We start from the raw sequence: 55,881 nt of genomic DNA on the forward strand, positions 1-55,881 counted from the left end.
GACCATTTTCCCCTGGGGGCCCGCCCCTTAGGACCCGCCCCCTGGGGGCCTGCTCCTTTTGCCGACCCGTACCCCCCCGTCCCCCCCCCCCCCCTTCCGGGCCGCCGCCCCGCCGCGGGGAGTCATCACCGCTCGCCCGGGCCTCGGCCCATGGCGGCAGCGCTGCCGCTCACCCGCGCCTCATTCCGTGGCGATGGCTTTCAGTACGTTCATCCGGCCCGCGCGGAACGCCGGGACCAGTGCGGCGACCAGCCCCACGACCGCCGACCCGAGGAAGACGGCGCCGATCGTCGGCCAGGGGATCTCCAGCACCCCGAGGCCCTGGAGCGCCAGCAGCCGCTGGGCCGTCGCGCCCCAGCCCATGCCGAGCCCGAGCCCGAGCAGCGCGCCGAACAGGGCGATGACCACCGATTCGAGGCGGATCATGCGCCGCATCTGGCGGCGGGAGAGGCCGATGGCCCGCATCAGCCCGATCTCCCGGGTGCGCTCGACGACCGACAGGGCCAGGGTGTTCACCACGCCCAGCACCGCGACGATGATCGCCAGCGCCAGCAGCCCGTAGACCAGGTTCAGCATCTGCCCGATCTGGTCCTCAAGGGTCTGCTTGTAGTCGGCCTGGTCGCGGACCTTGTACTGCGGGTAGTCGTGCAGTCCGGCCTTGAGCGCGCTGTACGCCTCCTTCTCCCGGCCGTCCTTCGCCGTGCCGTACATCATCTGGCTCAGCGGCATCTTGTCGGCCGGCAGATACCGCTGCGCGGTGGCGATGCCCAGGTACTTCGCGCCGCCGTCGATCGCGTTGTCCTTCGATGTGATGGCCCGCACCGTGAGCTGAGCGGTCCGCCCGCCCGCGAAGGCCACGCCCAGCTTGTCGCCGACCTTGATCCCGTGCGCCTTGGCGTAGTCCTCGCCCACGGAGAGGGAATCGGGCCGGTACGCGGCCGCCAGGTCGCCCTGGACCGTCTCGGCCCGCAGGTCCCGCGCGTACGCCGGGTCCGCGGCGGCCAGTTCGTCCTTGACGGTCTTCCCGTCGGGCGAGGTGATCTCCGCGTTGATGCTCTTGAGGCGGGAGACGTGCGCCAGGCCCGACGTCGCCCTGACCGCCTTCTCCGCCGCCGGGGTGATCTGCTGCCCGGTGTCGGACTGGACGATGAAGTCCGCGCCGACCGTCTTGTCCAGCGTGTCGGTGGCCGAGGCGACCATCGAGGAGCCGACGACCGACAGGCAGGCCACCAGCGCGAGCCCGATCATCAGGGCGGCGCCCGTGGCGCCCGTACGCCGCGGGTTGCGCAGCGCGTTGCGCTCGGCCATCCGCCCCACCGGGCCGAAGACCCGCAGCACGACGGCGCTCAGCGCCCGCACCACGAACCCGGCCAGCAGCGGGCCGACCACCACGAAGCCCACGAGCGTGCAGAGCACGCCCACACCCAGCAGCAGCGAGCCCTGAACGGCCTCGTCGGCCCGTGCGGCGCCGATGAGCCCGGCCGCGCCGACGGCGGTGAGGAACAGGCCGACGGCGGCCCTTACGCGTCCCGCGCGGCCGTCCGCCGGGGTTCCGGCGTCCCGCAGCGCGGCCATCGGGGAGACGTTGCCCGCCCGGCGCGCCGGGAGGTAGGCGGCGACGACGGTGACGATGACGCCGAGCGCCAGGCCGATGGCGGGGGTGGTGGCCTTGACGGTCAGTTCGGAGGTGTCGAGCTTCATCCCCATGCCGCCCATGACCTGCATGAGCCCCACCGCGAGGCCGACGCCCGCCGCGATGCCCAGTACGGAGCCGACGACGCCGAGCATCAGGGCCTCGATGAGCACGGACCGGTTGACCTGCTTGCGGCTGGAGCCGAGCGCCCGCATCAGGCCGATCTCGCGGGTGCGCTGGGCGACCAGCATCGAGAAGGTGTTGACGATGAGGAAGATGCCCACGAGGACGGAGATGCCGGCGAAGCCGAGCATCGCGTACTTCATGACGTCGAGGAACGAACCGACCTGCGCGGCCGCGTCCTTGACGTTCTCGTCCTTCGTCTGGACCTTGTAGCCGTCGCCGAGGCTGTCGACGACGGCCTTCTTGAGCTGCTCGTCGCTCACGCCGTCGGCGGCGCTCAGCTGGACCGCGGAGTAGGCGGCGGCCGTCCCGAGCAGCTCGCTGCGCGCGGTGGCGGGGTCGAAGTCGACGATGGCGGCGCCGGGGTTGGTGGTCTTGAACTCGGCGATGCCGGTGATGGTCGTCTCGATGGTGCCGGTCGCGGAGATGGTCTTGATCCGGTCGCCGAGCTTCAGTCCGTGCTCGTCGGCGGTGTCGGCGTCGATGAGCGACTCGGTGGGGCCGCGCGGCTCGTGCCCCTTGACGATCTCCATATTCTTCTTCTCGTCGTCGCCCCAGTCGCCCGCGATGGTGGGGGCTCCGGAGGCCGGGCTGGCGCTGTCGCCCTTGGCATCGGTCAGGGTGACCTTGTCGGTGGAGACCGAGCCGACCGCCGACCGTACGCCGTCGACCTTCTGGAGCTGTCCGACCAGGCTCGCGGGGACCGTCTCGGGGCGGCCGGTGCGCTGCGCGTCCTTGTCGTCCTTCTCGCCCTTCGGCTGGACGGTGACGTCCGAGGCGGTGGAGTTGAAGAGCTTGTCGAAGGTGGAGTTCATGGTGTCGGTGAAGACGAGCGTCCCGCATACGAACGCCACCGACAGCAGGACGGCGACGGCGGAGAGCGCCATGCGTCCCTTGTGGGCGAAGAAGTTGCGCGTCGAGGTCTTGAGTACGGTCACGACACCCGCCCTCGCCCGTCGAACGCCTTCATCCGGTCCAGCACCATCTCGGCGGTCGGATCGGCCATCTCGTCCACGATCAGGCCGTCCGCCAGATACAGCGCGCGGTCCGCGTACGAGGCGGCCACCGGGTCGTGCGTGACGATCACGATGGTCTGGCCCAGCTCGTCGACGGAGCGCCGCAGGAAGCCCAGCACCTCGGCGCCGGCCCGCGAGTCCAGGTTGCCGGTCGGCTCGTCACCGAAGATGATCTCGGGCCGGGCGGCTAACGCGCGGGCCACGGCGACTCGCTGCTGCTGGCCGCCGGAGAGCTGGTTCGGCCGGTGCTTCAGCCGCTCGGCCAGCCCCACCGTCCGTACGACGCGGTCCAGCCACGCGCGGTCCGGCTTGCGGCCCGCGATGTCCATCGGCAGCGTGATGTTCTCCAGCGCGTTGAGCGTCGGCAGCAGGTTGAACGCCTGGAAGATGAAGCCGATCCGGTCCCGGCGCAGCCGCGTCAGCTTCTTGTCCTTGAGCCCGGTGATCTCGGTCTCGTCGAGCCAGATCTGCCCCGACGTGACGGTGTCGAGCCCGGCGAGGCAGTGCATCAGCGTCGACTTGCCGGAGCCGGAGGGGCCCAGGATCGCGGTGAACTGCCCCCGGGCGATGTCCACGTCCACGCTGTCGAGCGCGACGACCCGCGTCTCGCCCGTGCCGTACGCCTTGGTGACCTGCCGCGCGCTCGCCGCAACGGCCGTACGTCCTCCGCCGCCCCCGGTCTTGGGAATCGATACAGCCGTTGTCACAGTAAGTCTCCTTATATCAATGCGTCCGGTTCCGTCGCCGACGCCGCCGACGCCGTCGCGGTCATCGGGGTCAGCGATGCCATCGGTGTCGGCGGTGCCGCCGTGGTGGTGAGGCGGGGAGTCGGGCGTACGTACATCAGCGTGCTCGAATCACGGGGGGCGCACGATGGTGCCCGTATCCCTCTCGCCAGTGGCGCCGGCTCATCTCTCGCCGGTGGTACTGGCGTTACCCCTCGCCGGTGGTGCCGGCGCTGCCTCACCCCTCACGCGGCCGACAGCCACGGGAGCCGCCCTTGGCGGGCCGCTCGTCAATCAGGCTATGGAGCCCGGCGGCCCGTCTCGTCATCCGCCGGTACGAACGCGGTATCAGCGCAATTGAGTAACTGCCCCTAGGGGTAGGGCCCTTACCGGCGGCCCCGGCCTCCACGGCGGCCGGCGGCCGGTCCCGGCGGAACGTGCGCCTCCCGTGCTCTGACTGCCTCCGATACCCGGTACCGCGCCCCGCCCCCACGTGGAAGTGTGGGTCGTACACGGACCAACGGTTCGACAGAGGGGGCACGGTGAGCGGCACCGAGCGGCGCGCGGAATCGACGGCGATACCCGGGGCGGCCACCGCACCGCCGCCCGGCAGACGCGGCCCCGTGGTCGCCGCCCTGATGCTCGCCATGGCGCTCGCCGCCATCGACGGCACCATCGTCTCCACCGCCATCCCGCAGATCGTCGGCGATCTCGGCGGCTTCTCCGTCTTCTCCTGGCTGTTCTCCGGCTACCTGCTCGCCGTCACCGTCACCCTGCCCGTCTACGGCAAGCTGTCCGACACCTTCGGCCGCAAACCCGTCCTCGTCGTCGGCATGATCATCTTCCTGGGCGGCTCACTGCTGTGCGCCACCGCCTGGAACATGGCCGCCCTCATCGCCTTCCGCGTGCTCCAGGGCCTCGGCGGCGGCGCCCTCCAAGGCACCGTCCAGACCGTCGCCGCCGACCTCTACCCCCTCAAGGAACGCCCCAAGATCCAGGCCAAACTCTCCACCGTCTGGGCCGCCTCCGCCGTCGCGGGCCCCGCCCTCGGCGGCGTACTCGCCGGCTACGCGGACTGGCGCTGGATCTTCCTCGTCAACCTGCCCATCGGCGCGATCGCCCTCTGGCTCGTCGTCCGCCACCTGCACGAACCCCAGCGCACCCGCGCCACCGCCCGCCCCCGCGTCGACTGGCCCGGCGCACTGGCCATCTTCGCCTGCGGCGGCCTGCTGCTCACCGCGCTCGTCCAGGGCGGCGTCGCCTGGCCCTGGCTCTCCGCACCCTCCGCCGCGTTCTTCGCCGGCAGCGCCCTGTGCGCGGCCGCCACCGTCGCCATCGAACGCCGCGCCGCGGAACCGATCATCCCCGGCTGGGTCTGGCGCCGCCGCTCCATCTCCGCCGTCAACCTCTCCCTCGGCGCCCTCGGCCTCCTGATGATCGCGCCGACCGTCTTCCTGCCCACCTACGCGCAGTCGGTCCTGGGCCTCGGCCCCATCGCCGCCGGGTTCGTACTGTCCGTCATGACCCTGAGCTGGCCCATCTCCTCCGCGCTGAGCAGCCGCGTCTACACCCGCACCGGCTTCCGCGACTGCGCCCTCATCGGCATGGGCTGCGCCGCTCTCGTCCTCCTCGCGTTCCCGCTGCTCCCCTACCGCGGCGCGGCCTGGCAGCCGGCGCTCCTCATGCTGGCCCTCGGCGCGGCCCTCGGCCTCTTCCAGCTCCCCCTGATCATCGCCGTCCAGTCCTCGGTCGGCTGGTCGGAGCGCGGCACCGCCACCGCCTCGATCCTCTTCTGCCGCCAGGTCGGCCAGAGCATCGGCGCGGCCCTCTTCGGCGCCGTCGCCAACTCCACGCTCGCCGGCCGGCTCGCCGACGCCCCCGCCGCCATACGGCCCGGCCTGCCGGACGACCTCGACTCCGTCTCCCGCGCCCTGAGCCAGCCCGCGGCCCTCACCGCCCAGGCCACCGACTATCTGCGCCACGCGGTCTCCACCGCCGTCGACCACGTCTACCTCGGCGCGGGCTGCGTGGCGCTCGTCGCGCTGCCGACCCTGCTCTTCCTCGCCCCGCGCCGCTTCCCGGTACGGGCGGAGGAGGAGAGCTGAGGGGGGAGCGGACGGATTCTCACGTCATGGGCCGATGGGCCGATGGGCCGATGGGCCGATGGATCGCGCCGGTGGCCCGCGCCGCTGGATACGTACCGCCTCTTTCGGGGCGTACGCACGTAGCAGGCGGGGCGGCGTGTACGGGCGCCGGGAGGCGTGCGCACGCACGGGCGGGGCGTACGCGCGTACGTACGCCCCGCCCGTAAGCCCGTAAGCCCGTAAAAGCCTCCCGGCGCCCGGTGTCAGGACTCCGAGCTGGCCGCGGGACCCGGGACCGAACCGGAGTCGTGCGGGCCGCCCGCCTCGGCCGGTTCGGCGTCCGTGACCGTCTTCCCGGTCAGCGCGGCGAGGCTGCTGCGCACATGGACCATGTGGGCCCGCAGCTCATCGCGCTCCTCCTCGTGCTCGCGCAGCACCCGCTCCGTCTCCCACTCCACGCGCTCCACGCGCGCCCGGGCCTGCGACACCAGCGACTCGGCCTGCGCCTGGGCGTCCTCCTGGCCGTGCCGGGCCGCCTCCTCGACCTCCGCGTACGCGCGCTGCGCCTCGGCCAGCACCCGCCGCCCGTACTCCTCCAGGTCCATCACGCGCGCGTCCGTGTCCGCCTCGTGCCCGGCGAGCTCCCGGCCCGCCGCCTCCCACCGCTCGGAGTGGTCCTTCTCCTGCTCGGCGAGCGTCTCGGACGTGCGCTGCCGCATGTCCTTGAGCGCCGCCAGGGACTCGCCGCGCCGGGCCTTGACCTCTCGGCTCACCTCGGTGCGCAGGTCGTCGGCGATGCGCTGGGCGGCGGCGGTGGCCTCCTCGGCCCAGTCCTCGGCCTCGGCCCGTACGGACGCGGAGTGCGCGTCCGCGGCGCCCTGGACCGCGCGGGCGTGGTCGGCGGCGGAGCCGTGCAGTTCGGCGGCCGCGGCCTCGGCGCTCCCGCGCAGCGCGGCGGCCTCGCCGTCGGCGATGGCGAGGAGGTCCGCGGCCCGGCCGCCGAGGCTGTCGTAGGTCTGCGGGGCGAGGTTGGCGACGACCTCGCGCAGGCGTTCCGCCTCGGCCTCCATCTCCTTGGCCAGTACGGTCAGCCGGGCAGCCCGCTCCCAGGAGGTGTCGCGCTCGTGGGAGATGTCACCGAGCGCGCGGTCGACCTGTTCGGTCCGGTATCCGCGGCCCCGCACTACAGCGAAACCGTGGGGAGACATCGATGCACTCATCCTTCAAGCCCCTTTTGTCCGGCATGCAACGCGGTCCGGCGCACATCCTTGTGGATCGTCCGAAGCGCCCATAACGCGACACTCCGCCCGCTCCACCAGTCAAGGATGCGTCAATTGGTGCCAGAAGTCGGAATCGGCCTGTCAGCGCGCAACGCGTCGAAGAGCCGCCGCGCCCCCGCCTCGTCCCAGACCAGCACGTCACCCGCGCCGGGCCGTTCCTGACCGGGGCCGGCCACCGGCACCGTCACGCTCCGCCCTCCGCCGTCCGCGATCCGCTTCATCGACCAGCCCATCCTGCCCAGATCCCACACGCCCGTATCCTTGTCGACCGTGAGCGCCGACAGCCCCGCGTCCACCACCGGCACCAGCCGGAACGGGTTGAGGAGGACGGACGCGCCGAGCATCCGGTCCGCGACCGCGCCCAAAAACCGCTGCTGCCGCTTGACCCGCCCCAGGTCACCCTCGGGATCGCTGTACCGGGCGCGGACGTAGGCGAGCGCCTGCGTGCCGTTCATGTTCCGGCACCCGCGGGCGAAGTCGGCGCCGGACTTCTTGTCGCGCAACGGCTCGGGAAGACAGATCCGCACACCGTCCAGCGCGTTGACGAGGTCGACGAAACCCTGGAAGTTCACCTCGGCGTAGTGGTCCATCCGCAGCCCCGTCGCCTGCTCCACGGTCCGCGTCAGCAGCTTCGGCCCGCCCAGCGCGTACGCCGCGTTGATCTTGTTCTTGCCGTGCCCGGGGATCGGCACATACGAGTCCCTGGGCAGGCTCACCAGATACGGGCCGCTGTCTCCGTAGTGCAGCACCATGATCGTGTCGGTGTTCAGACCCTCGTCATTGCCCACATGCAGGTCCTTGCGCTGCCGCGCGGTGAGGTGCGAGCGGCTGTCGGAACCGACCAGCAGCCAGTCCGTGCCCTTGCCGGGCGCCGGGCGGCCCTCGTATCCGGCGAGCGCGCCCACCGTGTGCACCTGGGTGCCCGCCCAGAGATACAGCCCCGCCCCGAAGGCAACGAACAGCACCACCAGCGCCAGCAGCACCAGAAGAATCCGCTTCGGCCAGCTCATCCGGCGCCGCGCACGGCCCCCGGGGCCAGCACCTCCCCCACGTCCCGCACGCCCCCCGCGCCCTCCGCCCGCGCCGCCGCGCCGCTTGCGCCCGGACCGGTACAGCGTGGTACTGGCCGGCTGCGGCGGCTCGGAAGTGCCCATAGGGAAAGGATCGAGGTGCCCGACCGATACCGCAGGTCGAACGCCTCGATCAGGTGACGGACGGTCAGCGCGGACCGGGTCCGCCGGAAGGGCCCTCGGCCTCCGTCAGAACAGCCCGTCCCACATCTGCTCCAGCAGCACCGCCCACCAGTTCTCCGGCGACGACAGCGCCGCCGGGTCCAGCGACGACAGCTGCCCCTGGAAGTCCACTGTCCAGCGGCCCGCCTGCTCGGGCGTCAGCCCGAACCGCAACCGCCACATCCGGCCGAGCAGCCCCATGCAACGCACGAATTCCGGCAGCCCGCTGTTCACGAACTGCGGCACCACCGCCTGCCCGCCCGGACCCGCCTCGATGGGCACCGCGACGATATGCGCCGTGCCGTACTGCACGCACAGCTGACGCCCGAAGTCACTGCCCATCACCAGGTACGAACCCGAGTCCGGCGCCGACCGCATCCCCCGCTCCGCCGCCAGCTCCGCCAGCGTCGGCACCGGCCGGCCCGGCTGCGCCTGCGCCCAGAAGAACGGACCGAAGTCGAGCGGCAGCCCCGCCCGTACGAGCGTCTGCGCGACGACGTCCGGAACGCCCTGCCGCGACACCGCCCGCTGGTCGAACCGGAAGACGCCCTGCGGACCGAACGCCTGCGCCAGCTCCTGCGCGATCCCCTCCGGCGGGATCGGCGGCGCGGGCTGCACCTGGCCGGGGAGCGGCAGCGGCACCCGGTTCGGCGCGGGCCGCGCCGGGCCGTCGGCGACCTGGTGCAGCTCGCCCTGGTGCTCCACGAGATGCCGCACACCCTGCTGCCGGGTCGCGTGATCGCGCCCGTACGCGGCGGTGTGGCTGATCCGCACCTGCGGCCAGGTCTCATGGACCATACGGGCGCAGTAGCCGCCCGGCAGATCGCAGGACTCCAGCTCGGTGTGGAGCTCCAGCACCTGCTGCGGCGGCACGTTCATCGCGCGCAGCTCGTGCAGGATCTGCCACTCGGGGTGCGGCGTGCCGGGCGCGCTGCGCCGGATGAGCTGCTGCTCCGAACCGTCCTGAGCCCGATAGCGGAGCACCGCCATATAGCCCGGCCCCACGGTCGGCTGCCCGGTGGGCGGCTGCGGCGGATAGCCGTACGCGCCGGGGGGCGGCGCCACGCCGGCCACGGGCGGCCCCTGCGGCGGCGGCCCGTGCGGAACCGCCCCCGGGGGGCCGGGCGGGGCCGCGACACCCGGGGCACCGGCCCCACCGGCACCAGGCCCGGCGAGCATGGTGGCGGCGGCGTGCACACCGGCGCCCGGGGTTCCGGGCGGGCCGGGCTGCCCCGGGGCGCCGGGGGCGCTGGGGCGGCCCGGAGTTCCGGGCGGACCGGGGTAGTTGGGGACGCCGGTACCGGGCTGGCCGGGTTGAGCCGGGGTGCCGGGGGTACTGGGGTAGCTCGGAGTTCCGGGCGGGCCGGGGTAGTTGGGGCCACCGGCACCGGGCTGGCCGGGTTGGGCCGGGGTGCCGGGGGTGCTGGGGTAGCTCGGAGTTCCGGGCGGGCCGGGGTAGTTGGGGCCACCGGCACCGGGTGAGCCGGGTTGCCCCGGAGCGCCGGGGTAGCCGGGTGCGCCGGGTGGCATGGGGCCCGCCGGAGCGGGCGGGCCGGGGGGACCGGGCGGCGTGGGGGCCGCCGGGGGCTGCCCCGGGTGACCGGGGTGGCCGGGGTGTCCCGCCTGCCCTGCCTGGCCCGGCTGGCCCGGCTGGCCCGGGTACGGCGGAGCGCCGGGTGTTCCGGGGCCGGCCAGCATCGTGGCGGCGTGCGCCACTCCGGCCGGGGTGCCGGGGGCGGCCGGCGGCTGAGGACCGCCGGGCGGTACGGGCGGTGAAGCGCCGGGCCGACCAGGCACATTGGGAGCCGGCGGGGTGCCGGGCGTACCCGACTGGCCCGCCCCGCCAGGGGCGTTGGCCTCGCCCGCCGGGGCGCCGGGCCCGTTCGGAGCGGCCGGGGGCTGAGGGCCGGGGGCGCCCGGCACACCCGCGCCATGGCTTTCGGAGTCGAACTGGGAGACCAGCTGCGTCGGTACGTACCCGCCCGCCGGAGCGCCCGGCGCGCCGGGGCCCGACGCGGGAGCCGGCATCGGAGGCTGCGGCCCCGCGCCCGGCGCACCGCCGGAGGCACCGGCATCGGCACCGGGCGGCGGAGCGATCGGCGTCGGCGGCAGCGCACTGCCCCTGGTCAGCAACTCGGTCTTGGCCTCGGGCCCTACGCCCGACGGCGGGGTGTCGTCGCCGTCCGAACCGCTGAGCGGCGGCGCGAACACCGTGGCGGGCAGGCCGACGGACCGGTCGTCGCCGCCGGCACCCCCGGCGTTGGTGTCGGCACCGGCCCACGGCGTGGCCCCGGCGGGCGGCGCGGCCGGGGGTACGGGACCGGCAGGCGCGTCCGTCGGCACCGATGAAGCGGGCGCGGACCACGGACCGGGGCCACCCGCCGCCGGAGGGGCAGGCGCAGGCACAGGCGCACCGGCAGGCGGAGCCCACGCCCCACCAGCCCCACCAGCCGCACCAGCCGCACCAGCCGCACCAGCCGCTGAAGACGAAGAAGACGAAGAAGACGAAGCCGAAGAAGCCGAAGAAGCACCAGACGAAGACGGAACAGGCTCATCCGCACCCGACGGCCCCGGCGCCCCCGAAGGCCGCCGGTCCGGAATCCCGATCGCGTCCGCCGCTTCCTGCAACCACTCCGGCGGGCTCAGCAGGAATGACGTGGCCTCAAGGTCGATGCGCTGCGGCGGCGCGTCCGCCGCGGGGCCCGGGGCCTCGACGGTCCCGTACTCCTCCTCGTACCGCCGGATCACCTCGCCCACCGGCAGCCCCGGCCACAGCGTCGTCTCGCCGCTGTCCCGCGCGATCACCAGCCGGGCGCTGCCGCCGTCCACCGCGGGCCCGTCCTCGCGGTCCTCGGCCCAGGCGACGAAGCCCAGGTCGAACTCCCGCACCCGCACCTCGCGGTGCCCGTACGCCGGCACCTCGCCGTTGATCCAGCTCTCCGCGCGCTCCTGCGCCTGCGCGAACGTCACCATCGCGCTCACCCTTCCGCCGGGACGGCGGACGCGAAGCCGCCGTCCACCATCAGGTTCGCCACGGTCTCCAGCTCCGGCGGACCGCCCGCCAGGCGCAGCAGGAAGGCGTCGAAATCCTCCCCGCAGGGCAGCAGCAGCCGCTCGACGCGCTCCTGGACCGACCAGCCGTCCTGGTCCCGCGCGTCGTCGTACGCGCAGAACCACACCGAGCCGATCGCATCGCCTTTCACCTTCACGGCCAGCACGCCGCCCTGCACGAAGCCCACGCCCAGGTAGTCCTTGGTGAAGTGGTCGCGCAGACACTTGTTGATGTAGACGAGGTCATTGACCGCCGCCTCGCCGCGCACCGTGAAGAACGGCTGGTCCACCAGGAGCCCCAGCTCCGGATCGAGCGCCGCGCCGACCGGCGCGCAGCCGCCCGCCGCCTTCAGGAACGAGCGGTAGGCGCCCGGCAGCCGGTAGCCCAGGTCCTCCTCGACGCCCAGCACCTCGTCCTCCGCCACCGCGAGGTCCCGCTGCGGCAGCGCGAAGTGCACCGGCCGGGTCTCCTGGAGCGGACGCGTACCGCGCTTGGACTGGTCGACGGCGGCCGTCGCGAGCCCGCCGTGGTGCCGCAGCAGCGCCTTGACCTCGACCGGCACCAGCTCCAGCCTGCGCGTGCGCACCGCGTGATGCCAGGTCCAGCCGTGCGGCGTCGCCACGGGCGGCAGGCTGGCCCACAGCTCGTGGCCGTCCGCGTGCAGCGCGGCGTTCGCCGACACGTAGTCGGTCAGCCGCAGCTCGTCGACGCCGAACCCCTCCGGCGGCTCCGCGATCTCCGCGGCGGCCCGCGCGTACGGCGAGAAGTCCGGGAAGCCGTCCCCGTCCACCCGCACGCCCTTGGGGTAGCGCGCGGCCCGGACCGGGTCCGGGAAGTGCACGACCTGTCCGGCATAGGCCGTGTTCGGTGGCGCGGCTTGCTGCCCGAGCCGACCTGTCGTCATGGCGGATGCCCCCTGCTGCGTATGGGTGTTGCGAACAGCCTAAGCGCTGTCCGGACGGGGGCTCCGCCTCCGCCGTACGCCCTCCGAGCCCGCCCCTGAGCGGCGGCGACCCGCTTCCGGCACCGCCCGGCCGCGACGCCCCGGCCCACCGGACCCCGCGCACCGCACCCGGCCCGCTCGCCCCGCCCGCGGCCGGCAGACCGCTGGACCGCCGGGCCGCTGACCGCAACTGACGGGCTCAACAGCCTCAACGAACTCAGACGCACCGAGCCCGTCGAACACGCCGAACGCATCGCCGACGGCCCTGGAAGCGGAAACTCGGAAGCCGCCCGCATCGCCCGCCGAAAAGGTGTGCGCAGGCGCGAACGACCACGACAGAGCCGCCACCACCGTCCCATCCACCCCACAGATCACGACGACCCGTTACCTCACGGTGACCGCCCGCCACACAACTCGCGCACAACGCACACCTGACTTCCGCACCCGGCATCCCATTTGGCAATCTGATCCCCGCAACAGGGGGATTGCACGGGAGGGAAGAGCACCACATGCACACGACGCAAGATCGCGGCCCCGACGCCGCACCTACGCCGGGCGACCCCCGGCTCAGCTGGAGCGCCACCGACGACTCGGTACAAGCGCCCCCGCTGCTGCACCGCCGCGACGGCATCCTGCCCGCCATCGCCGCCGCCCTCTCCGTCCGCGGGGAGACCCTCACCTGCACCGCCGGCAGAGGAGAGCAGCCACCCACGCTCCACCCCCTGGTGCAGGACTACCTCGACACCCTCACCAGCACCCAGCGCGAACGCTTCACCGGGCGCTGCCCCGAAACCGTGCTGCTCTCCCGCTACCTCACCGGTGTGGAAGCGGGCCGCAGCAAACGCGCCTCCCGCAAAGCCCTCTCCCAGGGCGAGGCCCGACGCGCCCTCAAGCACTCCCGCCTCACCGCGCGGCACATCCGCGAGGACGGCGACCCCCGGCACGGCAGCTACGCGGCGCCCTGCCGCTCCTGCGACGCGCTCCTCGCCCACTTCGGCGTACGGACCGTCGACCTCGCCGCCCCGACCACCGACAACGCCAGGGGCTGAACACCGATATGCCGGACATGCGCGCCTTCGAACGCACCGCCGCCACCCGCTTCCCCGCCGCCGTCGACGCCGCCCTCCGCGAAGCGGGCTGGCAGCCCGGCCGCTGGGACATCAAACAGGCCGAACAGTGGGCCGACGCGCTCCGCGCCCACGTCTCCCCCGCCGGACACCGGCACACCGTCTTCCCGGCGGCCGTCGAAGTCTGGGCCGAGTTCGGCGGGCTGCACATCGCCGCCGCCGGACAGGGCCGGCAGATCGCCCCGACCCCCTTCCACATCGACCCCCTGCACGGTCTGCACCTCGCCCGCACCCTCGCCGACCTCGGCCGCGCCCTGGGCGTCGAAGTCAGCCCCCTCGGCGAGGAACCGCACACCCAGGCGCTCCTCGCCGTCGACGCCGAAGGCCGCGTCTACAGCCTCGACCACACCGGCGACTGGTACCTCGGCACCGACATCGACCACGCCATCGGCACCCTCCTCAGCGGAGCCCAGCCCGCCCGCCTCAGCCGCGCCTGACGGGCGGGGCAGGGCAGGCCGGGGCAGGGCAGGCGACGAGCGGGGCGGGGGCAGGGCAGGGCAGGGCAGGGCAGGCGATGAGCGGGGCAGGGCGGGGGCGGACGGCAAGCGCGGACGACGGTCAGCGGGCGACGCGGGCACGCACGTACGCACCACCCGCAAGCGCCCGCCCGGCGTCCGTACGCACCCAAGCCCAGGCCGCCGCCCGTACGGAGCCCCCCGCGCGCGGGGGCGCCGTAGCCCTTCACGCGCGCGGGACGCCCGTATGCCCCCACGCGCGCGGGAAGCACGTACGCCCCCAGGCGCAAGAAATACGGGCGCTCAGCCGGCCCACCTCCCCGAAGTGAACGTCACCACCAGCACCGCCATCAACGGCCCCGCCACGCACACATACGCCTCCTTCACCCAGCGCCACCGCAGGCTCCACACCGCCAGCCCGATCCACAGCGGCCACCACAGCAACGTCGCGCGCGGCACCGACACGTACCAGTACGAGGTCCCCAACGCCCAGAGGCTGAGCGCCATATAGACCGTCTCCGGCCAGCGCCGCCGCCACGCCAGCACGCCCAGCAGCGCCACCCCCACCAGCATCGCGAGCAGCTCCGCCTGGAACATCACCGCGAACCCCGTGTCCTGCACATGGCCGAACGCCGACACCCAGGTGTTGTGCCACGCCTCCCACGGCACATGGAACTCACGATTCCAGCCGCGCTCCTCGGCGTGCTTCCACGCCATCAAGTCGCCGGTACGCGAGTAGAGGTAGCCGAAATAGCCGGCGACGGGCAGGACGGGAAGGGCCAGCCACGGCAGCGACCGCAGCCGCTCCCGCAGCCCCCCGCCGCCCAGAAGGAACTCCGCCACCAGCGCCGCCAGCAGGAACAGACCGCTTATCCGGGTGGCCATGGCCCCCATCGCCAGCAACGACGCCAGCGGCCATCTGCCCCGCTTCGCCGCCAGCCAGGCAGGCAGCGCGAAGGCCAGGAAGATCGCCTCCGTATAGCCCGCCGCCAGGAACACCGCACACGGCGAGAGCAGCAGGAAGAGCACGGCCCGCCGCCCGACGTCCACCCCCTCCCCGGCCACCCCGGTCTCCACGCCGCCGCTCAGATACAGCCGAGCGATACGGGCCAGCGCCACCACCGCGACGGCCCCCGCCACGAACGAGATCAGCAGCCCGGAGAGCGTCCACCCCACACCCACCGAGTGCAGCAGCCGCACCAGCCACGGAAAGCCCGGGAAGAACGCCTCCCGGTTGTCCGGCTGCGCGCTGCCCACCGCTCCCTGCCCGGAGAAATAGCCGAACTCCGCTATGCGCTTGAAATGCCCCCAGTCCCACTGGTCCCAGCGGGATATCCACGACGCCGGCTGCTTCGCCCCCGGGTCAGGGGGAAAGATCCACGCCGCGCTGTACGCGAGAACCCAGACGCCGATCCGGCTCAACAGGTATACGCGCAGCACCGACCAGTCCGCCGGGGTCAGCCGGCGCCACGGGCGGCGCCAGACCCCGGCCCCGGGCTCGTGCGGGCTGGTGGGCCGCAGCGCCTCCAACGACGGTGCAGTGACCATGGGCGAACGACTCCTGACGCAGCGCCCCGAGGACGCGGGAACCACCCGGCGGAAGACCACCGCCGGAGTACGGACAAAGAACATAAGAACAAAAAAGCGAACCAAAGAAACAGGCAAGGGCAAGAACAGGGCAATGGCCGGACCGGCGCTACGGCTCCTCGCCGATCCGCAGAGAGGAAGAGGACGAGAAGGAAGACCCGGAGGAGGCGGTCGACCCGGAGGAGGCAGTCGAGGAAGCGCCGAGAGGCGTCCACGCTCCGGGCGGATGGGACGGATCGGAAGACCGCGTCGAGCTGGGCATGGAAGAGGGCGTGGAAGACGACGACGGCCCCCCGGCCCCGTCCGGCGGCCCCGTCTCGACCCCGCCCGTACGGCCCGTGAACGACGGCGCAGGCCCGCCCGACGGCACCCCGGCCGGCGCCGTACCACCGCCCCCGTCCCCGCCGGCCCGGGACAGCACAGCCGCCAGCGTCCCGCTCCCCCCGCCCACCACCAGACACGCCACCACGGCGAACGCCGCCACCCGACGCTGCCGCAGCCGCCTGCCGCGCGCCGCCACCACCGCCATCGGCACCGGCGCCGCGCCGTCCTGCCCGGCGGCGGCCAGCCCCTTGAGCCCGGCAGCCAGCCGGTCGTAACCGGCAGCGTCGTATCGGCCATCACCATGCCGACCAGAGCCATACCGGCCAGAACCGTCAGACACCGGAAGCCTCCTCGGAGTACGGGTCGCACAACAGCCCGGCGAGCGCCGCCCGGCCCCGCGACAGATGGGTCTTGACCGTCCCGCCGGACAGCCCCGTCTCGGCGGCGATCTGCTCGACGGACAGATCGCACACGTAGTGCAGCGTCACGGTCCGGCGCTGCTGCGGCGACAGCCCACGCAGGGCCTCCACCAGCTCCACCGGACCCGTGTCCGGACCCGCCACCTCCGGCGGCCCGCCATGCCGCCGCCAGGCGTCCTCCGACCGCCGCAGCCCACGCCACCGGCTCACCGCGAGCCGCCACGCGACCTTCCGGATCCACGCCTCCGGAGCCCCGTCCCGCGACAGCTGCCGCCGCCGGCTCCAGCCCCGGACGAACGCCTCCTGAACCACGTCCTGAGCCTCGTGCAGATCGCCGAGCATGACGTAGAGCTGGCCCGTGAGCCGTCTGACCGCGTGCTCGTAGAACTCCTCGAACTCCTCGACGGTCAAACCGGGCTCCAAATCCGTTCGGTCTCACACCGCATACGCACGGGACCCCACGGCCGGTTGACAGCGAATGACAGAAATTTAGGGAAACCAGGACGCGAGCAGAGCGGAGGGACCCACGCCGGCCACTCACAGCACCCGCGACGCCCGCGACGCCCGCGACGCCCGCGAGAAGACGCCTACCCGCCCGTACACCCCACGCTCACGGCGCGCTGTCCGGAATCACCGCGGACACCCGGAAACCACCCGTCTCCGTCTCCCCCGACACGAACACCCCGCCCAACGCCGACACCCGCTCCCGCATGCCGACCAGCCCATTGCCCCCACTCGGCAGCCGCACATCCGCACCCCCGTCCGACGGCCCGTTCTCCACCTGCAACGCGACCTCCGCCTCCCGATGCGCGAGCCGCACCCGGGTCTTCGCCCCCGGCGCGTGCTTGTGCACATTGGTCAGCGCCTCCTGAACGACGCGGTACGCGGTCTGCTCCACCAACGCCGCATACGGACGCTCCACACCCTCCGCCAGCAGCTCCACGACCATCCCCGCCGCCCGCGACTGCCCGACCAGATCCTCCAGATCGGCGAGGCACGGCCCCTCCCCGCCCTCACCCGTAACCAACGTCACACCCGCCACAGCCCCGGCCTGCGCCCCCGACCCCGCCGGACCACCCGAAGCCACCGCCACCGCCGCCGCCAACCGCGCCGGCTCAGCAGCCGACGGCTTCTCCGCCACCTGCCCATCAGGCGTCCTCCGCAGCACCCCGAGCATCTCCCGCAACTCGGTCAGCGCCTGCCGCCCCATATCCCCCACCAGAGCCGCGTTCTTCGACGCCTTCTCCGGATCCTTCACCGCGACCGCCTGCAACGCCGCCGCATGCACCACCATCAACGACACCCGATGCGCCACCACATCGTGCATCTCCCGCGCGATCCGCGTCCGCTCCTCACTGCGCGCCCACTCCGCACGCTCCTCCGCCCGATCCGCGAGCAGCGACAACTCCCGCTCCAGCCCATCCGCCCGCTCCCGCAGACTCTCCACCAACCGCCGCCGCGCCCCGACATACATCCCCAACAGCACCGGCGGCCCGGCCAGCCCCAGCGCCACCAGCACCGAGACCGACACGATGAGCCACACACCCGGCGTATAACCGTCCTGCGCCATGTCCCGGTCAAACCGCACGAAGATCACGATCAGCGTCCCCACCACGGACATCCCCGCCAGCACCGCGATGATCCGACGCGGCACATCCGACGCGGCGAGCGTGTACAACGCCACCACGCCCAACAGGAACCCCATCTGCGCGGGCGTCACGGCGATCGACACCAACACCGCCGCCACCGGCCACCGCCTGCGCAGCAGCATCACCGACCCGGCCAGCGCCCCCACCAGAACACCGAACGCCACCGGCAGCACGGCCTCGCGCGCGAAGCCGACCCCCTCCACCACGCACTCCAGCACCGACGCCAGAGCCAGGCAGACATCCAGCACCAGACTCCGGCGCCGTGCCCACCACCACGGCCCCGTCGGCGCGCCTCGCACGCCCGTTCCTGCGGCTTCCCCCGTTGCGGTCATGCCTTCCAGCGTAAGGGGCGATGCCACCGGTTATCCGTTGCGCGCGGCAGCATGCGGCCGTCTCGAACGCGTACGAAAAGCGATGTATTCATCCGAACTATTGAATCGACCACGCTTTCGCCCTCCTTTGCCCGCACGAACGGCGAGGCTGCGGCCATGACTGACGTACGACGCCGGGAAGGCGACGGGGTGGGCGGCCTGCGCGACGGCTCGGCCTCCTTCGACGAACTGCGGGAAGCTGCCCTCACCCTCCGCAAGGAGGGCCTCAGCCGCAGGCAGATACGCGACCGCCTCAAGGTCAACAACAACGACCTCCTCAACCGCCTCCTGGAAGGCGAACCCCCACCGGAGTGGACCAAGCGCCCGAACGCCAAGGACGACCTACGGGCGAGCGCCCGCGAACTGCGGACGCGGGGCCTGACCTACGACCAGATCCAGCTCGAACTGGGCTGCTCGAAGAGCTCCATCTCCCTCTGGGTCCGGGACCTGCCGAAACCACCCCCGCGCACGAAGGAGGAGGCATCGGCCATCGCCCGCCGTGGATGGGAGGCGACGCTGGCGCGCCGGGAGGCGGAGCGACAGGAGACCAAGCGGGGCGCTACGCGCGAGATCGGCGAGCTGAGCGACCGCGAGCTGTTCCTGATCGGAGTGGGGCTCTATTGGGCAGAGGGCGGCAAGGACAAGGCGTACGACCGTCGAGAGAGCCTGAAGTTCATCAACAGCGACCCCGACGTCATCACGCTCTTCGTGCGATGGCTTGAACTTCTGGGCGTCGACCGTGAGCGCATGCGCTTCAACGTGAGCATCCACGAGACAGTCGACGTGGCGACCGCCGAGCAGTTCTGGGCCCATCATGTCGGCATCGACGTCGCAAGCCTCAACAAGACCTCCCTCAAGCGACACACCCCGAAAACCACGCGGAAGAACACCGATGAGCGCTACCACGGTTGTCTGGCGATCTACGTGACACAAAGCGCTGACCTATACCGTCGCATCGAGGGCTGGTGGTACGGCATAGTGTTGGCAGCAAGGTCGACAGCCTGACGGGATGTCCGGTTTAGGGCCTCATGATCCCCCGTGGTGTAATCAGGCAGCACTATGGTTTTTGGTACCATCTGTCCAGGTTCGAATCCTGGCGGGGGAGCAAGCTGAGTTCGGGTCCTGACCCCCAGGTCAGGACCCTTCCTCGTTTCAGGCCACTTACGCACCGGTATCCTTCGGATGTCCACCACCCGAAGCCGAAGGGCACACCCGTGAGCGCCAACCGCCCGGCAGCCGTCGTCGTCCTCGCAGCGGGTGAGGGCACCCGCATGAAGTCGGCTACCCCCAAGGTCCTGCACGCGATCTGCGGCCGCTCTCTCGTCGGACATGTCGTCGCCGCCTCCCGCGAGCTGGATCCCGAACACCTCGTCGTGGTGGTCGGTCATGCCCGCGAGGAGGTCTCCGCGCATCTCGCCGAGATCGACCCCGCCGTCCACACCGCCGTGCAGCACGAACAGAAGGGCACCGGCCATGCCGTACGCATGGGACTGGAGGCGCTGAGCGACGGCGGTGTCGCGCTCGACGGCACGGTCGTCGTCGTCTGCGGCGACACCCCGCTGCTGACCGGTGCGACGCTGCGGCAGCTCGCCGAGACGCACGCCGCCGACCGCAACGCCGTCACCGTGCTCTCCGCCGAGGTCCCGGACTCGACCGGGTACGGGCGGATCGTGCGCGACGGCGCGAGCGGCGCCGTGACCGCGATCGTCGAGCACAAGGACGCCACGGACGCGCAGCGCGCGATCAAGGAGATCAACTCCGGCGTCTTCGCCTTCGACGCGCAGTTGCTGACGGACGCGCTCGGCAAGGTCCGTACCGACAACAGCCAGGGTGAGGAGTACCTCACGGATGTGCTCGGCATCCTGCGGGAGGCCGGTCACCGGGTGGGCGCGGCCGTGGGCGGTGATCACCGGGAGATTCTGGGGATCAACAACCGGGTGCAGCTCGCCGAGGCGCGCCGGCTACTCAATGAGCGGCTGCTGAACGACGCGATGCTGAGCGGTGTCACGGTCGTGGATCCGGCCAGCACGTGGGTCGATGTGTCGGTCACGTTCGAGCCGGATGCCCTGGTGCACCCCGGTACCCAGCTGCTGGGTTCGACGCGGTTGGCCGCCGGTTGCGAGGTGGGGCCGAATTCGCGGCTCAAGGACACGTCGGTGGGCGCGGGCGCGGTGGTGACGAACACGGTCTCGGACGGTGCGTTGATCGGTACGGGTGCGAGTGTGGGTCCGTACGCGTATCTGCGGCCGGGTACGCAGTTGGGTGTGAAGGCGAAGGCCGGCACGTATGTGGAGATGAAGAATGCCGTGATCGGCGAGGGCACGAAGGTGCCGCATCTCTCGTATGTGGGTGACGCGACGATCGGTGAGTTCACCAATATCGGCGCGGCGAGTGTCTTTGTGAATTACGACGGGCAGGCGAAGCACCACACGACGGTCGGTGCTCATTGCCGTACTGGTTCGGACAACATGTTTGTGGCTCCTGTCACGATCGGGGACGGCGCTTACACGGCGGCGGGCTCGGTCATCACCAAGGATGTGCCCCCGGGTTCGCTTGCGGTCGCGCGCGGCCAGCAAAGGAATATCGAGGGTTGGGTGGCTCGTAAGCGCCCGGGAAGCGCCGCCGCTCAGGCTGCTTCTGTCGCTCGTCCGGATTCTGATGGCGAGTAGTGACCGCAAAGGGGTGCGCCGTGCGGGGCGTACCGTGATAGGCGCGCACAAAATGCCCACCACCCAATTGAGCTGGCAAGGAGACCGTGCTGTGACCGGGATCAAGACGACCGGCGAGAAGAAGCTGATGCTCTTCTCCGGCCGCGCCCACCCCGAGCTTGCCGAGGAGGTCGCTCATCAGCTGGGGGCGCACCTGGTCCCGTCCAAGGCGTTCGACTTCGCCAATGGAGAGATCTACGTCCGTTTCCAGGAGTCGGCGCGTGGCGCCGATTGCTTTGTGATGCAGAGCCATACGGCTCCCATCAATAAGTGGATCATGGAACAGTTGATCATGGTCGACGCTCTGAAGCGGGCTTCCGCCGAGAGCATCACCGTGATTCTGCCGTTCTACGGATATGCCCGGCAGGACAAGAAGCACCGCGGCCGCGAGCCGATCTCGGCCCGGCTGATCGCCGATCTGCTGAAGACCGCGGGCGCGGACCGCATCGTGACGGTCGACCTGCACACGGACCAGATCGTGGGCTTCTTCGACGGGCCGGTGGACCATCTGTTCGCGCTGCCGGTCCTCGCGGACTATGTGGGCGCGAAGGTCGACCGTTCGAAGCTGACGATCGTCTCTCCGGACGCCGGGCGCGTGCGCGTGGCGGACCGCTGGTGCGACCGGCTGGGCGCGCCGCTGGCGATCGTGCACAAGCGGCGTGACAAGGACGTGGCGAACCAGGTCACCGTGCACGAGGTGGTCGGCGATGTGGAGGGCCGGGTCTGCGTCCTGGTCGACGACATGATCGACACGGGTGGCACCATCTGCGCCGCGGCGGACGCGCTGTTCGCGAACGGTGCGGAGGACGTCATAGTGACGGCTACGCACGGTGTGCTGTCGGGTCCGGCGGCCGACCGGCTGAAGAACTCGAAGGTGAGCGAGTTCGTCTTCACGAACACCCTGCCCACCCCGAGTGAGCTGGAGCTCGACAAGATCACGGTGCTGTCGATGGCGCCGACGATCGCGCGGGCCGTGCGTGAGGTGTTCGAGGACGGTTCGGTGACGAGCCTCTTCGAGGAGCAGGGATGACGGTGCCGGGTCGGCGCCTCGCCTGAACGGTTCTCCTGGTCGGCTCTCCCGGTCGGCTCGGCTGACCGTAACGGCTCGGCTGACCGTGTTGCTTGATCGATTTCTGGGCGGCCTCCCCCGCCGGGTAGACTCACGGAGTTGCTCGGCGAGGGAGGCCGCATCCATGAGGTGCGACCGTCCGTTATCGACGCGCTCTTCGTAGCAGGTCTGTCGTGGGCCGGGTGACGCCCGCTGGATCCATCTACTACGAGGAGTCACCATGGCTGAGGTCAAGCTCACCGCCGAGGTCCGTACCGAGTTCGGCAAGGGCGCCGCCCGCCGCATCCGCCGCGAGGACAAGGTTCCCGGCGTCATCTACGGTCACGGCGGTGACCCGAAGCACGTCGCGATCGACAGCCACGCCCTGATGATGGCGCTGAAGACCCCGAACGCGCTGCTCAACCTGGACGTCGACGGCAAGAGCGAGCTGGTCATCCCGAAGGCCGTGCAGCGTGAGGCCATCCGTGGCTTCCTGGTCCACGTGGACTACCTGTCGGTGAAGAAGGGCGAGAAGGTCACCGTCGAGATCCCGATCCACACCGAGGGCGACCTGGCTCCGGGCAGCAACCTGCTGGAGCACATCCTCAACACGCTCCCGGTCGAGGCCGAGGCCACCCACATTCCCGAGTCGGTCACCGTCTCCATCGAGGGTCTGGACGCCGGTCACTCCGTGCTGGCCAAGGACATCACGCTGCCCGCCGGCAGCACGCTGGCCGTCGAGGACGACGCCGTCGTGCTCCAGGTCGTCTCCGCCCAGGCCGAGGCCGCCGAGGAGTCCGCCGAGGGCGAGGGCGCCGAGGCCTGAGCGGTTGCCTCCGGGGAGCTGTCCGGCCCGCGGGCCGGGCGCGCTCCGCGCCGGTAATCTCTTCTCCAGCCGCCGTTCCACGCCTCGGGCGTCGGGACGGCGGCTGAGTGGCTTCAAGGAGACATGCAGATGACGGATGCAGTGGGGCCCTGGCTGATCGTGGGGCTGGGCAATCCCGGCCAGGAGTACGCGGCCAACCGCCACAACGTGGGCTTCATGGTCGCCGATCTGCTCGCGGACCGGATGCGCTCGAAGTTCAAGGCGCACAAGGCGCGGGCGCAGGTCGTCGAGGGGCGGTTCGGGGCGCCGGGCCTGTCGAGCCGCCGGGTGGTCGTGGCGAAGCCGATGTCGTTCATGAATCTGTCGGGCGGCCCGGTGACCGCGCTGCGCGATTTCTACAAGGTGCCGGTGGGGCAGATCGTCGCGGTCCATGACGAGCTTGACGTCGATTACGGGACGCTGCGGTTGAAGCTGGGCGGTGGCGACAACGGGCACAACGGTCTGAAGTCGATGACGAAGTCGCTGGGCCCGGATTATCACCGGGTGCGGTTCGGGATCGGCCGTCCGCCGGGCCGTATGCAGGTGGCGGATTTCGTGCTGAAGGATTTCTCCTCGGTCGAGCGCAAGGAGCTGGACTTCTTGGTGGACCGGGCGGCGGACGCGGTCGAGGCGCTGGTCGTGGACGGTTTGGAGCGGGCCCGGAGTACGTACGGCTCCTGATCCCTCGCACGTTGGCGGGCCCTTCACCGGTCGTTCGGTGAAGGGCCCGCTGTCGTGCTGCGTACGGGGTCGGTCAGCCGGTGTTGCGGAGGCCGGCGGCGACGCCGTTGACGGTGAGCAGGAGGGCTCGGCCGAGTACGGGGTCGGGCTCCTCGCCGCGGCCGGCGGCTTCGCGCTGGCGGTGGAGGAGGGTGACCTGGAGGTAGGAGATCGGGTCGAGGTAGGCGTCGCGGACGTGGAAGGTCTGGCGCAGTTCGGGGTTGGCGTCGAGGAGTCCGCGTTCGCCGGTGATGCGCAGGACTTCGCGGACGGTGAGGGCGTGTTCGGCCTCGATGGTGGCGAAGACGTGCTTGAGGTCGTCGGGTACGAGGGTGTCGACGTAGTGCCGGGCGATCCGCAGGTCGGTCTTGGCGAGGGTCATTTCGACGTTGGACAGGAAGTTCTGGAAGAAGTGCCAGTGTTCGTGCATTTCGTCGATGACGGTGTCGAGGCCGGCTTCGCGGGCGGCCTTGAGGCCGGAGCCGACGCCGTACCAGCCGGGGACGATCTGGCGGGACTGGGTCCAGCCGAAGACCCAGGGGATGGCGCGGAGTCCGTCGAGGCCGGCGCCGCTGTCGGGGCGGCGGGAGGGCCGGGAGCCGAGGTGGAGTTCGGCGAGTTGGTCGACGGGGGTGGAGGCGAAGAAGTAGGCGGGCAGGTCGGGGTCTTCGACGAGTGCGCGGTAGGCGTCGTGGGCGGCGTCGGAGACGGTGTCCATGGCCGCGTCCCAGCGGGCGAGTGCTTCGTCGGACTGCCGGGGCGCGGTGTGCAGGGCGGATGCCTGGAGGGTGGCGGCGACGGTCAGTTCGAGGTTTTCGCGGGCGAGGGAGGGGACGAGGTATTTGTCGGAGATGACCTCGCCCTGTTCGGTGACCTTGATCTCGCCTTCGAGGGTGCCCCAGGGCTGGGCGAGGATCGCGTCGTGGGTGGGGCCGCCGCCGCGGCCGACGGTGCCGCCGCGGCCGTGGAAGAGGCGGAGCCGGACGCCGTGACGGTGGGCGACGTCGCGCAGTCGGCGCTGTGCGCGGTGGATCTCCCATTGGGAGGTGGTGATGCCGCCGAACTTGGAGGAGTCGGAGTAGCCGAGCATGACTTCCTGGACGTCGCCGCGGAGTGCTACGAGGCGTCGGTAGGAGGGGTCGGCGAGCATCTCGTCGAGGATGCGGTCGGCTTCTTTGAGTTCGTCGGTGGTTTCCAGGAGCGGCACGATGCCGATCTTGGCCCAGCCGGCGTGCAGGTCGAGGAGGCCGGCTTCGCGGGCGAGTACGGCGGCGGCGAAGACGTCGTCGGAGCCTTGGCACATGGAGATGATGTAGGACTCGATGACGTCGGGTCCGAAGGTTTCCATGGCTTGGTGGATGGTCTGGAAGACGCCGAGGGTCTTGGCGCCGGCGGCGTCGAGGGGGGCGGGGCTGGGGGCGAGGGGGCGGCGTGAGCGGAGTTCCTTGGCGAGGAGCTTGCGCCGGTAGTCGCGGGGCATGTCGGTGTAGCGCCAGGATTCTTCGCCGAGGCGGTCGAAGAGCTGGCCGAGCGCGTGGTGGTGGGCGTCGGCGTGTTCGCGTACGTCCATGGTGGCGAGCTGGAGGCCGAAGGCGGCGAGCGTGCGGATGGTGCGCTCCAGCCGGCCGTCGGCGATGAGTTCGCCGCGGTGGTCGCGCAGGGAGTCCTGGAGGAGCTGGAGGTCGGCGAGGAGCTCGGGGGTGCCGAGGTAGTCGCGTCCGCTGTGGTGGGATGCTCCGGCGGCGAGGCGCTCGCGGGTGTTGACGAGCTTCTGCCGGATGCAGGTGGCCTTGAGGCGGTAGGGCTCTTCGGAGTTGAGGCGCTTGTAGCGGGGGCTGATCTCGGGGAGGCGTTCGAGGTCTTGCTGGAGTGAGGTGAGGAGCTCTTCGCTGGCGCCGCTGTTGCGGATGGAGTTGGAGAGGGCGGCGCGCAGGGTGTCGATGACGTCGAGGGCGTCGGTGATGCCGTGTTCGTGCTGGAGGATCAGGACGTCCCAGGTGACCTGGGGGGTGACGTTGGGGTTGCCGTCGCGGTCGCCGCCGATCCAGGTGCCGAAGGTGAGGGGGCGGGTGGTGGCGGGGAGGGGGGCGCCGACGCGGGCGAGTTCGGCGGCGAGGTCTTCGAGGACGTCGCCGACGGCGTTGGTGTGGAGTTCGTCGAGGTAGTAGATGGCGTTGCGGGCCTCGTCGGCGGGCTCGGGGCGGACGACGCGGAGTTCGTCGGTCTGCCAGAGCAGGTCGATGTTCTCGGCGAGGCGCAGGTCGGTGCGGCGCTTGTCGTCGGTGGCGAGGGTGTCGAGGAGTTCCGCGATGCGGCGGAGCTTGTTGAGTACGGAGCGGCGGGCCGCTTCGGTGGGGTGTGCGGTGAAGACGGGGCGTACGCCGAGGTGCTCGACGGTCTGCTGGAGGTGCTCGGGGTCGGCGTCCTTCAGCTGGTCGGCGGTGCGGGTGAGGATGGAGCCCTCGGCGGCGCGGCGGGTGCGGAGCTCGCGGCCGCGGTGGACCTGTTCGGTGACGTTGGCGAGGTGGAAGTAGGTCGAGAAGGCCCGTACGAGCTTGGCGGCCGTGTGCAGGTCGGTGGCGCCGAGGAGGCCGGCGGCGGCTTCGCCGTCGGTGCGGGTGAGGGCTCGTACGCGTTCGACGAGGTCGAGGAGTTCGGGGCCTTCCTGGCGGACGAGGGTCTCGCCGAGGAGGTCGCCGAGGCGTCGGATGTCGGCGCGCAGGGCGGCGTTGGTCGCTTCGCCGTTGGGGGTGCCGGTGTCGTCAGTCGTGTCGGTGACGGCGCCGTCGGCGGCTGTACGGGTGTTGTCGGCACTGCTCACGGGGGCGGCTCCTTGCAGTGTTCTGAGCACGTCTGGAGAGGTTGCGGACCGCGCTGTCCGACCTCGACCAGGATAGGTGTCGACGACGCGCGGTCATCCACAGCCCTATTGCCCGATACGCGTGGCCTGCCATACTTACGTAGCCGTAGGTTACGGAACCGTAGCCGTGTGTCGAGCCCCCATGAGGGATGCCATGACTGCAAGCCCCGACGTGATCGAAGACGCGCCGAAGGCCCAGGACCCCACGTTGACCTCTGCCACTCTCGGTGGCGACGACAAGCGGTCGGTGGAGCAGATCGCGCTGTTGCTGTTCATCACTGTTCCGTTTCTGGCCCTGGTCGCGGCGGTGCCCCTGGTGTGGGGCTGGGGTGTCTCCTGGCTGGATCTGGGGCTGATGGTGGCGATGTATTACATCGGTTGCCATGGCATCACGATCGGTTTCCACCGCTATTTCACGCATGGCGCCTTCAAGGCGAAGCGGCCGTTGCGGATCGCGCTGGCGGTGATGGGGTCGTTGGCGGTCGAGGGGCCGCTGGTGCGCTGGGTGGCGGATCACCGCAGGCATCACCGGTTCTCGGACGCGGAGGGGGACCCGCATTCCCCGTGGCGGTTCGGTACGTCGCTGCCGGCGCTGATGAAGGGGCTGTGGTGGGCCCATATCGGCTGGATGTTCGACGAGGAGCAGACGCCGCAGCAGAAGTACGCGCCGGATCTGATCAAGGACGGTGCGACCCGTCGGATCTCGCGCCAGTTCGTGCTGTGGACGGTGGTGTCGCTGATGATTCCGCCGCTGGTCGGCGGGGTGGTGACGTGGTCCTGGCAGGGCGCCGCGACGGCGTTCTTCTGGGGGTCGCTGGTGCGGGTGGCGCTGTTGCACCATGTGACGTGGTCGATCAACTCGATCTGTCACGCGGTCGGGAAGCGGCCGTTCAAGTCGCGGGACCGGTCCGGCAATGTGTGGTGGCTGGCGGTGCTGTCCTGCGGTGAGTCGTGGCACAACCTGCACCACGCCGATCCGACGAGCGCGCGGCACGGGGTGCTGCGGGGGCAGCTCGATTCCAGTGCCCGGCTGATCCGCTGGTTCGAGCGGGCGGGGTGGGCTTATGACGTGCGCTGGCCGGACGCGGACCGTATCGCGGCGCGGCGCGAGCCGGACGCGGCCGCTCCGGCGGGCTCCCGGCCGGCCGGCTCCGAGGCCGCCGGTGACGGTACGGGCGGAAAATCAGGGAAGGGCAAGGCCGCGCAGGCGGCATGATTGAGGCGTGGCGATCGACAGCAGCACGAGCAATGGCAAGGACCGGGCCCCCGCGCCGGGGGGCCGCCGCGCCCGCCGCGTCCGTATGACCGGCAAGGAGCGGCGCGAGCAGCTGCTGGACATCGGCCGTACGCTCTTCGCCGAGCGGGGGTTCGAGGGCACGTCGGTGGAGGAGATCGCGGCCAAGGCCGGGGTCTCCAAGCCGGTGGTGTACGAGCACTTCGGCGGCAAGGAGGGGCTGTACGCGGTGGTGGTGGACCGGGAGATGCGGCAGCTCCTGGACATGGTGACGGGGGCGCTGACCGCGGGCCATCCGCGTGAGCTGCTGGAGCAGGCGGCGTTCGCGCTGCTGGATTACATCGAGACGTATACGGACGGTTTCCGGATTCTGGTCCGGGACTCGCCGGTGGCGCAGTCGACGGGCACGTTCGCCTCGCTGATCAGCGATATCGCGACGCAGGTCGAGGACATTCTGGGGCTGGAGTTCAAGGCCCGCGGTTTCGACGCGAAGCTCGCGCCGCTGTACGCGCAGGCGCTGGTGGGCATGGTGGCGCTGACGGGTCAGTGGTGGCTGGACGTGCGCAAGCCGGAGAAGGCCGAGGTGGCGGCGCACCTGGTGAATCTGGCGTGGCACGGCCTGGACGGCCTGGAGCCCAAGCCGCGCCTGATAGGCCACAGAAGGTCCTGAGAGGGCGGGGCCGCGCCCGTGCGCCCGCGGCGTTCCGCGGGCGCGGGAGCGACCTCGGCGGGGGTGGAGCGCCCGTGCGGCTCGCCCCTCCCCCGCCGGTGGAGGATGTCAGCCGTTCCGCGGCTCCAGGAATTCCAGCCGGTTGCCCACCGGGTCCTCGGCGTAGAACCGCTTGTGTCCCGGCAGGGCGTCGTCCCATGCGGTCGTGACGCCGTGGTCCGCAAGGCGGCGGGCGTAGGCGTCGAGGCCGTGGACGCGGAGGCCGGGGTGGGCCTTCTTCGCGGGCGTGAAGTCCGCTTCGACGCCCAGGTGCAGTTGGACGCCGCCCGCCGCGAACCAGCACCCGCCGCGTGCCGCGAGCGCCGGTGGTTTGGGGATCTCCGCCATGCCCAGGGCGTCCACGTAATAGGCGCGGAGCAGGTCCTCGCAGCCCGGCGGGGCAGCGAGCTGGACATGGTCGAGCGCGGTGATCACCTCGGGCTCCCGGTCCTGGTGCGGGCGATGACGAAGATGCGGCGGAAGGGGAAGACGGTGCCGTGCGGGCCCGTCGGGTACGCCTTGCGGAGCAGGTCGCGGTATTCGGCGAGGAATTCCTCCGTGGCCTCCTCATCGCCCTCCAGCGCGGTCAGTACGGGCCGCAGGGCGGTGCCTTTGACCCAGTCGAGTACGGGGTCGGCGCCGGCCAGGAGCTGGACGTAGGTGGTCTCCCAGACGTCCACGTCGCAGCCGAGGCCGGTCAGCCGCTCCAGGTAGTCGGTGGGGTCGAGGATGTGGACGAAGCGGCGGCCGTGGCCGTCGAGGCGTTCGCGCCACTGAGGGGCGTCGCAGAGTTCGCCGAGTATGCCGTGGCTGGGCGAGGTGAAGTTGCCGGGGACCTGGAAGGCGAGGGTGCCGCCGGGGTGGAGGGCGTCCACCCAGGTCTCGAAGGAGTCGGGGTGGTTGGGCACCCATTGGAGGGCGGCGTTGGAGACGATGAGGTCGTAGGGCTCGTCGGGGACCCAGTCGGCGGCGTCGGCGGGGGCGAAGTCGAGCCGTCCGCCGGCGGCGGTGGGGCCTTCGCGCGAGGCGGCTTCCGCCAGCATCTCGGCGGAGCTGTCGAGGCCGGTGATGTGGGCGTCGGGCCAGCGGTCGGCGATCAGGGCCGTGACGTTGCCGGGGCCGCAGCCGAGGTCGGCGATGCGGGCGGGGCGGCCGGTGGCGGGCAGATCGGGTATGCGGGCGAGGAGATCGTGGAAGGGGCGGGTCCGGTGGCTGGCGTGGCGGAGGTACTGCTGCGGATCCCAGGTTGGTGCGCGGTGCATGTTCGAGCCCCCTTGCAGGTACGGACTTTCCGAAGCGGGACGGCGCTCCCCGCGAACGATGCCCAGCATTCCCGCAAATATATCTTGACGTCAAGAGACTTCATGTCGACAGACCCTCTACACTGATCGCCATGGAGGACGAGGTCGATCGACTGGTCGCAGCATGGCGCCGCGAGCGCCCGGACCTCGACGTGGAACCGCTTGAGGTGCTGAGCCGCGTCTCCAGACTCGCACGCCACCTCGACCGGGCGCGCCGGATCGCCTTCTCCGAGCATCAGCTGGAGCCCTGGGAGTTCGACGTCCTGACCTCGCTGCGGCGCGCCGGGGCTCCGTACCAGCTCTCGCCCGGCCAGCTGCTGACCCAGACGCTGGTCACCTCGGGCACCATGACCAACCGCATCGACCGGCTCGCCAAGAAGGGCCTCGTCGAGCGGCTGCCCGACCCCAGCGACCGGCGCGGCGTGCTGGTCCGGCTCACCCCCGAGGGGCGCGACCGCGCCGATCAGGCGCTCGCCGGGCTGCTCGCGCAGGAGCGCGCGATCCTGGCCGAGCTGTCCCGGCCCCAGCGCCGTGAACTGGCCGACCTGCTACGCCAGCTGACCGCCCCGTTCGACAATATCCCCGGCTAAGTCGACCGGCCCCACCCCGGCCCGGCGGGCCAGCGCCACGGCGGCGAGCGTGGAGTGCACGCCGAGTTTGCCCAGCACGTTCTGCATGTGCGTGCGGACCGTGTGCGGGGAGAGGTAGAGCCGCTCGGCCACCGCCTTGCGGCCCAGCCCCGCGACCATGCAGCGCAGCACCTCGCGCTCGCGCGGGGTCAGCGACTCGACCAGCCGCTCGCTCTCGGTGCGGTGCTTGCGGGCCGCCGTCAGCTCCCGCAACACGCCTGTCAGCAGCGCGGGCGGCAGATGCGTCTCGTCCCGCAGCACGCCCCTGATGACGGAGAGCAGCCGGGAGAGGGAGCAGTCCTTGGCGACCCAGCCGGAGGCCCCGGCCTGGAGCGCCGCCGCCGCCCGGCGCGCGTCGTCGCGCTCGGCCAGCACCACCGTCCGTACGCTCGGCTGCCCGGACCGGACGCCCGCCACCAGCGATATGCCGTCCACCGCGCTGTCCGCGGCCTCCCGGCCCTGGAGGTGCGCGGGGCCCGGTACGCGCGCGACGTCGCTGGTCGCGGCGCCGAGGTCGGCGTCCACCAGCAGCACATCGAAGCGGCGGCCCTCCGCCGCGGCGCGCTCCAGTGAGCGCAGCGCCGCCGGCCCGCTGCCCGCAGCCGCGACCTCCACGTCCTGCTCGGCCGCGAGTGCTGCGGCGAGCGACTCGGCGAAGATGCGGTGGTCGTCGACCACCAGTACCCGAATACGTGCCACAGCCACCCCCATGTCAGATGTCAGTGGATCGCGGAGGGCCAGTGCGGGTACGGCGCCCGGCTCAGGGGTCGCCACCGACGCACGGCCGCCGCCGTGCTGTGACGTCTACCCGCCCCCGGGCGTCGTACCTGCCTGTCTCGCCCCCTGATCGGCGTCGGCCCCCACCGACGCTGTGCATCAGAGTACGTCCGGGGTACGACAACGGAAGGCGAATCACAAAACTGCCCGCTCCCCGTGTTCAGGGTGTGTTCAATGTCCGGTCCTGGGGCGGCGTGCGACGCAGAACGACGCGAATTGATCCGTTCCCGACTCCAAGAGGAGGCCGGGACGGGCGAGTTGGCGGTCTCCCCCGCGCCGCGGGGGCGCTGTCACACGATCCGCCGCGCGCCGCCGCTCGGCACCGCCGGGAACACGCGCGGCGCTCGCCGCCCGGCCGCCGCGAACGAGGCGCGCACCGCCTCGGCCACCGCGTCCGCGTCCCCCTCCGCCACCAGCACGACCGCCGAGCCGCCGAAGCCGCCGCCGGTCATCCGGGCGCCGAGCGCGCCCGCCGCGTTGGCGGCCTCGACGACCTGGTCCAACTCGACGCAGGAGACGCCCAGATCGTCGCGGAGCGAGGCGTGCCCGGCGCTCAGCACAGGGCCCACCGCGCGGGCGTACCCCGCGTCCAGGAGGGCGATGACCTGCTCGACGCGGTGGTTCTCGGTCACGACATGGCGTACGTACCGGCGAATCGTCTCGTCGTCCAACTGTTCGAGAGCAGCGGATAGTTGCGCGTACGGCACGTCGCGCAGCGCGCGCACGCCGAGCGCCCGCGCGCCCGCCTCGCAGCCGGCGCGCCGTTCGGCGTACGCGCCGTCTCCCAGTTCGTGTTTCACACGGGTGTCCACTACGAGCAGGGTCAGCCCGTGGGCCGCCAAATCGAACGGGACGTGGCGCTGGGAGAGGTCGCGGGTGTCCAGGTACAGGGCGTGGCCCTCGGCGCAGCAGGCGGCGGCCATCTGGTCCATGATCCCGCAGGGGACGCCGACGAAGTCGTTCTCGGCGTGCTGCGCGATCCGGGCGATCCGCCGCGGGGCCAGCTCCAGCCCGTACAGGTCGTTCAGCGCGAGCGCGGTGGCGACTTCGAGGGCGGCGGAGGAGGAGAGGCCCGCGCCGGTCGGCACGGTGGATTCGTAGTGCAGGTCCGCGCCGGGGACGGTGTGGCCCGCTTCCTTGAGGGCCCAGACGACGCCGGCGGGGTAGGCGGCCCAGCCGCCGCCGTCCCCGCCCCGGGTCCGGGCCGGCGCGAGGTCGTCGGTGCGCAGCTCGACGACCTTTCCGCCGCCGTCGGCGGAGTGCAGGCGCAGTACGCCGTCCGTGCGGGCGGCGGCGGCCGCGTGGGTGGTGTGCGGGAGCGCGAGCGGCATCACGTAGCCGTCGTTGAAGTCGGTGTACTCGCCGATCAGGTTGACCCGGCCGGGGGCCGCCCAGACGCCGGTGGGTGGGGTTCCGTACACCTCGGCGAAGGCCGTGGCCGCGCGCTCGGCACTCATCTAGTGTCGTTCCTCCTGCTGTGGGGCGGTGCGCTGGGCGAAGGCCCAGGCGTCCGCGACGATGTCGGCGAGGGCGGCGCGGGCAGGGCGCCAGCCGAGGCGCTGCCGGGCGCGTTCGGCGGAGGCGACCAGGACGGCGGGGTCGCCCGCGCGCCGCCCGGCGGTGTGCTGCGGGATGGGGTGGCCGGTGACCGCGCGGACGGTCTCGATGACCTCGTGGACCGAGAAGCCGTTGCCGTTGCCGAGGTTGCACACCAGGTGGTCGCCGCTCCGGGCGGCGGCCAGGGCCAGGAGGTGGGCTTCGGCGAGGTCGGCGACGTGGATGTAGTCGCGGACGCAGGTGCCGTCGGGGGTGGGGTAGTCGTCGCCGTAGACGGAGATCGACTCGCGCTTGCCCTGGGCGACTTGGAGCACGAGGGGGATGAGGTGGGACTCGGGGTCGTGGCGCTCGCCCTGGTCGCCGTACGCGCCGGCGACGTTGAAGTAGCGCAGGGAGACGGCGGCCAGTCCGTGGGCGGCGCATTCGCCGCTGATCATGTGGTCGACGGCGAGTTTCGTGGCGCCGTAGGGGTTGGTCGGCGCGGTGGGGACGTCCTCGGTGATGGGGACGGTGGCGGGTTCGCCGTAGGTGGCGGCGGTGGAGGAGAAGACGAGGGTGCGTACGCCCGCGTCGCGCATGGCGGCGAGCAGTTCGGTGGTGCCGCCGACGTTGTTGCGCCAGTACTTGTCGGGGTCCGCGACGGACTCGCCGACCTGGGAGAAGGCCGCGAAGTGCAGGACCGCGTCGTAGGAGGAGTCCAGCCAGGTGGCGGCGGACTGGATGCGACCCTCGATGAACTCGGCGCCTTCGGGGACGCCTTCGCGGTGTCCGGTGGAGAGGTCGTCGAGTACGGTCACCCGGTGCCCGGCCTCCAGCAGATGCGCCGCGACGACGCTCCCCACATAGCCCGCACCGCCGGTGACCAGATATTTGCTGCTCACTTGCCCGCTACCTCCCGCAGTCGCTCGGCCGCGCGTTCCGGCGGCACATCGTTGATGAACACATTCATGCCGGATTCGGAACCCGCGAGGAACTTCAGCTTGCCGGAAGTGCGGCGGATGGTGAAAAGCTCAAGGTGGAGGGCGAAGTCGCCGCGCGCCGCGGCGGTGAGGGGCGCTTGGTGCCAGGCCGCGATGTACGGCGTGGGCGGCTCCGCCTCGCCGAAGATCCGGTCGAAGCGCCGCAGGACTTCCAGGTAGACCCGCGGGAACTCGGTGCGCGCGTCGTCGTCGAGGGCGAGCAGGTCGGGGACGCGCCGCTTGGGGTAGAGGTGCACCTCGTACGGCCAGTGGGCGGCGTAGGGCACGAAGGCGGTCCAGTGCTCGCTGTCCAGGACGACGCGGCGGCCGTCGGCGCGCTCGTCGGCGAGGACGTCGTCGAAGAGGTTGCGGCCGCCGGTGCGGGCGCGGTGTTCGGTGAGGGAGGCGAGCATGCGCTCGGTGCGGGGGGTGGTGAAGGGGTAGGCGTAGATCTGGCCGTGCGGGTGGCCGAGGGTGACGCCGATCTCCGCGCCGCGGTTCTCGAAGCAGAAGACCTGTTCGACGCCGGGGAGTTGGGAGAGCTCGGCGGTGCGGTCGGTCCAGGCGTCGAGGACGAGGGCGGCCTGCTCCTCGGTGAGGTCGGCGAAGGAGGCGCCGTGGTCGGAGGTGAAGCAGACGACCTCGCAGCGGCCGGAGTCGCCGGCCAGGGAGGGGAAGCGGTTCTCGAAGACGGCGACGTCGTAGTCGGCGGCGGGGATCTCGGTGTGCCGCCCGTCGCGGGAGGGGCAGAGCGGGCAGGCGTCGGCCGGCGGGTGGTACGTGCGCCCCTGGCGGTGGGAGGCGACGGCGACGGCGTCGCCGAGGAGCGGATCGTGGCGGATCTCGGAGGTGGTGGAGATCGGGTCGAGCGGCCGCTGGTCGACGGCGTCGCGGACCGCGTCGTCGCGCGCGTCGTAGTAGATGAGCTCTCTGCCGTCCGCGAGTCGGGTCGCCGTCTTCTTCACCTGGCTTCTCCTCGCCCTGTCCGTGCGCATCGGCCGCTACCCGCGACCTAACAAACATAACCAAACATAATGAACCACGAGCCAACACCATCGTCAACATCACAATCCAACAAAGACACCCAACAGAAGTGTTCATTTTCGGACCGGCTGCGCGTACGTTGCTGTGCGATCAGCGCAGCCCACCGCCGTGTCACCGCCAACCCCCGTGCCATCCGAAAAGAGCACCCCATGCAGAATCTGGCCGAAGGGCTTCGGCTCCCCACCAACGGGCTCGACTACGCCATCCTCGGGATCTACTTCGCCGTCGTCCTCGGCATCGGATTCGCGGCCCGGCGCTCCGTCAAAACCAGCCTCGACTTCTTCCTCTCCGGCCGCTCACTGCCCGCCTGGGTCACCGGCCTCGCCTTCGTCGCCGCCAACCTCGGCGCCACCGAGATCCTGGGCATGGCGGCCAACGGCGCGCAGTACGGCGCGTACACCGTGCACTGGTACTGGATCGGCGCGATCCCCGCCATGGTCTTCCTGGGCCTGGTGATGATGCCGTTCTACTACGGCTCGAAGGTGCGCTCCGTACCGGAATTCCTGCTGCACCGCTTCGGACCGTCCTCGCACCTGCTCTCCTCGATCATCTTCGCCGTGTCGTCCGTGCTGATCGCGGGCGTCAACCTGTACGCGATGGCGATCGTGCTCCAGGCGCTGCTCGGCTGGCCGCAGTGGGTCGCCATCGTCATCGCCGGGTTCTTCGTCCTCGCCTACATCACCCTCGGCGGACTCTCCTCGGCGATCTACAACGAGGTCCTCCAGTTCTTCGTGATCCTCGCCGCCCTGATCCCGCTGACCATCGTCGGCCTCAAGCGGGTGGGCGGCTGGCACGGTCTCACCGACTCGCTCTCCGGATCGCACGGCGACGCCTTCCTGACCGCGTGGAAGGGCACCGGCATCGGCGAGTCCAACCCGCTGGGCGCCAACTGGCTGACCATCGTCCTGGGCCTCGGCTTCGTCATGAGCTTCGGCTACTGGACCACCAACTTCGCCGAGGTGCAGCGCGCGCTCTCCGCGAAGAACCTCAGCGCGGCCAAGCGCACCCCGCTCATCGCCGCCTTCCCCAAGATCTTCATCCCGCTGGTCGTCGTCATCCCCGGCCTGATCGCCCTGGTCATGGAGCCCTCACTGGGCAAGGCGGGCAAGGACGGGCTCCAGTACAACGACGCCATCCCGGTCCTGATGCGCGACCTGCTGCCCAACGGCGTGCTGGGCATCGCGGTCACCGGACTCCTCGCCGCCTTCATGGCGGGCATGGCCGCCAACGTGTCGTCCTTCAACACCGTCTTCACCAACGACATCTGGGGCGCGTACCTGAAGAAGGACCGCGAGGACGCGTACTACCTCAAGACCGGCCGCTGGGTCACGGCCGTCGGCGTGCTGACCGGCATGGGCACCGCCTTCATCGCCTCCTCGTTCAGCAACATCATGAACTACCTCCAGACCCTGTTCTCCTTCTTCAACGTGCCGCTGTTCGTCGTCTTCATCATCGGCATGTTCTGGAAGCGCACCACGCCGGCGGCCGGGTTCTGGGGGCTGCTGTCGGGCACCGTGGCCGCGATGGTCAACTACTTCTGGTTCTACAAGCAGGGCGTCATCTCGATACCGTCCGACCAGGGCGCCAACTTCGTCTCCTCGATCGTCGCGTTCCTCGTCGGCGCCGCGGTGATGCTGGTCGTCACGCTGTTCACCAAGTCCAAGTCGACCGAGTCGCTGGCCGGCCTGGTCTACGGCACCCGGTCGCCCGGCATGACGGAGCTGCCCGCCGAGGGCGACGACGCGTGGTACCGCAAGCCCGCGCTGCTCGGCTGGAGCGCGGTCGTGCTCGCGGCCCTCTGCTACATCCCGTTCTCCTTCTAGCGGCGAGCCCCACCACCAGCCCCGACGAACCGAGGGAAAGAAGCACGCACCATGAGCGACTACCAGCGCGAAGTCGAAGAACTGGAGCGCGAGTCCACCACCGCCGCGCGCCTCTTCGACGTACGGCGCATCATCGGCGGCCTCTTCGTGGTCTACGGCGTGATCGTCACCATCGCCGGGATCACCGCGTCCGACGCCGACATCAAGAAGGCCCAGGACATCAACATCAACCTGTGGACGGGCCTGGGCATGCTCGTCCTCGGGCTCGCCTTCCTGGTCTGGCTCAAGCTGCGGCCGGCCATACCGCCCGCGCCGGACGAGGCCGCGCCGGACGAGGCCGCGCCGGACGAGCCCGCCCACGACGAGGCCGCGCACGGCGACAACTGACCGGGGCCCGGGGCCGCCACGCGGCGAGCGGAGTCAGGACGGCTGTGCCGCGCCCGGCTCCGTCGCGTGGCTCGACGCGTTGGTGGCGGCGCGGTCCAGCAGCCCCGTACGGGCCGCCAGCGCCGCCGCCTCCAGCCGGGACGTCACGCCCAGCTTCATCAGCACCCGCTGTACGTGCGTACGGGCCGTGCTCGGGGCGATGCCCATGCCCGCCGCGATCAGCCGGGTGTCCTCCCCCTCCGCGACCCGCATCAGCACCTCCACCTCGCGCGGCGTCAGCATGTGCAGCAGCCGCGCACCCTCGTCGTCCGGCTGCGCCGCCGGATTGAGCAGCTCGGCGAAGGCGTTCTGGAGCAGCTGCGGGTCGATCGCGGCCTCCCCGGCACGCGCCTTCACCATGGCCCGCTCGACGCCCTCTATGCGCTCGTTGTGCCGCACATAGCCGGAGGCGCCGGCCGCGAAGGCCGCCGCGATCCCGTGCGGGCTGGGCACCGGGCCGAGCACCACCACCGCGACCTGCGGCCGCTCGCGTTTGATCCGTACGATCGGCTCGAACACCCCTGGTTCGGCGGGCGTCGCCGTGCCCAGCAGGCACACCTCCGGCGCCCTGCTCACCACCAGTTCGGCCGCCCCGGCGCTCGGAGCAGCCGCGGCCAGCACTCTGTGCCCGCGCAATTTCAACGCCGAAGCGAGCGCCTCGGCCAGCAGACGGTGATCGTCGACCACCATGAGCCGCACGGCCATGACCTACCCCCCTGTCCCCCCAAGAGACCTACGTACCGGCCCTTCCGGCCTGCCCGGCTCCCTCCCCTGGTCGCGTTCGCGTACGTCTCCCTGAGCCCCTTGCTCCCGGAAGCTACACGCTCGTTCGCCATCGCGCGCCCCTTACCGGCGAGAAGTCCCCCGGAATGCCGAAATCCCGCCTAATCGCGCGTAGTTCGGGCTCGGCGCGGAACGTTCCAGCACGTCCGCGGCCCCGTCCGTACGGTACGTACGAGCGGGGCCGCGGTCCGAGCGCGCGCCGGGGCTCCGGCCGCCGGGCCGGCCGCCGGTCAGCTGCCGCCGAAGATCAGCAACGTGTACTTCTTGCCGCTGAGCGAGGAACGGGGCTTGTCGGCGTAGTGATTGCCGAGGAAGAGCCGCCCCTGAGCGTACAGACCTTCCTGGTAGTCCGGCGAGAGCGCGTTCTCCACCTCGTGCGAGGACGCCGGGTTCTTCAACAGCACGTCCTTCCCGTACGTCTTGGGGTCGATGCGCACCACCGAGCCGCCCGCCTCGTACGTCGGGGTCTGGTAGGCGATGACGTGGCCGTCCTCGTCCATCGACAGCGGCAGCAGGAGGGAGCCGGCCTTGCCCTCGGTCTTGCCCTTGGACTGCCCGCTGGCCAGGTCGAAGCCGACGACCTCGTTGACCTGGCCCGTGACCGTGGACTTGCCGCTCTGGTGCTCCTTGGTCGGCAGGTACAGGGTGTCCTTGCCGACCGCGAGCTTGACGCAGCCCTCGACGTTCGTGGAGTCGCACTTCGGCGTGTACACACCGCTCTGCGTCGAGATCTTGCTGCGCATCCGGCCGGTCTTCGCGCTGTCGTCGACGGCCATGAAGTCGGATACGCCGCTGCCCGCGGAGCCGGCGGCGTCGAGGCCGACGACCAGCGGGTCGGTGGCGGCGATGTGCACGTACTCGATGCCGGTGGGCACCTTGAAGGCCGACTTCACCGCGCCCGTCGCCGGGTTCAGCGTCTGGACCTCCAGGGACGGCCGGTTGTACGCGCCGCAGCGGCGCACCGCGACCAGCTTGCCGCCGCCCGCGTAGCCGCTGTCCTTGCAGGAGTCGCCGCTCTTGGGCTTCCACAGCTCCTTGCCGCCGTCGAGCTCCCAGGCGGCGCCGCCGGCGGTGCCGCCCGCGGCGACGGTGCCGCCGCCGACGGTGACCTCGTCGAAGCGGATGTCCTCGTCACCGGACTTGGCGGTGTGCTGCCAGAGCTTCTTGCCGGCGTTGAGGTCGATCGCGGCGACCTGGTTGCAGCTGGGGTACTTGTCCTTGGCGGTGGGCTTGGCGTTCTTGAAGAGCACCGCGGTCTTGCCGTCGGCCGTGGTCTGCGCGGAGGCCCAGCAGACCTCCCCGTCGAGCGCGACCTCCCACTTCTGGCCGCCCGAGAGCCCGTAGCCGACCAGTTTGTAGGCGTCGGACTTGACGACGTACTTGTCGGTCGCCCAGAGGCCCTTGGTCGTGACGAGGTCGGGGACGTGCGCCTGTTCCTTGCCGAAGAGCAGCTTGCCCTCGACGGTCTTGGACTTCGCGTCCTTCTTGTCGCCGCCGCCCTCGCCGGGCGCGGCCGCGCGCTTCTCGTCCTTCTTGTCGTCGCCGCCCTTCGTGGCGAACCAGACGCCGCCGCCGACGGCGAGGGCGAGCACGACGACCGCGCTGACGATGACGGTCATGCGCTGCTTGGACTTCCCGCCGCCGCCCGGCGCCCCGCCGGGGAACTGGCCGGGCGGCGGGTAGGCGCCGTACTGCTGCTGGCCGTACGGCCCGGGCTGCCCGTACGGTCCGGGCTGCTGCTGCTGCTGCCCGTACGGTCCCGGCTGCTGCTGCCCGTACGGTCCCGGCTGCTGCTGCCCGTACGGTCCGGGCTGCCCCGGCTGCGGGCCCGCGCCGTACGGCTGGGTCGGGAAGTCCTGCGGACCCGGCCCAGCCGGGTAGCCGTAGCCCCCGGGCGGCGGGGGCGGCGGCTGGGGAGCACCCGGCGGATTCCCCGGGGGCGGCGGCGTTCGCGGAGCCCCGGGCGGATTCCCCGGCGGTGGCGGCGGCGCCTGCGGATAGCCGTAACCGGGCTGTCCCTGCGGCGGCTGCGGCGGCTGGGCGGGCGGATAGCCGTACGAGGGCTCCTGCGGCGCACCGAAGCCGCCCTTCGGCGGCTCGTTCGGCGGCGGGGGCGGCTGTGACATCAGCTTTCCTCTTTACGCGGGCCCGCAGCACCGACTGGTCTCCCCCGCACTCCCGGTGGCCGGATATCGACTGAATATCCACCGGGAAGGAGCGAATCGGGCGCGGAACCCGCCAGTCGATGACAGACGAGCGGACATTCTTTCTACCACCCGCCACCGACATCACAAGGCCCGGCCAAGGCCCCCTCCCTCACCTGAGACCGGCCCGTGACAGGACTGTTGTGCCGCCGCCCGGACCCGGCGGGCCGCGCCGTTCCGGCCGGTTCCACCGAATGTTTTGCGACACCGCCGACGGCTACGGGCTGTACGAACGGTGTGCCCGCCGAGGCGGGGCGGCGCACTGTGTCGCCCACGCGCACCACATGGTGCACGGCCCCGCCGGGCAGGGGCTCCTCGGACATCGGTCCGCGCCGCCCGCCCCGCTACGCGTCCTCGGCCATCTCCAGCCAGCGCATCTCCAGGTCGTCGCGCTCCGAGGCCAGTTCGCGCAGTTCGGCGTCGAGTTTGGCCACCTTCTCGAAGTCCGTGGCGTGGTCGGCGATCTGGGTGTGCAGCTTGGTTTCGGAGTCGCTGATGCGGTCGAGGCGGCGCTCGATCTTCTGGAGCTCCTTCTTGGCGGCGCGGGCGTCCCCGGCGGGCTTCTGCTTGGCCGGCGCCGGGGCGACGGCGGGGGTCTGCGCCTCGATGACGCGCTGCCGCCGCTCCAGGTACTCGTCGAGGCCGCGCGGCAGCATGCGCAGGGTCGCGTCGCCCAGGAGGGCGAAGACGCGGTCGGTGGTGCGCTCGATGAAGTACCGGTCGTGGCTGATGACGATCATCGAGCCGGGCCAGCCGTCGAGCAGGTCCTCCAGCTGCGTCAGGGTCTCGATGTCGAGGTCGTTGGTCGGTTCGTCGAGGAAGAGGACGTTGGGTTCGTCCATCAGCAGCCGCAGGATCTGCAGGCGGCGGCGCTCACCGCCGGACAGGTCGCCCACGGGCGTCCACTGCCGCTCCTTCGTGAAGCCGAACTTCTCGCACAGCTGCCCGGCCGTCATCTCCCGGCCCTTGCCGAGGTCGACGCGGTCGCGGACCTGCTGCACGGCCTCCAGCACCCGCTTGGCGGGGTCGAGTTCCACGACTTCCTGGGAGAGGTAGGCCAGCTTCACCGTCTTGCCGACCGCGATTTTGCCGGCCGCGGGCTGGGTGTCGCCGTCCGTGCGGGCGGCCTGTTCGAGGGCGCGGAGCAGCGAGGTCTTGCCCGCGCCGTTGACGCCGACCAGGCCGACCCGGTCGCCGGGGCCGAGTTGCCAGGTGAGGTGCTTGATCAGCGTCTTCGGACCGGCCTGTACGGTCACGTCCTCCAGGTCGAAGACGGTCTTGCCGAGCCGGTTGCTGGCGAACTTCATCAGCTCGGCGTTGTCGCGCGGCGGCGGCACGTCGGCGATCAGCTCGTTGGCCGCCTCGATGCGGAAGCGCGGCTTGCTGGTGCGGGCCGGGGCGCCGCGGCGCAGCCAGGCCAGCTCCTTGCGCATCAGGTTCTGCCGCTTGACCTCCTCCGTCGCGGCGATCCGCTCGCGCTCGGCGCGGGCGAAGACGTAGTCGGAGTAGCCGCCCTCGTACTCGTACACGTCGCCGCGCTGGACGTCCCACATGCGGGTGGCCACCTGGTCCAGGAACCAGCGGTCGTGGGTGACGACGACGAGCGCGGAGCGGCGCGCCCGCAGGTGGTTGGCCAGCCAGGAGATGCCCTCGACGTCGAGGTGGTTGGTGGGCTCGTCCAGGACGATCAGGTCCTGTTCGGCGATCAGCAGCTTGGCCAGCGCGATGCGGCGGCGCTCGCCGCCGGACAGCGGGCCGATGACGGTGTCCAGGCCCTGGCCGAAGCCGGGCAGGTCCAGCCCGCCGAACAGGCCGGTCAGCACGTCGCGGATCTTGGCGTTGCCCGCCCACTCGTGGTCGGCGAGGTCGCCGATCACCTCGTGCCGGACGGTGGCCGCCGGGTCGAGCGAGTCGTGCTGGGTGAGCACGCCGAGGCGCAGGTCGCCGGTCTGCGTGACGCGGCCGGTGTCGGGGGTCTCCAGCTTCGCGAGGATGCGGATGAGGGTGGTCTTGCCGTCGCCGTTGCGGCCGACCACGCCGATCCGGTCGCCCTCGCTGACGCCGAGGGAGACGCCGTCGAGCAGCGCACGCGTGCCGTACACCTTGCCGACGGCTTCCAGATTGACCAGGTTGGCTGCCACTGCCATCTCACTCCTGCTGCTCGAATCGACCGGGCTTCCCAGCGTAATCGCCCGCGCCGACGGTGCCCGACCGCCCTTGGGGTGGACCGCGGCGCCCGGCCGTCCGCCGGTGGACCGCGGCCCGGCCGCCGGTCAGCGGCGTCGCGTCCGCGCCGGGCCGCTGACCGCCTCGACCAGGAACCAGCCCACGACGGCCGCCAGGACCGCCATCGGCGCGGAGACGCGCACGGCGACCAGCAGGGCCGTGCGGCCCTCCAGGAGGCCGCCGAAGCCGACCATGGACAGGCCCAGGACGCCGAACAGGCACAGCGTGACGCCGAGCGCGGCCACCGGGCCGGAGGCCGGGCGCGGCTCGGCCGGGCCGCGGGCGGCGGACGGCCGCTCGAACCGCCGGAAGGCCGCGACGAGCAGCGCCGTCACGGCGGCGGCGGCCGCGATCCGCGGGGGGACCTGTGCCCACCACGGTCCGGTCGCGGGGCCGGGCAGCGGTACGCGCAGGGCGAGCAGGGCCCCGTACACGCCGAGCATCGCGGTGAGGTGCCACAGGAACGCCGTCATCGCGATGCCGTTGGCGGCGACCACGCCGCGCCATACGCGGGGGCGGGCCAGCAGCCGTCCGGCCGGGGCGCGCAGCAGCTCGACCGCGCCGACGAGCCACAGTCCGTGGCAGAGCAGCGCGAGGGTCGGCGGGGACATGTTGCTGATCTTCTCGCCGGGCATCCCGACCATGGACAGCGGGTACGGGCCGGCGGCGACGAGTGTGACGGCGCCCGCGAGGCCGGTGAGGGCCAGCGCCGCCGGTGCGCGGAGGCCGCGGGCCGCGAGGCGGCCGTCGGCGCGCAGGAAGCCGAGTTGGTGGACGGCGAGCCAGACGAAGGCGAAGTTGAGGAACTCCACGTACGGCACGTCGAGGGCGAAGCGCAGGGCGTCGACGGCGGCGGCCGCCGCGACGAGGGCGGCGAACGCGCCCCAGCCGTAGCGTTCGTGGAGGCGCAGCAGGGGCGGGGTGAAGGCGACCATCGCCAGGTAGATGCCGATGAACCACAGCGGCTGCGCGACGAGCCGGGCGGCCATGCCGGTCAGTGAGCCGTCCGCGCCCAGGAGTTGGACGGTCAGCGCGCCCGCTCCCCAGATGCCGATGAAGACCATGGTGGGACGCAGCAGCCGCTGGAGCCGGGCCCGCAGGAAGGCGGCGTAGAGGGAGCCGCCGGGTTCGCCGCGGCGGGCGAGGGACCGGTAGGACAGGGCGTGCGAGAAGCCGCCGACGAAGAAGAAGACGGGCATGATCTGGAGGAGCCAGGTCAGGGGCTGGAGGGCCGGTTCGACGGCGAGGAGGTTGCCGACGCGCGCCTCGCCGTCCCCGTCGACGGTCACGGTGGCCATCAGCCAGTGGCCGAGCACGACCGTGCCGAGCGAGGCGACGCGGAGCAGGTCGATGTAGCGGTCGCGGCCGCTGGGCGTGGCCTCGGCGAGTTCGCGTACGCCCGTACGTGCCGCGGCCGGTCGTCGTGGTCTCATACGGGCACGATGGCGCGGCGGGCGGGCCGTACGGCACGGTGCCGGTACTCAAGTCCTTTGAGTACCGGTACTCATCGCGCCCCGGGGTCAGCCGGTGGAGAGCACGGTGGCGCCCGGGGCCGGGCCGGTGGCGACGCGCGCCGTGCGGCAGGTGCCGGAGGCGAGGAGGGCGTCGGCGACGGTACGGGCGGTGGCCGCGTCCTCGGTCAGGAACGCGGTGGTCGGCCCGGAGCCGGAGACGAGCGCGGCCAGGGCGCCGGCGGCGGTGCCCGCGGCGAGGGTCGCGGTGAGGGAGGGGCGCAGGGAGACGGCGGCGGGCTGGAGGTCGTTGCTCACGGCCGCCGCCAGGGCGGCCGGGTCGCCGCCGCGGAGGGCTTCGAGGAGGGCGGCGGACGGTTCGGGGTCGGCGGCGATGTCCGCCGTGGTCGCGCCCGTGCCGGACGCTTCGCGGAGCCGGTCGCACTCGCCGTAGACGGCCGGGGTGGAGAGGCCGCCGTCGGCGACCGCGAAGACCCAGTGGAAGACGCCGCCGACGTCGAGGGGGGTGAGGAGCTCGCCCCGGCCCCGGCCGAGGGCCGCGCCGCCGAGGAGGCTGAACGGCACGTCGCTGCCCAACTCGGCGCAGATGCCGAGGAGTTCGGAGCGGTCGGCGCGGGTGTCCCACAGGGCGTCGCAGGCGGCGAGGGCGCCCGCGGCGTCCGCGCTGCCGCCGGCCATGCCGCCGGCGACGGGGATGTCCTTGGCGATGTGGATGTGGACGTCCGGCTCGCGCCCGTACCGGCGGGCGAGGGCGGTCGCGGCGCGTGCGGCCAGGTTGGTGGCGTCCAGCGGCACGTGGTGGGTGTCGGGTCCGGAGCAGGTGACGTACAGGGCGTCGGCGGGTGTGACGGTGATCTCGTCGTAGAGGCCGACGGCCAGGAAGACGTTGGCCAGCCCGTGGAACCCGTCGGGCCTGCGCCCGCCCACGGCGAGCTGCACGTTGACCTTGGCGGGGACGCGCACGGTGACACCGCCGGTGCCGATGCCGACGGCGGGGACGGCGGGGAGGCCGGGGGTGCTCATCGGTCGCCCTCCGGGTCGGCGTCGGCCGCGGCTTCGTACGTCCTGCTGCCCGCCCACGCGTCGCCGCCCTCGCCGGGGACCTTGTGTTCGGCGATGGCGATGAATTCCTCGACGGTGAGGGATTCGCCGCGCGCCTGCGGGGAGACGCCCGCGGCGACCAGCGCCGCCTCGGCCGCGGCGGCGGAGCCGGCCCAGCCGGACAGGGCGGCGCGCAGGGTCTTGCGGCGCTGGGCGAAGGCGGCGTCGACGACGGCGAAGACGTCCCGCTTGGCGGCGGTGGTCTTGATGGGCTCGGCGCGGCGGACCAGCGAGACGAGGCCGGAGTCGACGTTCGGGGCGGGCCAGAAGACGCTGCGGCCGATGGAGCCGGCGCGCTTGACGTCGGCGTACCAGGCGGCCTTCACGGACGGCACGCCGTACACCTTGGAGCCGGGGCGCGCGGCGAGCCGGTCGGCGACCTCGGCCTGGACCATGACGAGGGTCCGCTCGATGGTCGGGAACGTCGCGAGCATGTGCAGCAGCACCGGCACCGCGACGTTGTACGGGAGGTTGGCGACCAGCGCGGTCGGCGCGGGGCCGGGCAGCTCGGTGACGCGCATCGCGTCGGAGTGGACCAGCTCGAAGCGGTCGGCGCGCTCGGGGAGCCGGGCGGCGACCGTCGCGGGCAGCGCCGCGGCCAGCACGTCGTCGATCTCGACGGCGGTGACCCGGTCGGCGGCCTCCAGCAGGGCCAGGGTCAGTGACCCGAGCCCGGGTCCGACCTCGACGACGACGTCGTCGGGCCCGACATCGGCGGTCCGGACGATCCGGCGGACGGTGTTGGCGTCGATGACGAAGTTCTGGCCTCGCTGCTTCGTCGGGCGTACGCCGAGCGCGGCGGCCAGGTCGCGGATGTCGGCGGGGCCCAGGAGGGGGCCGGGATCGTCTGTGGTGGGGCTGGAGCTCACCCGTGAAGCTTACGGCCGCAGACGGGCCACGGACTCGCCCCCCGGCTGATGTACAGCTTCTTGGCCCGGGAGGTCTGCTCCTCGGCCGGTGCGTCCTGCGGCCGTCCGCTGCCGCCGAGCGAGTGCCAGGTCCGGGTGTCGAACTGGTAGAGCCCCCCGTATGTGCCGGAGGCGTCCACGGCGTCGGGCCGCCCGCCCGCCTCGCACTGGGCGAGCCCGTCCCAGTCGAGGCCGTCGGCCCCGGTGGGCTTGGGCTTGGTGCCGACCCGCACGATCTGGGCGCGCGGCGATTCGACGGTCTCCGTCCGGAGCTTCTTCGGCCTCTGCCGGACGCCGTTGACGGTCCGCAGTCCGTACGTGACGCGCCGTACGCCTTGCCGGCCGGCCGTCTCGACGGTCTCGGTGCCCTTGAAGAGCGTCGGGTCCTCCCGCCGCTCGGTGTGGAACGGGATGGGCTCCTCGCGCGCCTCCTCGCCGCCGGTGATGCGCATGACGGAGATGGTCTGGCCCTCGCGGGGGAAGCTCTCGGGGGCCACGGAGGTGGAGTCCTGGCCGCTCAGGGTGATGCCGGCCGCCTCGACGGCCTCGCGGACGGTCGCCGCGTTGGTGGCGACGGTGTGCTCGCGGCCGTCGGCCATGAAGGTGACGGTGCGCTCGGTGCGTACGGCCAGGTCGAGGCCGGTACGGGCGATGGCCCGCGAACCGTCGACGGAGAGGTGGGCGCCCTCGGCGCGCACGCCGAGCTGGCGCAGCGCCCCGGCGACGGTGCGGGCGGTGGTCCAGACGCGGCGGCGCTCGCCGTCGAGGTCGAGGGTCAGGGGGCGGCCGTAGCGGATGGTGACCTCGTCGCCGGTGGCGAGTCCGTGGTCGCGGCCGGGCGCGATGACGTCGTGGGCACCGATGGGCACGCCTTCGTCGGCGAGGAGTTCGTCGACGTCGTCGGCGAAGGTGTGCAGGGTGCGGGGGGTGCCGTCGACGTCGAGCCGTACGGCCTTGTCGCTGGCGACGAAGGCGGAGGTGCCGCCCGCCAGGAAGGCGACGACGAGGGCGCGGGGGACGAGGCGGAGCAGCCCCGCGGGGCGTTCCGCCGGGCGCTTGCGGCGGGCGGCGCGGCGCGCGGCGGCCCGGCCGCCGCCCGGCTCGGGGCGGACCGGCTCGGCGGCGGCGGGTTCGGCGGCGGCGGGTTCGGCGGCGGGTTCGTAGGGGCCGAGGTCGCGGGGGTGGCTCGCGGGCCCTTCCCGCGCTTCCGCGTCGCCGGGGCCGGCGTACCCGTGGAGCTCGTCGCACCGCTCCGGCCATTCCGGCCAGTCCGGCCGTTCCCGCCACTCCGGCCATTCCGGCTCGTACGGAATCTGCTCCGGCTCGTACGGAATCTGCCGGGGCAGATACGGGTCGGCCGGGCGGGCGGGGGCCTCGGCGCCGCGGTACGCGGCTCGGTGGCTGCCCTGTGCTTGACTCACGCGACGCTCCACTGGGTCCGACCGCTGGTCCGGCTCCAGGCCCGGCTCGAAGGCCCGGCTCTGGCCGGGAATCTAGCGGAGCGCCGCGTCACTCTACAAAGGCGACTGGTCACACAGTGTGGCGCGGCGGCTCCGGGTAGCCGAAGGCGCGGGCGGTGTTCCGCGCCACGGCCGCGGCCAGCTCGTCCTCGTGGACGCCCTTGACGTCCGCCATGGCACGGAGCGTGACGGGGATGAGGTACGGCGCGTTCGGCCGCCCCCGGTAGGGCATCGGGGTGAGGAACGGCGCGTCCGTCTCGACCAGGATCAGCTCCCGCGGGGCGACGGCGAGGGCGTCGCGCAGCGGCTGGGCGTTCTTGAAGGTGACGTTTCCGGCGAAGGACATGTAGTACCCGGCGCCGGCGCAGACCTTGGCCATCTCGGCGTCGCCGGAGTAGCAGTGGAAGACGACGGTTTCGGGGGCGCCTTCCTCGTCGAGGACGCGCAGCACGTCGTCGTGCGCCTCGCGGTCGTGGATGACGAGGGCCTTGCCGTGGCGCTTGGCGATGTCGATGTGGCGGCGGAAGGAACGTTCCTGGGCGGCCATGCCGTCGGGTCCGGTGCGGAAGTGGTCGAGGCCGGTCTCGCCGACGCCGCGCACATGCGGGAGGGCGGCCAGCCGGTCGATCTCGGCGAGGGCGGCGTCCAGGGCCGCGTCGCCGCCCGCCGACCGGGCGCCCTGGCGGGACCAGCCGTCGGGGTCGCCGAGGACGATGCGGGGCGCCTCGTTGGGGTGCAGCGCCACGGTCGCGTGGACGTTCTCGTGGGCGGCGGCCGTCTCGGCGGCCCAGCGGGATCCGGCCAGGTCGCACCCCACCTGGACGACGGTCGTCACGCCGACGGACGCGGCCTTGGCCAGGGCTTCCTCGACGGTGCCCCGCTGCATGTCCAGATGGGTGTGCGAGTCGGCGACGGGCACGTCGAGGGGGGCCGGGAGCGGCGGTGGGACGTCCTGATCCTTGCGGTCGCCGCTCTGCCTGCCGCTCTTCGATGCTGTTGCCGCCATGACCGCGATTCTATGATCTCCCGGCCGGGGACCTGCCCGGCCGGGGCGGGGCTCACTTCCGGTGGTGGAAGGGCTTCAGCAGGTCGGCGAGGTGCCAGTGGTGGTCCCCGGTGTGCCGCGGGGGCTCGGCGGGGCGCTCGCGGCCGTCGAGCCCGTCGCCTCCGCCCGGTCCGCCGCGGGTCGGCGCCTCGGCGCCGGTGGCCGCCGCCGGAACGGCGGCCGGCGTGGAGTGCGGGGGGCGGTGCAGGGCCTCGGTGACCATGGAGACCCGGCCGGAACCCATGATGCGCACGACGTGCGCGCCGCAGTTCATGCAGGTCGGGGTGGTCAGCGGGGACGGGACCCGGGTGCCGTCCGCGTAGTAGACGACGAAGGCCCGCCCGTGGGTGTCCACGTGGTGCTCTATCTCGTAACTCTGCTCCCAGCCGTGCCCGCACTTCATGCACGCGAAGGCGTACGCCTCGTGCGCGTTCTCATCGGATGCGAGCCTCGGGTGGGCAATCGGGTGGACACCACTTGAGGTTCCTGCGATCTCGCTCATGGCAGCTCCTCTTGTCCGTAGACAAGTCTCTCCGGGAACGGACGTCCCACCTCCAGAGAACGCCTTTCCCGGCGACGGCGCGACAGCCCTTCTGCGTATTGGGACAAATTTGGCTACTTGATATCGCAAGCGCCCGGCTGCCATGCCTAAGCTTTAGGTTTTCACGAGAGTCCTTTGCCCGCCGGTGGGGCCTGGCGCGCGGCGTTCTTCGCCGCGACGACCGCGTCGAACACCTCCCGTTTCGGCAGCCCCGCCTCGGCCGCCACGGCGGCGATGGCCTCCTTGCGCCGCTCCCCCGCCTCTTCCCGTACGAGCACCCGCTGGACCAGCTCGGCGGGGTCCAGGTGCTGCGGTCCGGTGGCCGGGGCGCCCTCCACGACGACGGTGATCTCGCCGCGTACGCCCTCGGCGGCCCACTCGGCCAGCTCCGCCAGCGGGCCACGCTTGACCTCCTCGTACGTCTTGGTCAGCTCGCGGCAGACGGCGGCGCGGCGGTCCGCGCCGAAGACCTCGGACATGGCGGCGAGGGTGTCGTCGAGCCGGTGCGGGGCCTCGAAGTAGACCAGGGTGCGGCGCTCGTCGGCGACCTCGCGGAGCTTGCCGAGCCGCTCGCCGGCCTTGCGGGGCAGGAAGCCCTCGAAGCAGAACCGGTCGACGGGCAGCCCGGAGACGGCGAGCGCGGTCAGCACGGCGGACGGGCCCGGGACGGCGGTGACCTTGACGCCGCGCTCGACGGCGGCGGCGACGAGGCGGTAGCCGGGGTCCGAGACGGACGGCATCCCCGCGTCGGTGACCAGCAGCACCCGCGCGCCGCCGGACAGCGCCTCGACCAGTTCGGGCGTACGGGCCGACTCGTTGCCCTCGAAGTAGGAGACGACGCGCCCGGTGGTGTGCACGCCGAGCGCCTGGGTGAGGCGGCGCAGCCGCCGGGTGTCCTCGGCGGCGATCACGTCGGCGGCGGCCAGTTCGGTGGCCAGCCGGGGCGGGGCGTCGGCGACGTCGCCGATGGGGGTGCCGGCGAGGACGAGCACGGCGGGGGCGCTGGAGGGGGTCTCAGTGGATGCGGCAGTCACGGGCCCATCCTCGCAGGGGCGGGCGGCTCGCCCGGCACGGCGAGCGCGGCGCGCGGCGCGGGCCCGGGGCGCGGACGGCCCGGGGCGCCGGGCCCGTCGTGACCTCCCGGCGCGGTGCGGGCGCCCGCCGTCCCACGCCGAGCCGTGCGCCGCCCCGAGACTCGCACAGATGAGTTCCCTACGATGGCGCGGTGACCAGTGACACCGCGACGCACGCCCAGCAGGGCCAGGCCGCCGACGATCAGCAGCCGAACTGGCGGCGGGGGCTGCGCCGGTTCGGCTACGCGGGCCGGCCGCGGACGGACCTGCGGGACCGGCTCGTACCGCCGTTCCCCGAGCCCGGGGTGCGGCTGTGGGCCGCGCTCGGCGTCGGTCCCGGGGCCGCGCTGCGGCTGGCGCGCTGCACGGGCTGGGGCGGTCCGCTGCTCGTCACGCTCTTCGCGGGGCTGCTGCGCTTCTGGCACCTGGGGTCGCCGCGCGCGGTGATATTCGACGAGACGTACTACGCGAAGGACGCCTGGTCGCTGTGGAAGTACGGGTTCGAGGCGTCCTGGTCGAAGGACGCCAATGACCAGCTTCTCCACACGCCGCAGCACATCCCGGTCAGCGAGGCGGCGGCGTATGTGGTGCATCCGCCGGTCGGCAAGTGGGTCATCGGCCTCGGTGAGCAGCTCTTCGGGCTGACGCCGTTCGGCTGGCGGTGCATGGTGGCGCTGCTGGGGACGGCGTGCGTGCTGATGCTGTGCCGGATCGGGCGGCGGCTGCTGCGCTCCACGTTCCTGGGGTGCCTGGCGGGCACGCTGATGGCGGTGGACGGGCTGGCGTTCGTGATGAGCCGCACCTCGCTGCTCGACTCGGTGCTGGTCTTCTTCGTGCTGGCGGCCTTCGGCTGCGTGCTGATCGACCGCGACCGGACCCGGGCGCGGATCGCGGCGGCCCTGCCGGTCGGCCCGGACGGGCTGGCCCGTCCGGACGCCGACGTCGGCGACGGGCTGAAGCTGGGGTGGCGGCCGTGGCGGCTGGCGGCGGGGCTCTGTCTGGGCCTGGCGTGCGCGACGAAGTGGAACGGCGCGATCTATCTGGCGGCGTTCGGTCTGATGGTGGTGGTGTGGGACGTGGGCTCGCGCCGGCTGGCGGGGGCCTACCGCCCGTACCGCTCGGCGCTGCGGCGTGACGTGCCGTGGGCGTTCCTGTCCACGGTGGTCGTCTCCGTCTGCGTCTACCTGGCGTCGTGGACCGGCTGGTTCGCTAAGAGCGGTACGTACAGCAAGGCGGCGGGCTGGCAGCACAGCGGCTACTTCAGGCACTGGGCGGAGACGGAGGGCGGCCACAGCCCGGACGGCTTCCTGGCCGGGGTGCTCAACCCGCTGCGCAGCCTGTGGCACTACGAGGCGGAGGTCTGGAAGTTCAACACCGGCCTCACGTCGCCCCACACGTACCAGTCCAACCCGTGGAGCTGGCTGATCCAGGGCCGCCCGGTCTCGTACTTCTACGAGTCCCCCAAGCCCGGTCAGGACGGCTGCCCCAAGGACGCGGTGGGCAAGTGCGCCCGCGAGGTGCTGGCCCTGGGCACTCCGCTGCTGTGGTGGGCGGCGTGCTTCGCGCTGCTGTATCTGCTCTACCGCTGGGCCTTCAAGCGGGACTGGCGGGCGGGCGCGATCCTGTGCGCGGTCGCGGCGGGCTATCTGCCGTGGTTCAACTACCAGGAACGGACCATCTTCCTGTTCTACGCGGTGGTCTTCCTGCCCTTCCTGTGTCTGGCCCTGGCGATGATGATCGGGGCGATGCTGGGGCCGCCGGGGTCGTCCGAGAGACGGCGGGTGGCGGGCGCGGTGGGCGCGGGCGCGCTGGTCCTGCTCATCGTGTGGAACTTCGTCTATTTCTTCCCGATCTATACGGGGCAGGCGATTCCGCTGGACGCGTGGCGGAATCGGATGTGGTTCGACAGCTGGATCTGAGCTCCCCGGAGCCGGTGGAACCGGCTCACCCCACGCGCCTCTCACGTCGCGTAGAGTGCGCGCGTCAGGTTTTAATCACATGATTAAAACTGCTGGGGGCCTGAGGGGGGCTGGGACATGCGCACTGGCGTCAAGATCGCGGTCGGCGGGACGATCGCCGCGGTCGTCGGGGTGGCCGGGTACGGCGCCTACAACGTGATCGAGGGGGCTACGGGCAGCCGGACGGCCGCGCACAGCGAGCCGGCGGCCGACCGTACGGGGCCGCCCACCGCGGACGAGATCGACAAGGCCGCCAAGGGCTTCCTCGACGCGTGGGCGGCCGGCGACCCGGAGAAGGCGGCGGACTTCACGGACAACGCGGGGGCCGCCGTGGCCGCGCTCACCGGGTACCGCGAGGACGCCCATGTGAAGAAGGTGTCCTTCAAGCCGGGCACGGCCGCCGGCTCGAAGGTGCCGTTCGCGGTGACCGCCGAGGTCTCCTCCGGCGAGCATCACGCCACGTGGACGTACGACTCCGCCCTCACCGTGCACCGCGGGAAGAACAGCGGGCGGGCGCTCGTCGACTGGAAGCCCGCCGTGCTCCACCCGAAGCTGCAGCGCGGCCAGCACCTGACGGCCGGCGACTCCCACCCGCAGATCACCGCCGTCGACCGGCACGGCAAGGAGATGAACGACAAGGACTATCCGTCGCTCGTCGCCGTGCTGCCCCAGCTGCGCCAGAAGTTCGGGGACAAGGCGGGCGGCGAGGCCGGGCTGGAGGTGGCGATCGAGCCGGACGGCCAGCACACCCCCGGTCCGACCCTCTTCACGGTCTCCAAGGGGAAGCCCGGCAAGCTCCGGACCACCCTCGACGCCGCCGCCCAGCGGGCCGCCGAGAAGGCGGTGAAGAAGCAGAGCGACGCCTCCGTGGTCGCGGTGCAGCCGAGCACCGGCGGGATCCTGGCGATCGCCAACTCCAAGAAGACCGCGTTCAACCCGGCGCTGATGGGGCAGACCGCACCCGGCTCGACGATGAAGGTCATCACGGCGGCGACCCTCCTGGAGCAGGGCAAGGCGTCGCCGGGCAAGGCGCTGCCCTGTCCGAAGTACCAGACGTACGGGATGAAGTTCCACAACGTGGAGGGCGCCGAGAACCCCGGCGCGACCTTCGCCCAGGACTTCGCCGCCTCCTGCAACACCGCCTTCATCTCGCTCGCCAAGGACATCCCGGACGGCGCGGTGCCGGGCGTCGCGAAGGACGTCTTCGGCATCGGGCTGGACTGGAAGACCGGGCTGTCGACCTTCGACGGCAGCGTGCCGAGCGACACCGGCGCGGGCAAGGCCGCCGCGATGATCGGGCAGGGCCGGGTGCAGATGAACCCGCTCAACATGGCCTCCGTCGCCGCCACCGCCCGTACCGGTTCCTTCCACCAGCCGTACGTCGTGGCGCCCTCGGTCGACGACCGCGAGCTCGCCAAGGCCGCCCGGTCGCTGCCCGGCCCGGTCGCGAAGGACCTGCGGGCGATGATGAAGCTGACCGCGACCCAGGGCACGGGGCAGGGCGCGATGGCGGGGCTCGGCTCGGACGTCGGGGCCAAGACCGGCTCCGCCGAGGTCGACAACCAGACCAGGTCCAATGGGTGGTTCACCGCCTACCGGGGCGATGTGGCGGCCGCCGCCGTCGTCCCCAAGGGCGGGCACGGCGGGGACTCGGCCGGGCCGATCGTCGCGGCCGTGCTGCGCGCCGGGTGACGCGGGGAGGGCTCTCCGTACGCCGCGGAAGGTGAACCGCGGCGGATATCCGGGCGCCCTCCGCGCCCCCTCCGGGCGCCCTCCGAGTGACGGAAACGACCTCGCGTGGCCCCTACGACCAGCGCTAGCGTCGGGGGCATGAGCACACCTGACACCGCCCACCCCCGATTCGCCGAGGCCCTGCGTGAGCTGGGCCTCGATGTCGAGGTCCGCCGCTTCCCCGACGCCACCCGCACCGCCGTCGAGGCCGCCGCCGCGGTCGGCTGCGAGCTCGGCCAGATTGTCAAGTCCCTCGTCTTCGAGGCGGACGGGCAGCCGGTGCTGGTGCTCGTGGACGGCTCCTCCCGGGTCGATGTCGAGCTGGTACGGGCGGAGTTGGGCGCGGAGCGGGTCCGGCGCGCCGGCGCCGATCTGGTACGGGAGACCACCGGGTACGCGATCGGCGGCGTGCCGCCCTTCGGCCACCGCACCCGCACCCGGGTGCTCGCCGACCGCGGGCTGCTCCGCCACGAGGTGGTGTGGGCCGCGGCCGGCACCCCGCACACCGTCTTCCCGCTCGCCCCCCGGTCGCTGGTCGAGCACGCGGGCGGGGATCTCGTGGACGTGCGCGAGCGCACCGCATGACGCCGCTCATAGCGACGGCGGTGCTCATCGCCGCCATCACGCACGCCAGTTGGAACGCCATCGCCCACGGCATCAAGGACCAGCTGATCGCCTTCACGCTGGTGGGCGGCGGCGGGGCGGTCATCGGCGCCGTGCTGGCCTTCTTCACGCCGCTGCCCGCGTCCGGGGCGTGGCCGTACCTGCTCGGCTCCGCGGTGCTGCACGTCGTCTACCAGGCGCTGCTGATGCGCTCCTTCTCGCTCGGCGACTTCGGTCAGATGTACCCGATAGCGCGCGGCACCGCCCCGCTGGTGGTCACCGTGCTCGCGGCGGTCTTCGTCGGGGAGCTGCCGGACGGCTGGCAGACGGCGGGGGTCGTGGTGGCCTCGGCCGGTCTGGTGGGCGTCGCGCTGTGGGGCATCCGCGGCTCGCGCCCGCACTGGGCGGCGATCGTCGCCGCCGTCGCCACCGGCCTGGCCATCGCCTCGTACACGGTCGTCGACGGCCTCGGCGTACGGGCCTCCGGCAGCTCGCTCGGCTACATCGCCTGGCTGATGATCCTGGAGGGGATCGCCATCCCCGCGTACGCCCTCGCGTCGCGGCGCGGCGCGCTGGCGGGGCAGTTGCGTCCGTACGCGGTGCGCGGGCTGACCGGCGGGCTGCTGTCGGTCTTCGCGTACGGGCTGGTGCTGTGGGCCCAGACGCGGGCCGAGCTGGCGCCGATCGCCGCGCTGCGGGAGTCGTCGATCATCGTGGGCGCGGCCATCGGCGCGCTCTTCTTCAAGGAGCGGTTCGGCGCGCCCCGGATCGCGGCGGCGGGGCTGATGGTCGTGGGCATCGGGCTGATGCTGCACGCCAGTTGAGTCCAGCGCCCGATACGGCCCGGTCAGGCCGTACGCCTGCCAGAATCCCCCCACCACTCGAAAAAGTGACGCGTATCACATATCGCTTCGAGGCAACTCGCCACCCCGTGGGCGAATTGCCGGGGTTGCAGTAGTTCACTTCAGGACATGCCGTGTGCATGATCCCGGTGAAGGTTTCGGGCCAGGGGGTGCGATGGAATTCCGTCAGCTGATCACGTTTCAACGAGTGGCGTCGTTAATGAGCTTCACGCGCGCCGCCGAGGAGTTGAGCTACGCCCAGTCGAGCGTGACGAGCCAGATCCGCGCGCTGGAGACGTCGTTGGACGTCGAACTGTTCGACCGGCTGGGGGGCCGGATCAGGCTGACGGAGGCGGGTGAGCGGCTGCTGGAGTACGCGGAGCAGATCCTCGCCCTCGCCGACGAGGCCCGCTCGGACATCGCCGGCCGCGACGGGCCGGCGGGCACACTGGTGATCGGCACGATGGAGAGCATCACCTCCTACCGCATGCCGCCGCTGCTGGAGCTCTTCCACCACCGCTACCCCCGGCTCCAGCTCTCGCTGCGGCCCAGCCTCTGCGCGGAGACCTGCCACGCGCTGCGCCAGGGCACCTTCGACGTCGGCTTCCTCATGGAGGCCGAGACCGAACGGCCGGGCCTGGAGACGATGACGCTGGCGGAGGAGCCGCTGGTGCTGGTGGCCGCCCCAGGCCACCCGATGACGGCGATGCGCGAACTGTCCCTGGACGACCTGCGGGGCGCCTCGGTGGTGGCGACGGAGGCCGGCTGCGCCTACCGCGACCTGTTCGAGCGGGAGCTGAAGGGCGCCGAGACCTCCTCGTTCCTGGAGTTCGGCACCATCGAGGCGATCAAGCGCGGGGTGATGGCCGGGCTCGGCGTCTCCCTGCTCCCGAAGATCACGGTGGCCGGCGAACTCGCACGCGGGGAGATGGCGGTGCTGCCCTGGCAGCCGCCGTTCAAGGTCTTCACCCAGCTGGCCTGGCGGCGGGGGAAACGGCTGTCGCGCGAGATGAAGCTGTTCATCGACCAGACCGCCCGCCTCATCAAGGAAGAGCCGTCCGCGACGGCCTGCTGACTCGGGTGACGGCGCCCGGGGGGGGGGTGTCGGGGGGGCCGCCGGCCGGAGGGGGATAGAAAAAAACTCTGCCCCACGGATCTGGTCCCCCCCACCATAGTCTGGCGCTCGAGGGAGAA

The 55,881-nt window shown here is 71.9% G+C and carries 45 protein-coding genes and 1 tRNA gene; 20 read left to right on the forward strand and 26 right to left on the reverse strand.

Annotated features, from left to right (window positions below):
- Window positions 1-180 precede the first annotated feature (180 nt).
- Both AC07AB_RS22150 and AC07AB_RS22155 read right to left on the reverse strand, forming a co-directional pair.
- Window positions 181-2,754 (reverse strand): ABC transporter permease, encoded by a 2,574-nt coding sequence (locus tag AC07AB_RS22150; RefSeq protein ID WP_478569497.1) that lies wholly within the window; start codon window positions 2,752-2,754, stop codon window positions 181-183.
- Window positions 2,751-3,539 (reverse strand): ABC transporter ATP-binding protein, encoded by a 789-nt coding sequence (locus AC07AB_RS22155; RefSeq protein ID WP_478569499.1) that lies wholly within the window; start codon window positions 3,537-3,539, stop codon window positions 2,751-2,753. The genes AC07AB_RS22150 and AC07AB_RS22155 overlap by 4 nt, the downstream gene beginning before the upstream one ends.
- Window positions 3,540-4,099: 560 nt before the next feature.
- Between AC07AB_RS22155 and AC07AB_RS22160 the strand changes: the two genes are divergently transcribed.
- Window positions 4,100-5,662: an MFS transporter gene (locus AC07AB_RS22160; RefSeq protein ID WP_478569501.1), complete on the forward strand. Its 1,563-nt coding sequence runs from the start codon at window positions 4,100-4,102 to the stop codon at window positions 5,660-5,662.
- Between the two features lie 242 nt (window positions 5,663-5,904).
- On the opposite strand, the gene AC07AB_RS22165 is transcribed toward AC07AB_RS22160, so the two are convergent.
- From AC07AB_RS22165 to AC07AB_RS22180, 4 genes are all read right to left on the reverse strand, one after another.
- Window positions 5,905-6,861: a cellulose-binding protein gene (locus AC07AB_RS22165; RefSeq protein ID WP_478569503.1), complete on the reverse strand. Its 957-nt coding sequence runs from the start codon at window positions 6,859-6,861 to the stop codon at window positions 5,905-5,907.
- 110 nt (window positions 6,862-6,971) lie between these two features.
- Window positions 6,972-7,931, reverse strand: coding sequence for an LCP family protein (locus tag AC07AB_RS22170; RefSeq protein WP_478569505.1), 960 nt, complete (start codon window positions 7,929-7,931; stop codon window positions 6,972-6,974).
- Window positions 7,932-8,180: 249 nt separating this feature from the next.
- Window positions 8,181-11,126, reverse strand: a complete 2,946-nt coding sequence (locus AC07AB_RS22175; RefSeq protein ID WP_478569507.1) for an SUKH-4 family immunity protein — start codon at window positions 11,124-11,126, stop codon at window positions 8,181-8,183.
- Window positions 11,127-11,131: 5 nt separating this feature from the next.
- Window positions 11,132-12,109: an HNH endonuclease gene (locus AC07AB_RS22180; RefSeq protein ID WP_478569509.1), complete on the reverse strand. Its 978-nt coding sequence runs from the start codon at window positions 12,107-12,109 to the stop codon at window positions 11,132-11,134.
- 548 nt (window positions 12,110-12,657) lie between these two features.
- Here AC07AB_RS22180 and AC07AB_RS22185 point away from each other — a divergent pair.
- Both AC07AB_RS22185 and AC07AB_RS22190 read left to right on the forward strand, forming a co-directional pair.
- Complete coding sequence (locus AC07AB_RS22185) at window positions 12,658-13,197, forward strand: YwqJ-related putative deaminase (protein ID WP_478569511.1); 540 nt, start codon at window positions 12,658-12,660, stop codon at window positions 13,195-13,197.
- Between the two features lie 17 nt (window positions 13,198-13,214).
- A complete protein-coding gene (locus AC07AB_RS22190; RefSeq protein WP_478569513.1) occupies window positions 13,215-13,712 on the forward strand; it encodes an SUKH-3 domain-containing protein in 498 nt (165 codons plus the stop codon).
- Window positions 13,713-14,033: 321 nt separating this feature from the next.
- On the opposite strand, the gene AC07AB_RS22195 is transcribed toward AC07AB_RS22190, so the two are convergent.
- Window positions 14,034-15,278 (reverse strand): mannosyltransferase family protein, encoded by a 1,245-nt coding sequence (locus AC07AB_RS22195; RefSeq protein ID WP_478569515.1) that lies wholly within the window; start codon window positions 15,276-15,278, stop codon window positions 14,034-14,036.
- 311 nt (window positions 15,279-15,589) lie between these two features.
- Between AC07AB_RS22195 and AC07AB_RS22200 the strand changes: the two genes are divergently transcribed.
- Window positions 15,590-15,916, forward strand: coding sequence for a hypothetical protein (locus AC07AB_RS22200; RefSeq protein ID WP_478569517.1), 327 nt, complete (start codon window positions 15,590-15,592; stop codon window positions 15,914-15,916).
- Window positions 15,917-15,973: 57 nt separating this feature from the next.
- Here the strand turns inward: AC07AB_RS22200 and AC07AB_RS22205 are convergent, their stop codons facing one another.
- Together AC07AB_RS22205 and AC07AB_RS22210 are read right to left on the reverse strand one after the other, a co-directional pair.
- Window positions 15,974-16,471 (reverse strand): SigE family RNA polymerase sigma factor, encoded by a 498-nt coding sequence (locus AC07AB_RS22205; RefSeq protein WP_478569519.1) that lies wholly within the window; start codon window positions 16,469-16,471, stop codon window positions 15,974-15,976.
- Between the two features lie 199 nt (window positions 16,472-16,670).
- Window positions 16,671-18,041 (reverse strand): sensor histidine kinase, encoded by a 1,371-nt coding sequence (locus AC07AB_RS22210; RefSeq protein ID WP_478569521.1) that lies wholly within the window; start codon window positions 18,039-18,041, stop codon window positions 16,671-16,673.
- A 156-nt stretch (window positions 18,042-18,197) separates the two neighbouring features.
- On the opposite strand from AC07AB_RS22210, the gene AC07AB_RS22215 reads away from it, so the two are divergent.
- The 6 genes from AC07AB_RS22215 (at window position 18,198) to pth (ending at window position 23,382) form a co-directional block, all read left to right on the forward strand.
- Window positions 18,198-19,085, forward strand: a complete 888-nt coding sequence (locus AC07AB_RS22215; protein WP_478569523.1) for a hypothetical protein — start codon at window positions 18,198-18,200, stop codon at window positions 19,083-19,085.
- 27 nt (window positions 19,086-19,112) lie between these two features.
- A tRNA-Gln gene (locus AC07AB_RS22220) sits at window positions 19,113-19,185 on the forward strand.
- 109 nt (window positions 19,186-19,294) lie between these two features.
- On the forward strand, window positions 19,295-20,749 hold the full coding sequence (glmU, locus tag AC07AB_RS22225) for a bifunctional UDP-N-acetylglucosamine diphosphorylase/glucosamine-1-phosphate N-acetyltransferase GlmU (RefSeq protein WP_478569525.1): 1,455 nt from the start codon (window positions 19,295-19,297) through the stop codon (window positions 20,747-20,749).
- A gap of 91 nt (window positions 20,750-20,840) precedes the next feature.
- Window positions 20,841-21,818, forward strand: a complete 978-nt coding sequence (locus AC07AB_RS22230; protein WP_478569527.1) for a ribose-phosphate diphosphokinase — start codon at window positions 20,841-20,843, stop codon at window positions 21,816-21,818.
- 259 nt (window positions 21,819-22,077) lie between these two features.
- A complete protein-coding gene (locus AC07AB_RS22235) occupies window positions 22,078-22,662 on the forward strand; it encodes a 50S ribosomal protein L25/general stress protein Ctc (protein ID WP_478569529.1) in 585 nt (194 codons plus the stop codon).
- Between the two features lie 129 nt (window positions 22,663-22,791).
- Entirely contained in the window at window positions 22,792-23,382 is a 591-nt protein-coding gene (gene pth, locus AC07AB_RS22240) for an aminoacyl-tRNA hydrolase (RefSeq protein WP_478569531.1), read from the forward strand.
- A gap of 73 nt (window positions 23,383-23,455) precedes the next feature.
- Here the strand turns inward: pth and ppc are convergent, their stop codons facing one another.
- Window positions 23,456-26,143 (reverse strand): phosphoenolpyruvate carboxylase, encoded by a 2,688-nt coding sequence (ppc, locus tag AC07AB_RS22245; RefSeq protein WP_478569639.1) that lies wholly within the window; start codon window positions 26,141-26,143, stop codon window positions 23,456-23,458.
- Window positions 26,144-26,435: 292 nt separating this feature from the next.
- Between ppc and AC07AB_RS22250 the strand changes: the two genes are divergently transcribed.
- A complete protein-coding gene (locus AC07AB_RS22250) occupies window positions 26,436-27,497 on the forward strand; it encodes an acyl-CoA desaturase (protein WP_478569641.1) in 1,062 nt (353 codons plus the stop codon).
- A 7-nt stretch (window positions 27,498-27,504) separates the two neighbouring features.
- Window positions 27,505-28,185 carry a TetR/AcrR family transcriptional regulator gene (locus AC07AB_RS22255; RefSeq protein ID WP_478569533.1) on the forward strand — a complete coding sequence of 227 codons (681 nt, stop codon included), beginning with the start codon at window positions 27,505-27,507 and terminating at the stop codon, window positions 28,183-28,185.
- Between the two features lie 108 nt (window positions 28,186-28,293).
- On the opposite strand, the gene AC07AB_RS22260 is transcribed toward AC07AB_RS22255, so the two are convergent.
- Window positions 28,294-28,659: a VOC family protein gene (locus tag AC07AB_RS22260; RefSeq protein WP_478569535.1), complete on the reverse strand. Its 366-nt coding sequence runs from the start codon at window positions 28,657-28,659 to the stop codon at window positions 28,294-28,296.
- The gene (locus AC07AB_RS22265) at window positions 28,656-29,486 is read right to left on the reverse strand and encodes a trans-aconitate 2-methyltransferase (RefSeq protein WP_478569536.1); all 831 of its coding nucleotides are present in this window, start codon (window positions 29,484-29,486) and stop codon (window positions 28,656-28,658) included. Before AC07AB_RS22265 ends, AC07AB_RS22260 begins: the two co-directional genes overlap by 4 nt.
- A gap of 131 nt (window positions 29,487-29,617) precedes the next feature.
- Between AC07AB_RS22265 and AC07AB_RS22270 the strand changes: the two genes are divergently transcribed.
- Window positions 29,618-30,115: a MarR family winged helix-turn-helix transcriptional regulator gene (locus AC07AB_RS22270; protein WP_478569538.1), complete on the forward strand. Its 498-nt coding sequence runs from the start codon at window positions 29,618-29,620 to the stop codon at window positions 30,113-30,115.
- On the opposite strand, the gene AC07AB_RS22275 is transcribed toward AC07AB_RS22270, so the two are convergent.
- From AC07AB_RS22275 to galT, 4 genes are all read right to left on the reverse strand, one after another.
- A complete protein-coding gene (locus AC07AB_RS22275; protein ID WP_478569540.1) occupies window positions 30,074-30,853 on the reverse strand; it encodes a response regulator transcription factor in 780 nt (259 codons plus the stop codon). The two genes, AC07AB_RS22270 and AC07AB_RS22275, sit on opposite strands and share 42 nt — an antisense overlap.
- A 368-nt stretch (window positions 30,854-31,221) precedes the next feature.
- Window positions 31,222-32,388, reverse strand: a complete 1,167-nt coding sequence (gene galK / locus AC07AB_RS22280; protein ID WP_478569542.1) for a galactokinase — start codon at window positions 32,386-32,388, stop codon at window positions 31,222-31,224.
- Window positions 32,389-33,369 carry a UDP-glucose 4-epimerase GalE gene (galE, locus tag AC07AB_RS22285; protein ID WP_478569544.1) on the reverse strand — a complete coding sequence of 327 codons (981 nt, stop codon included), beginning with the start codon at window positions 33,367-33,369 and terminating at the stop codon, window positions 32,389-32,391.
- Complete coding sequence (galT, locus tag AC07AB_RS22290; RefSeq protein WP_478569546.1) at window positions 33,366-34,412, reverse strand: galactose-1-phosphate uridylyltransferase; 1,047 nt, start codon at window positions 34,410-34,412, stop codon at window positions 33,366-33,368. Before galT ends, galE begins: the two co-directional genes overlap by 4 nt.
- A gap of 228 nt (window positions 34,413-34,640) precedes the next feature.
- Here galT and AC07AB_RS22295 point away from each other — a divergent pair, with 228 nt between their 5' ends.
- Both AC07AB_RS22295 and AC07AB_RS22300 read left to right on the forward strand, forming a co-directional pair.
- A complete protein-coding gene (locus AC07AB_RS22295) occupies window positions 34,641-36,314 on the forward strand; it encodes a sodium:solute symporter family protein (RefSeq protein WP_478569548.1) in 1,674 nt (557 codons plus the stop codon).
- A 51-nt stretch (window positions 36,315-36,365) separates the two neighbouring features.
- A complete protein-coding gene (locus tag AC07AB_RS22300) occupies window positions 36,366-36,701 on the forward strand; it encodes a hypothetical protein (RefSeq protein WP_478569550.1) in 336 nt (111 codons plus the stop codon).
- Between the two features lie 33 nt (window positions 36,702-36,734).
- Here the strand turns inward: AC07AB_RS22300 and AC07AB_RS22305 are convergent, their stop codons facing one another.
- From AC07AB_RS22305 to rsmI, 10 genes are all read right to left on the reverse strand, one after another.
- Entirely contained in the window at window positions 36,735-37,445 is a 711-nt protein-coding gene (locus AC07AB_RS22305; protein ID WP_478569552.1) for a response regulator transcription factor, read from the reverse strand.
- A gap of 308 nt (window positions 37,446-37,753) precedes the next feature.
- Window positions 37,754-39,649 (reverse strand): hypothetical protein, encoded by a 1,896-nt coding sequence (locus AC07AB_RS22310; protein WP_478569554.1) that lies wholly within the window; start codon window positions 39,647-39,649, stop codon window positions 37,754-37,756.
- A 422-nt stretch (window positions 39,650-40,071) separates the two neighbouring features.
- On the reverse strand, window positions 40,072-41,868 hold the full coding sequence (locus AC07AB_RS22315) for an ABC-F family ATP-binding cassette domain-containing protein (protein WP_478569643.1): 1,797 nt from the start codon (window positions 41,866-41,868) through the stop codon (window positions 40,072-40,074).
- 132 nt (window positions 41,869-42,000) lie between these two features.
- On the reverse strand, window positions 42,001-43,386 hold the full coding sequence (locus tag AC07AB_RS22320; RefSeq protein WP_478569556.1) for an acyltransferase family protein: 1,386 nt from the start codon (window positions 43,384-43,386) through the stop codon (window positions 42,001-42,003).
- Between the two features lie 87 nt (window positions 43,387-43,473).
- Window positions 43,474-44,448: a 4-(cytidine 5'-diphospho)-2-C-methyl-D-erythritol kinase gene (locus AC07AB_RS22325; protein WP_478569558.1), complete on the reverse strand. Its 975-nt coding sequence runs from the start codon at window positions 44,446-44,448 to the stop codon at window positions 43,474-43,476.
- A complete protein-coding gene (gene rsmA, locus AC07AB_RS22330; protein WP_478569560.1) occupies window positions 44,445-45,395 on the reverse strand; it encodes a 16S rRNA (adenine(1518)-N(6)/adenine(1519)-N(6))-dimethyltransferase RsmA in 951 nt (316 codons plus the stop codon). Before rsmA ends, AC07AB_RS22325 begins: the two co-directional genes overlap by 4 nt.
- Window positions 45,392-46,855, reverse strand: coding sequence for a ubiquitin-like domain-containing protein (locus tag AC07AB_RS22335; RefSeq protein WP_478569562.1), 1,464 nt, complete (start codon window positions 46,853-46,855; stop codon window positions 45,392-45,394). The genes rsmA and AC07AB_RS22335 overlap by 4 nt, the downstream gene beginning before the upstream one ends.
- A 109-nt stretch (window positions 46,856-46,964) precedes the next feature.
- On the reverse strand, window positions 46,965-47,900 hold the full coding sequence (locus AC07AB_RS22340) for a TatD family hydrolase (RefSeq protein WP_478569564.1): 936 nt from the start codon (window positions 47,898-47,900) through the stop codon (window positions 46,965-46,967).
- Between the two features lie 52 nt (window positions 47,901-47,952).
- Entirely contained in the window at window positions 47,953-48,441 is a 489-nt protein-coding gene (locus AC07AB_RS22345; RefSeq protein WP_478569566.1) for a hypothetical protein, read from the reverse strand.
- Between the two features lie 161 nt (window positions 48,442-48,602).
- Complete coding sequence (gene rsmI, locus AC07AB_RS22350) at window positions 48,603-49,514, reverse strand: 16S rRNA (cytidine(1402)-2'-O)-methyltransferase (protein WP_478569568.1); 912 nt, start codon at window positions 49,512-49,514, stop codon at window positions 48,603-48,605.
- Between the two features lie 191 nt (window positions 49,515-49,705).
- Here rsmI and AC07AB_RS22355 point away from each other — a divergent pair, with 191 nt between their 5' ends.
- The 5 genes from AC07AB_RS22355 (at window position 49,706) to AC07AB_RS22375 (ending at window position 55,762) form a co-directional block, all read left to right on the forward strand.
- Complete coding sequence (locus AC07AB_RS22355) at window positions 49,706-51,472, forward strand: dolichyl-phosphate-mannose--protein mannosyltransferase (RefSeq protein WP_478569570.1); 1,767 nt, start codon at window positions 49,706-49,708, stop codon at window positions 51,470-51,472.
- 117 nt (window positions 51,473-51,589) lie between these two features.
- Window positions 51,590-53,203 carry a penicillin-binding transpeptidase domain-containing protein gene (locus AC07AB_RS22360; RefSeq protein WP_478569572.1) on the forward strand — a complete coding sequence of 538 codons (1,614 nt, stop codon included), beginning with the start codon at window positions 51,590-51,592 and terminating at the stop codon, window positions 53,201-53,203.
- 138 nt (window positions 53,204-53,341) lie between these two features.
- A complete protein-coding gene (locus tag AC07AB_RS22365; protein ID WP_478569574.1) occupies window positions 53,342-53,827 on the forward strand; it encodes a YbaK/EbsC family protein in 486 nt (161 codons plus the stop codon).
- Complete coding sequence (locus AC07AB_RS22370) at window positions 53,824-54,669, forward strand: EamA family transporter (protein WP_478569576.1); 846 nt, start codon at window positions 53,824-53,826, stop codon at window positions 54,667-54,669. Before AC07AB_RS22365 ends, AC07AB_RS22370 begins: the two co-directional genes overlap by 4 nt.
- A 193-nt stretch (window positions 54,670-54,862) precedes the next feature.
- Complete coding sequence (locus tag AC07AB_RS22375) at window positions 54,863-55,762, forward strand: LysR family transcriptional regulator (RefSeq protein ID WP_478569578.1); 900 nt, start codon at window positions 54,863-54,865, stop codon at window positions 55,760-55,762.
- The last annotated feature ends 119 nt before the right edge of the window (window positions 55,763-55,881 follow it).

The sequence above is a fragment of the Streptomyces sp. NPDC044033 genome (genome assembly GCF_056434425.1).

Coding starts and splice junctions, on each gene's coding strand:
- AC07AB_RS22165 (WP_478569503.1), bottom strand. CDS start 6,861: ATGAGTGCATCGATGTCTCCCCACGGTTTCGCTGTAGTGCGGGGCCGC.
- AC07AB_RS22170 (WP_478569505.1), bottom strand. CDS start 7,931: ATGAGCTGGCCGAAGCGGATTCTTCTGGTGCTGCTGGCGCTGGTGGTG.
- AC07AB_RS22175 (WP_478569507.1), bottom strand. CDS start 11,126: ATGGTGACGTTCGCGCAGGCGCAGGAGCGCGCGGAGAGCTGGATCAAC.
- AC07AB_RS22180 (WP_478569509.1), bottom strand. CDS start 12,109: ATGACGACAGGTCGGCTCGGGCAGCAAGCCGCGCCACCGAACACGGCC.
- AC07AB_RS22185 (WP_478569511.1), top strand. CDS start 12,658: ATGCACACGACGCAAGATCGCGGCCCCGACGCCGCACCTACGCCGGGC.
- AC07AB_RS22190 (WP_478569513.1), top strand. CDS start 13,215: ATGCGCGCCTTCGAACGCACCGCCGCCACCCGCTTCCCCGCCGCCGTC.
- AC07AB_RS22195 (WP_478569515.1), bottom strand. CDS start 15,278: ATGGTCACTGCACCGTCGTTGGAGGCGCTGCGGCCCACCAGCCCGCAC.
- AC07AB_RS22210 (WP_478569521.1), bottom strand. CDS start 18,041: ATGACCGCAACGGGGGAAGCCGCAGGAACGGGCGTGCGAGGCGCGCCG.
- AC07AB_RS22215 (WP_478569523.1), top strand. CDS start 18,198: ATGACTGACGTACGACGCCGGGAAGGCGACGGGGTGGGCGGCCTGCGC.
- AC07AB_RS22235 (WP_478569529.1), top strand. CDS start 22,078: ATGGCTGAGGTCAAGCTCACCGCCGAGGTCCGTACCGAGTTCGGCAAG.
- pth (WP_478569531.1), top strand. CDS start 22,792: ATGACGGATGCAGTGGGGCCCTGGCTGATCGTGGGGCTGGGCAATCCC.
- AC07AB_RS22250 (WP_478569641.1), top strand. CDS start 26,436: ATGACTGCAAGCCCCGACGTGATCGAAGACGCGCCGAAGGCCCAGGAC.
- AC07AB_RS22265 (WP_478569536.1), bottom strand. CDS start 29,486: ATGCACCGCGCACCAACCTGGGATCCGCAGCAGTACCTCCGCCACGCC.
- AC07AB_RS22270 (WP_478569538.1), top strand. CDS start 29,618: ATGGAGGACGAGGTCGATCGACTGGTCGCAGCATGGCGCCGCGAGCGC.
- galK (WP_478569542.1), bottom strand. CDS start 32,388: ATGAGTGCCGAGCGCGCGGCCACGGCCTTCGCCGAGGTGTACGGAACC.
- AC07AB_RS22295 (WP_478569548.1), top strand. CDS start 34,641: ATGCAGAATCTGGCCGAAGGGCTTCGGCTCCCCACCAACGGGCTCGAC.
- AC07AB_RS22300 (WP_478569550.1), top strand. CDS start 36,366: ATGAGCGACTACCAGCGCGAAGTCGAAGAACTGGAGCGCGAGTCCACC.
- AC07AB_RS22305 (WP_478569552.1), bottom strand. CDS start 37,445: ATGGCCGTGCGGCTCATGGTGGTCGACGATCACCGTCTGCTGGCCGAG.
- AC07AB_RS22310 (WP_478569554.1), bottom strand. CDS start 39,649: ATGTCACAGCCGCCCCCGCCGCCGAACGAGCCGCCGAAGGGCGGCTTC.
- AC07AB_RS22320 (WP_478569556.1), bottom strand. CDS start 43,386: ATGAGACCACGACGACCGGCCGCGGCACGTACGGGCGTACGCGAACTC.
- AC07AB_RS22325 (WP_478569558.1), bottom strand. CDS start 44,448: ATGAGCACCCCCGGCCTCCCCGCCGTCCCCGCCGTCGGCATCGGCACC.
- AC07AB_RS22340 (WP_478569564.1), bottom strand. CDS start 47,900: ATGGCGGCAACAGCATCGAAGAGCGGCAGGCAGAGCGGCGACCGCAAG.
- AC07AB_RS22345 (WP_478569566.1), bottom strand. CDS start 48,441: ATGAGCGAGATCGCAGGAACCTCAAGTGGTGTCCACCCGATTGCCCAC.
- AC07AB_RS22360 (WP_478569572.1), top strand. CDS start 51,590: ATGCGCACTGGCGTCAAGATCGCGGTCGGCGGGACGATCGCCGCGGTC.
- AC07AB_RS22365 (WP_478569574.1), top strand. CDS start 53,342: ATGAGCACACCTGACACCGCCCACCCCCGATTCGCCGAGGCCCTGCGT.
- AC07AB_RS22370 (WP_478569576.1), top strand. CDS start 53,824: ATGACGCCGCTCATAGCGACGGCGGTGCTCATCGCCGCCATCACGCAC.
- AC07AB_RS22375 (WP_478569578.1), top strand. CDS start 54,863: ATGGAATTCCGTCAGCTGATCACGTTTCAACGAGTGGCGTCGTTAATG.